The organism is Bacillus sp. S2(2024) (assembly GCF_050474045.1).
In the GTDB taxonomy this organism is placed as follows: Bacteria; Bacillota; Bacilli; order Bacillales; family Bacillaceae_G; genus Bacillus_A; species Bacillus_A yunxiaonensis.
The window spans coordinates 4,757,501-4,815,171 of the sequence record NZ_JBFLUS010000003.1 but is presented as its reverse complement, the minus strand read 5'-3'; the positions used below and the strand labels follow the sequence as shown (position 1 = coordinate 4,815,171).

The 57,671-nt window shown below is 37.3% G+C and carries 50 protein-coding genes, 2 rRNA genes, 3 pseudogenes and 2 riboswitches (2 of these 57 running past the window's edge); of the genes and pseudogenes, 11 read left to right on the top strand and 44 right to left on the bottom strand.

What is annotated here, in order from left to right:
• The 12 genes from AB1284_RS24510 to AB1284_RS24455 all read right to left on the bottom strand — a co-directional run.
• Positions 1 to 408: the start of an NAD-dependent succinate-semialdehyde dehydrogenase gene (locus tag AB1284_RS24510; RefSeq protein ID WP_429754386.1), read on the bottom strand. 1,002 nt of this gene lie to the left of the window's left edge; only the first 408 of its 1,410 coding nucleotides appear in the window; it begins with the start codon at positions 406 to 408; its stop codon lies beyond the left edge, outside the window.
• Between the two features lie 110 nt (positions 409 to 518).
• On the bottom strand, positions 519 to 1,901 hold the full coding sequence (locus AB1284_RS24505; RefSeq protein ID WP_429752670.1) for a sigma-54 interaction domain-containing protein: 1,383 nt from the start codon (positions 1,899 to 1,901) through the stop codon (positions 519 to 521).
• A 150-nt stretch (positions 1,902 to 2,051) separates the two neighbouring features.
• Positions 2,052 to 3,413, bottom strand: coding sequence for a 4-aminobutyrate--2-oxoglutarate transaminase (gabT, locus tag AB1284_RS24500; protein WP_429752671.1), 1,362 nt, complete (start codon positions 3,411 to 3,413; stop codon positions 2,052 to 2,054).
• Positions 3,414 to 3,570: 157 nt separating this feature from the next.
• Entirely contained in the window at positions 3,571 to 4,326 is a 756-nt protein-coding gene (locus AB1284_RS24495) for an HAD family hydrolase (RefSeq protein ID WP_429752672.1), read from the bottom strand.
• A 131-nt stretch (positions 4,327 to 4,457) separates the two neighbouring features.
• On the bottom strand, positions 4,458 to 5,360 hold the full coding sequence (locus tag AB1284_RS24490; protein ID WP_429752673.1) for a diacylglycerol kinase: 903 nt from the start codon (positions 5,358 to 5,360) through the stop codon (positions 4,458 to 4,460).
• Between the two features lie 384 nt (positions 5,361 to 5,744).
• Positions 5,745 to 7,175: an Asp-tRNA(Asn)/Glu-tRNA(Gln) amidotransferase subunit GatB gene (gene gatB, locus AB1284_RS24485; protein WP_429752674.1), complete on the bottom strand. Its 1,431-nt coding sequence runs from the start codon at positions 7,173 to 7,175 to the stop codon at positions 5,745 to 5,747.
• Between the two features lie 14 nt (positions 7,176 to 7,189).
• A complete protein-coding gene (gene gatA / locus AB1284_RS24480; RefSeq protein WP_429752675.1) occupies positions 7,190 to 8,647 on the bottom strand; it encodes an Asp-tRNA(Asn)/Glu-tRNA(Gln) amidotransferase subunit GatA in 1,458 nt (485 codons plus the stop codon).
• Positions 8,648 to 8,662: 15 nt separating this feature from the next.
• A complete protein-coding gene (gatC, locus tag AB1284_RS24475; protein ID WP_017154187.1) occupies positions 8,663 to 8,953 on the bottom strand; it encodes an Asp-tRNA(Asn)/Glu-tRNA(Gln) amidotransferase subunit GatC in 291 nt (96 codons plus the stop codon).
• Positions 8,954 to 9,129: 176 nt separating this feature from the next.
• Complete coding sequence (locus tag AB1284_RS24470) at positions 9,130 to 9,381, bottom strand: YiaA/YiaB family inner membrane protein (protein WP_429752676.1); 252 nt, start codon at positions 9,379 to 9,381, stop codon at positions 9,130 to 9,132.
• Positions 9,382 to 9,637: 256 nt separating this feature from the next.
• A complete protein-coding gene (locus tag AB1284_RS24465) occupies positions 9,638 to 10,054 on the bottom strand; it encodes a GtrA family protein (RefSeq protein WP_429752677.1) in 417 nt (138 codons plus the stop codon).
• Entirely contained in the window at positions 10,047 to 11,027 is a 981-nt protein-coding gene (locus tag AB1284_RS24460) for a glycosyltransferase family 2 protein (RefSeq protein ID WP_429752678.1), read from the bottom strand. The genes AB1284_RS24465 and AB1284_RS24460 overlap by 8 nt, the downstream gene beginning before the upstream one ends.
• Positions 11,028 to 11,042: 15 nt before the next feature.
• On the bottom strand, positions 11,043 to 13,181 hold the full coding sequence (locus AB1284_RS24455) for a glycosyltransferase family 39 protein (protein WP_429754387.1): 2,139 nt from the start codon (positions 13,179 to 13,181) through the stop codon (positions 11,043 to 11,045).
• A 238-nt stretch (positions 13,182 to 13,419) separates the two neighbouring features.
• Here AB1284_RS24455 and AB1284_RS24450 point away from each other — a divergent pair, with 238 nt between their 5' ends.
• The 5 genes from AB1284_RS24450 to AB1284_RS24430 all read left to right on the top strand — a co-directional run bounded on the left by AB1284_RS24450 (position 13,420) and on the right by AB1284_RS24430 (position 17,754).
• Positions 13,420 to 14,106, top strand: coding sequence for a response regulator transcription factor (locus AB1284_RS24450; protein WP_429752679.1), 687 nt, complete (start codon positions 13,420 to 13,422; stop codon positions 14,104 to 14,106).
• Positions 14,103 to 15,602, top strand: a complete 1,500-nt coding sequence (locus tag AB1284_RS24445) for a sensor histidine kinase (protein WP_429752680.1) — start codon at positions 14,103 to 14,105, stop codon at positions 15,600 to 15,602. Before AB1284_RS24450 ends, AB1284_RS24445 begins: the two co-directional genes overlap by 4 nt.
• A gap of 225 nt (positions 15,603 to 15,827) precedes the next feature.
• On the top strand, positions 15,828 to 16,310 hold the full coding sequence (locus AB1284_RS24440) for a MarR family winged helix-turn-helix transcriptional regulator (protein WP_429752681.1): 483 nt from the start codon (positions 15,828 to 15,830) through the stop codon (positions 16,308 to 16,310).
• A 75-nt stretch (positions 16,311 to 16,385) separates the two neighbouring features.
• Entirely contained in the window at positions 16,386 to 17,567 is a 1,182-nt protein-coding gene (locus AB1284_RS24435; protein WP_429752682.1) for an ArsA family ATPase, read from the top strand.
• The gene (locus tag AB1284_RS24430; RefSeq protein WP_429752683.1) at positions 17,560 to 17,754 is read left to right on the top strand and encodes a DUF3926 domain-containing protein; all 195 of its coding nucleotides are present in this window, start codon (positions 17,560 to 17,562) and stop codon (positions 17,752 to 17,754) included. The genes AB1284_RS24435 and AB1284_RS24430 overlap by 8 nt, the downstream gene beginning before the upstream one ends.
• 173 nt (positions 17,755 to 17,927) lie before the next feature.
• Here AB1284_RS24430 and AB1284_RS24425 read toward each other — a convergent pair.
• The 3 genes and pseudogenes from AB1284_RS24425 to AB1284_RS24415 all read right to left on the bottom strand — a co-directional run bounded on the left by AB1284_RS24425 (position 17,928) and on the right by AB1284_RS24415 (position 20,487).
• A pseudogene (locus tag AB1284_RS24425) lies at positions 17,928 to 18,788 on the bottom strand (MetQ/NlpA family ABC transporter substrate-binding protein).
• A 24-nt stretch (positions 18,789 to 18,812) separates the two neighbouring features.
• Positions 18,813 to 19,478 (bottom strand): methionine ABC transporter permease, encoded by a 666-nt coding sequence (locus tag AB1284_RS24420; protein WP_429752684.1) that lies wholly within the window; start codon positions 19,476 to 19,478, stop codon positions 18,813 to 18,815.
• Complete coding sequence (locus AB1284_RS24415; RefSeq protein WP_429752685.1) at positions 19,468 to 20,487, bottom strand: methionine ABC transporter ATP-binding protein; 1,020 nt, start codon at positions 20,485 to 20,487, stop codon at positions 19,468 to 19,470. The genes AB1284_RS24420 and AB1284_RS24415 overlap by 11 nt, the downstream gene beginning before the upstream one ends.
• Before the next feature lie 117 nt (positions 20,488 to 20,604).
• Positions 20,605 to 20,711, bottom strand: a riboswitch (SAM riboswitch).
• A gap of 195 nt (positions 20,712 to 20,906) precedes the next feature.
• Between AB1284_RS24415 and AB1284_RS24410 the strand changes: the two genes are divergently transcribed.
• On the top strand, positions 20,907 to 21,464 hold the full coding sequence (locus AB1284_RS24410; RefSeq protein ID WP_429752686.1) for a cysteine hydrolase family protein: 558 nt from the start codon (positions 20,907 to 20,909) through the stop codon (positions 21,462 to 21,464).
• Between the two features lie 611 nt (positions 21,465 to 22,075).
• On the opposite strand, the gene AB1284_RS24405 is transcribed toward AB1284_RS24410, so the two are convergent.
• Positions 22,076 to 22,621, bottom strand: coding sequence for a hypothetical protein (locus AB1284_RS24405; RefSeq protein ID WP_429752687.1), 546 nt, complete (start codon positions 22,619 to 22,621; stop codon positions 22,076 to 22,078).
• 4 nt (positions 22,622 to 22,625) lie between these two features.
• Positions 22,626 to 23,225 carry a TetR/AcrR family transcriptional regulator gene (locus AB1284_RS24400; protein WP_429752688.1) on the bottom strand — a complete coding sequence of 200 codons (600 nt, stop codon included), beginning with the start codon at positions 23,223 to 23,225 and terminating at the stop codon, positions 22,626 to 22,628.
• 191 nt (positions 23,226 to 23,416) lie between these two features.
• Here AB1284_RS24400 and AB1284_RS24395 point away from each other — a divergent pair.
• Positions 23,417 to 24,851: pseudogene (locus AB1284_RS24395) on the top strand (IS4 family transposase).
• 135 nt (positions 24,852 to 24,986) lie between these two features.
• On the opposite strand, the gene AB1284_RS24390 reads toward AB1284_RS24395, so the two are convergent.
• The 7 genes from AB1284_RS24390 to AB1284_RS24360 are packed head-to-tail and all read right to left on the bottom strand — an operon-like array spanning position 24,987 to position 31,353.
• On the bottom strand, positions 24,987 to 25,985 hold the full coding sequence (locus AB1284_RS24390) for a histidinol phosphate phosphatase domain-containing protein (RefSeq protein ID WP_429752689.1): 999 nt from the start codon (positions 25,983 to 25,985) through the stop codon (positions 24,987 to 24,989).
• Positions 25,975 to 26,778 (bottom strand): DeoR/GlpR family DNA-binding transcription regulator, encoded by an 804-nt coding sequence (locus AB1284_RS24385; RefSeq protein WP_429752690.1) that lies wholly within the window; start codon positions 26,776 to 26,778, stop codon positions 25,975 to 25,977. The genes AB1284_RS24390 and AB1284_RS24385 overlap by 11 nt, the downstream gene beginning before the upstream one ends.
• A complete protein-coding gene (locus AB1284_RS24380) occupies positions 26,775 to 27,773 on the bottom strand; it encodes an ABC transporter ATP-binding protein (RefSeq protein ID WP_429752692.1) in 999 nt (332 codons plus the stop codon). Before AB1284_RS24380 ends, AB1284_RS24385 begins: the two co-directional genes overlap by 4 nt.
• A 1-nt stretch (position 27,774) precedes the next feature.
• The gene (locus tag AB1284_RS24375; protein ID WP_429752693.1) at positions 27,775 to 28,554 is read right to left on the bottom strand and encodes an ABC transporter permease; all 780 of its coding nucleotides are present in this window, start codon (positions 28,552 to 28,554) and stop codon (positions 27,775 to 27,777) included.
• Positions 28,551 to 29,396, bottom strand: a complete 846-nt coding sequence (locus AB1284_RS24370) for an ABC transporter permease (RefSeq protein ID WP_429752694.1) — start codon at positions 29,394 to 29,396, stop codon at positions 28,551 to 28,553. The genes AB1284_RS24375 and AB1284_RS24370 overlap by 4 nt, the downstream gene beginning before the upstream one ends.
• A 36-nt stretch (positions 29,397 to 29,432) precedes the next feature.
• Complete coding sequence (locus tag AB1284_RS24365) at positions 29,433 to 30,266, bottom strand: alkaline phosphatase family protein (protein ID WP_429752695.1); 834 nt, start codon at positions 30,264 to 30,266, stop codon at positions 29,433 to 29,435.
• Positions 30,256 to 31,353: an ABC transporter substrate-binding protein gene (locus tag AB1284_RS24360; RefSeq protein WP_429752696.1), complete on the bottom strand. Its 1,098-nt coding sequence runs from the start codon at positions 31,351 to 31,353 to the stop codon at positions 30,256 to 30,258. Before AB1284_RS24360 ends, AB1284_RS24365 begins: the two co-directional genes overlap by 11 nt.
• A 361-nt stretch (positions 31,354 to 31,714) precedes the next feature.
• On the opposite strand from AB1284_RS24360, the pseudogene AB1284_RS24355 reads away from it, so the two are divergent.
• Positions 31,715 to 32,127: pseudogene (locus AB1284_RS24355) on the top strand (PH domain-containing protein).
• A gap of 312 nt (positions 32,128 to 32,439) precedes the next feature.
• Here the strand turns inward: AB1284_RS24355 and pruA are convergent.
• From pruA to AB1284_RS24325, 6 genes are all read right to left on the bottom strand, one after another.
• Entirely contained in the window at positions 32,440 to 33,987 is a 1,548-nt protein-coding gene (pruA, locus tag AB1284_RS24350) for an L-glutamate gamma-semialdehyde dehydrogenase (protein ID WP_429752697.1), read from the bottom strand.
• Positions 33,988 to 34,143: 156 nt separating this feature from the next.
• A complete protein-coding gene (locus AB1284_RS24345; protein WP_429752698.1) occupies positions 34,144 to 34,914 on the bottom strand; it encodes a TSUP family transporter in 771 nt (256 codons plus the stop codon).
• A 514-nt stretch (positions 34,915 to 35,428) separates the two neighbouring features.
• The gene (locus AB1284_RS24340; protein WP_429752699.1) at positions 35,429 to 36,613 is read right to left on the bottom strand and encodes a CamS family sex pheromone protein; all 1,185 of its coding nucleotides are present in this window, start codon (positions 36,611 to 36,613) and stop codon (positions 35,429 to 35,431) included.
• Between the two features lie 16 nt (positions 36,614 to 36,629).
• On the bottom strand, positions 36,630 to 38,639 hold the full coding sequence (ligA, locus tag AB1284_RS24335; protein WP_429752700.1) for an NAD-dependent DNA ligase LigA: 2,010 nt from the start codon (positions 38,637 to 38,639) through the stop codon (positions 36,630 to 36,632).
• 15 nt (positions 38,640 to 38,654) lie between these two features.
• Positions 38,655 to 40,895 carry a DNA helicase PcrA gene (gene pcrA / locus AB1284_RS24330; RefSeq protein WP_429752701.1) on the bottom strand — a complete coding sequence of 747 codons (2,241 nt, stop codon included), beginning with the start codon at positions 40,893 to 40,895 and terminating at the stop codon, positions 38,655 to 38,657.
• Entirely contained in the window at positions 40,896 to 41,585 is a 690-nt protein-coding gene (locus AB1284_RS24325; RefSeq protein WP_429752702.1) for a heptaprenylglyceryl phosphate synthase, read from the bottom strand.
• A gap of 220 nt (positions 41,586 to 41,805) precedes the next feature.
• Here AB1284_RS24325 and AB1284_RS24320 point away from each other — a divergent pair, with 220 nt between their 5' ends.
• The 3 genes from AB1284_RS24320 to AB1284_RS24310 all read left to right on the top strand — a co-directional run bounded on the left by AB1284_RS24320 (position 41,806) and on the right by AB1284_RS24310 (position 43,391).
• Positions 41,806 to 42,165, top strand: a complete 360-nt coding sequence (locus AB1284_RS24320; RefSeq protein ID WP_429754388.1) for a YgaP family membrane protein — start codon at positions 41,806 to 41,808, stop codon at positions 42,163 to 42,165.
• Between the two features lie 200 nt (positions 42,166 to 42,365).
• Entirely contained in the window at positions 42,366 to 43,211 is an 846-nt protein-coding gene (locus tag AB1284_RS24315) for an SPFH domain-containing protein (protein ID WP_429752703.1), read from the top strand.
• A gap of 15 nt (positions 43,212 to 43,226) precedes the next feature.
• Positions 43,227 to 43,391: a toxin-antitoxin system HicB family antitoxin gene (locus AB1284_RS24310; RefSeq protein WP_429752704.1), complete on the top strand. Its 165-nt coding sequence runs from the start codon at positions 43,227 to 43,229 to the stop codon at positions 43,389 to 43,391.
• A gap of 276 nt (positions 43,392 to 43,667) precedes the next feature.
• Here AB1284_RS24310 and purD read toward each other — a convergent pair whose 3' ends face one another.
• From purD to AB1284_RS24240, 14 genes are all read right to left on the bottom strand, one after another.
• On the bottom strand, positions 43,668 to 44,933 hold the full coding sequence (gene purD / locus AB1284_RS24305; protein ID WP_429752705.1) for a phosphoribosylamine--glycine ligase: 1,266 nt from the start codon (positions 44,931 to 44,933) through the stop codon (positions 43,668 to 43,670).
• 66 nt (positions 44,934 to 44,999) lie between these two features.
• A complete protein-coding gene (gene purH / locus AB1284_RS24300; protein WP_429752706.1) occupies positions 45,000 to 46,535 on the bottom strand; it encodes a bifunctional phosphoribosylaminoimidazolecarboxamide formyltransferase/IMP cyclohydrolase in 1,536 nt (511 codons plus the stop codon).
• A gap of 36 nt (positions 46,536 to 46,571) precedes the next feature.
• Positions 46,572 to 47,150: a phosphoribosylglycinamide formyltransferase gene (gene purN / locus AB1284_RS24295; RefSeq protein ID WP_429752707.1), complete on the bottom strand. Its 579-nt coding sequence runs from the start codon at positions 47,148 to 47,150 to the stop codon at positions 46,572 to 46,574.
• A complete protein-coding gene (gene purM / locus AB1284_RS24290; protein WP_429752708.1) occupies positions 47,147 to 48,187 on the bottom strand; it encodes a phosphoribosylformylglycinamidine cyclo-ligase in 1,041 nt (346 codons plus the stop codon). The genes purN and purM overlap by 4 nt, the downstream gene beginning before the upstream one ends.
• A 152-nt stretch (positions 48,188 to 48,339) precedes the next feature.
• Complete coding sequence (gene purF, locus AB1284_RS24285; protein WP_429752709.1) at positions 48,340 to 49,755, bottom strand: amidophosphoribosyltransferase; 1,416 nt, start codon at positions 49,753 to 49,755, stop codon at positions 48,340 to 48,342.
• Positions 49,740 to 51,959 (bottom strand): phosphoribosylformylglycinamidine synthase subunit PurL, encoded by a 2,220-nt coding sequence (purL, locus tag AB1284_RS24280; RefSeq protein WP_429752710.1) that lies wholly within the window; start codon positions 51,957 to 51,959, stop codon positions 49,740 to 49,742. Before purL ends, purF begins: the two co-directional genes overlap by 16 nt.
• Positions 51,943 to 52,626, bottom strand: a complete 684-nt coding sequence (gene purQ, locus AB1284_RS24275) for a phosphoribosylformylglycinamidine synthase subunit PurQ (protein WP_429752711.1) — start codon at positions 52,624 to 52,626, stop codon at positions 51,943 to 51,945. The genes purL and purQ overlap by 17 nt, the downstream gene beginning before the upstream one ends.
• Positions 52,623 to 52,877 carry a phosphoribosylformylglycinamidine synthase subunit PurS gene (purS, locus tag AB1284_RS24270; RefSeq protein ID WP_098309204.1) on the bottom strand — a complete coding sequence of 85 codons (255 nt, stop codon included), beginning with the start codon at positions 52,875 to 52,877 and terminating at the stop codon, positions 52,623 to 52,625. Before purS ends, purQ begins: the two co-directional genes overlap by 4 nt.
• Positions 52,870 to 53,589 carry a phosphoribosylaminoimidazolesuccinocarboxamide synthase gene (gene purC, locus AB1284_RS24265; protein WP_429752712.1) on the bottom strand — a complete coding sequence of 240 codons (720 nt, stop codon included), beginning with the start codon at positions 53,587 to 53,589 and terminating at the stop codon, positions 52,870 to 52,872. Before purC ends, purS begins: the two co-directional genes overlap by 8 nt.
• Positions 53,590 to 53,678: 89 nt before the next feature.
• The gene (purB, locus tag AB1284_RS24260; protein ID WP_429752713.1) at positions 53,679 to 54,980 is read right to left on the bottom strand and encodes an adenylosuccinate lyase; all 1,302 of its coding nucleotides are present in this window, start codon (positions 54,978 to 54,980) and stop codon (positions 53,679 to 53,681) included.
• On the bottom strand, positions 54,977 to 56,128 hold the full coding sequence (purK, locus tag AB1284_RS24255) for a 5-(carboxyamino)imidazole ribonucleotide synthase (RefSeq protein ID WP_429752714.1): 1,152 nt from the start codon (positions 56,126 to 56,128) through the stop codon (positions 54,977 to 54,979). Before purK ends, purB begins: the two co-directional genes overlap by 4 nt.
• The gene (gene purE, locus AB1284_RS24250) at positions 56,125 to 56,610 is read right to left on the bottom strand and encodes a 5-(carboxyamino)imidazole ribonucleotide mutase (protein ID WP_429752715.1); all 486 of its coding nucleotides are present in this window, start codon (positions 56,608 to 56,610) and stop codon (positions 56,125 to 56,127) included. Before purE ends, purK begins: the two co-directional genes overlap by 4 nt.
• A gap of 109 nt (positions 56,611 to 56,719) precedes the next feature.
• A riboswitch (purine riboswitch) is annotated at positions 56,720 to 56,821 on the bottom strand.
• Between the two features lie 484 nt (positions 56,822 to 57,305).
• A 5S ribosomal RNA gene (gene rrf, locus AB1284_RS24245) occupies positions 57,306 to 57,421 on the bottom strand.
• Positions 57,422 to 57,471: 50 nt separating this feature from the next.
• Positions 57,472 to 57,671: ribosomal RNA gene (locus tag AB1284_RS24240) — 23S ribosomal RNA — on the bottom strand (it continues 2,723 nt past the right edge of the window).

The following is a 57,671-nucleotide window of genomic DNA, read 5'->3' as shown; positions in this document are numbered from 1 at the left end:
AATTACCCCAACAGGCTGTTTCGATACAAGGATGCGCTTATTAGGATGAGAAGCAGGAATCATTTGACCATATACACGCTTCCCTTCTTCTGCATACCATTCTAAAAAGCTATTCGCATAGTTTACTTCACCAAGCGCTTCTGCGAATGGTTTTCCTTGTTCCTTTGTCATAATAGCTGCAATTTCTTCTTTATGATCATCAATTAATGTGAACCACTTTTTCAATTTGTTCGCACGCTCAGCTGCCGTTAGCTTTGACCAAGTCTTAAATGCTTCATGTGCAGCATCTACCGCTTGCTTTGCTTCCGTTACTCCTCCTTTTGGAACAGTAGCAAATACTTCTTGTGTAGCCGGATTGTTAATTTCAATTTGTTCATGTAAATGAACGAATTCCCCATTAATATACATCGCTTTCTTATCTAAATTGATAGCCATTGTTTTTTTATCCAACCTTTTCATCCTCCTTTATATTTACTGTACCAATCACGAAAGAAACATCCAAATGCAATGGTACTTTTTTAAATCCCTTCTTCTCCCTCAATGAGAAGTTCTTCTCCAATAAACTTTTTAATTTTTCTAGTTGCTGCGGACTGACTAATTTTTAAAGTCTCTGCTACTTTGTAGCTTGATTGATGTGCTTTATACGCTTTTAAAATAATATTGCGCTCTACTTCCTCTAACATTTCATACAAACTTTTTCCGGATTGTTCAATTGTAGAATTTTGCATAGATAATGGTAATTCTTCCATTGTAACGAGCTCATCCGTAGTAATAACAACACGTTCCATTACATTTTCTATTTCTCGGTTATTTCCTTCCCAAGGATATTCTAAAAATGCTTGTAATACATGCGGAGATAGCTTCACATTACGCCCATACTTCTCATTAAAATGCTGCAGATAATAATAGACTAGTGGTAAAATATCTTCTTGTCTCTCACGTAAAGGAGGAATATAAATCGGAATCACATTCAGGCGGTAATATAAATCCTTTCGAAACGTCCCCTGTTTCACCATTTCTTTCAAATTTCTATTCGTTGCAGCCACAATGCGCACATCTACTTTTTTTAATTCTCTGCCTCCTACTGGGCGAAATGTTTTTTCCTGTAATACTTGTAACAGCTTTGCTTGAATTTCAAGAGGCATTTCTCCAATTTCATCTAAAAAGAGCGTTCCTTTATGAGCCAGTTCTAAAATCCCTTTTTTCCCTTCGCGATGTGCACCTGTAAAAGAACCACTGGCATATCCAAACAGTTCAGATTCAATTAAATTTGTTGGCAAGGCTGCGCAATTGATTTCATAAAACATTTCATTTTTACGATGGCTAAGTTCATGTAAATGGCGTACTAATCTACTTTTTCCAACTCCTGTTTCTCCTAAAACAAGAACCGTGCTATCTACTACAGATACTTTTTTGATCGTTTCAACTATCCTCTGCATAGCTGCACTTTTAAAAATAAGCCCTTCATGCTCATATGTTTCTCGTAATTCTTTTTTATACGTTTTTAATTGATCCGTCATTGTCTCTACCTTTTTTCGCAATTGATAGAGTTCTGTTAAATCGCGCGAGTAGCTAATGACCCTTCTTAAATTACCGTGATCATCGAAAACCGGACGTGTTCGAACATGTAAATATTCCCCTGACTTTGTTGTCTGCACTAATTCAATCGGCTTCCCTTTTTCGATGACTTCAAGTGTTGCAGACGGATAAAAAATCCCATCCTTTTGTAACTCTTTTACACTCTTACCAATCAAATTTTCCGCTGGTAACTGGTAATGCCTTTCGCACATGCTGTTGACACGAACTACAATACCTTTCTCATCTGTTACAAAAATCTCATCAAATGCATGTTCAAATACATCTTTTAAATCCATAAATACTCGTTCCTTTTCCGCCACCATTCCAGTCACTCCCTGAAGTTTAAATAGATATTCAGATACGTCCAATTTATATATAATACTTTGTCATTATTATATAACAGGGAGCGCTGGAACAGCCGCAAACAAGTTTTTAAAATGAATATTTTACAGGGATTTCAATACACTTCTGACTTATACGTGTGCTTTATCTACTTTTCCATAACAAGATTGAAGTGATTCTTCAAGAATCATAAGCCCTTCTTCAAGTTGCTCATCTGTAATAACAAGCGGCATTAAAACGCGAACGACATTTCCATATGCCCCTGCCGTTAATAGCAATAAACCTCTCTTATTTGCTTCTGCAGTAAGACTTGCAGCTAACGCTTTATCTGGCTCTTTCGTTACTTTATCTTTTACTAATTCAAAGGCACACATTGCTCCTAATCCGCGAACATCACCAATGCATTCATATTTTTCAGCCATTTGATGGAAACGATCCATTACTACTTTTCCAATACGCATAGCACGTTCATTTAAATTTTCCTTCTCCATTACTTCAAGAACAGCTAATGCAGCACTGCATCCTAATGGACTTCCAGCATACGTTCCGCCTAATTCACCAGGTGCAGCCTCATTCATTACTTCTTTTCGGCCAATTACACCACTGATTGGTACACCTGCTCCTAGTGATTTAGACACAGTAATTAAATCTGGTACTACATCATAATGGTCAATAGCAAAATATTTACCCGTACGGCCAAATCCTGTTTGAATTTCATCAGCAACAAACAAAATGCCGTGTTCAGCACATAAACGATGTACTTCTTTCACAAACTTTTTACCAGGAACGATAAAGCCGCCTTCTCCTTGTACAGGCTCCATCACAACAGCTGCAATACTTTCCGGCGCAACCTCTGTAATTAAAAAGTTTTTAAACTCTTCAATGATAAAATCTTCATATTGTTCTTCTGTTAATCCAGCTGGACGGCGATATTCGTAAGGGAATGGAGCTTTATAAACCTCTGGTGCAAACGGACCAAATCCATCCTTATACGGCTTTACTTTACTTGTCATTGTCATCGTCATTAATGTACGGCCGTGAAACCCTTTTGAAAATGCAATAATCCCTGTTCGCTTCGTATACTTACGAGCAATTTTCACTGCATTTTCAACAGCTTCAGCTCCACTGTTTAAAAACAATACCTGTTTATCAAAAGCACCTGGTGCTAACGCAGCTAGTTTTTCTGCTAATTCAATATACGACTCATACATCATTACGTTAAAACCGGTATGGATATATTGATCGATTTGCTTATGAAGAGCCTCTGTAACAGTCGGGTGACAATGTCCGACGTTGATTGTACCGATTGCTCCAGCAAAGTCGATAAATTGATTTCCATCCACATCTGTAACAAGCGCCCCATGAGCCGATTGTACAAATGTTTGAATTCCATTACTTACTCCTCTTGGTACGATATTTTGGCGGCGTTCAAATAATGAAGCTGCTTTTGAACCCGGAATAGTTTGATTAACTTTAGCAAAATTTGTTTTCATTGTATATTCCACCTCTTTTAATGATTTGCTTTTTATAATGCAAAATGTATGCCAACTTTAAAACACACTGTACTCCTATATTTCTATAGATTTTGACATAAAAAAATAAGTCTACAAGGACTCAAAACGAGTCTTTGTAGACTTATTCAAAAGATTTCTATCTATTTACCATGAATTTTTCCGTTTCATTCCATACTAGCTTACCAGAATCAGAAATTAGCTCTCCTACAGATGGCAACAATATATCAGATAATGGATCTAACGTTTCCTTATCGCCTGTTCCTGAAAGAACACCAATCGCATAACCCGCTCCGCTATTTTGAGCCAAATACATATCTGTTGGTGTATCTCCTACAATCACAACTTCAGAAGGATGCAGTTGAAACTGCTCACAAAATACGTCTACAATTTGTTTATTTGGTTTTTGCGCTGGAAATGTATCTGACGTTACAATAAATTCGAAAAACGATTGTAATTGATATTGCTGTAGAAATAACTGCGTAGGTTCATAATCATCTGCTGTGACAACACCGAGAATATACCCTTGTTCCTTTAATTTTGTTAGTAACTTTGGTAAATCCGCTGTCATTTTCATATGCGAACGCTGCTTATACATAAAGGAAAATAACTTTTCACTTATCCATTCTCGCATTTCAGCTACAGAAAATGATGGGACATGCTTACAAAAAATATATGCTAAATCCATACTTGTTCCCGCAGCCAATACACTATGCGGATTCACAAACATTTCTTCTACGCCAATCTCTTGCAGTAACGTTGTTTGTAACGTTGTAGGTAGTTTATATGTTCGGATTAGCTCTGCAACAACTTCCTCTGCAACTTTTACCCAAATGGAATGAAAATCCATTAATGTACCATCTTTATCAAATAAAATTGCTTTCATTTCCCCCATAACCTCCTACCTCCCCTTTGTTACTCACCTTTATTGTAACAAGGGGATATATATGAACTATGAAGGAATTGTAAAGATACAATAAAGAAACAACAAAACACCAATTTACACTCTTTACAAAAAACTACCTTTTACAAGGTAGTTTCTTTTTGTTCTGGAATAAATAATTCCAAACAGTGATACACATTTTCAAACTCCATCGGTGCATCCCCGCCGTATTCACCATCTAAATTAATCATTAATTTTTCTGTTGAATGCACTTTAATTCGATTCGCTTGTGTATATAATACTTTCGGGTTATTTATATGCTCACCGCGCTGCGCTTGTGTAGCTGCTTTAATTAAATCCGCAATCGATCCTTTTTTTAATATTAACAAATCAAACAAACCATCATTAATAGAGGCATACGGTGCTACTTTTTCAAAGCCGCCGACTGATCGTGTATTTGTAATCAAAAACATTGTAATTTCTTCTTGCAATAATTTTCCATCATATTCAATTTCTACATATGTCGGATGTAAGGATGGTAACATTTCAATACCTTTTAAATAATACGCAAGTTGTCCAAGTACTGTTTTTAACTTACTTGGTACTTCATATGTTAATTCGGTTATGCGGCCACCGCCTGCAATATTAATAAAGTATGTATCATTTGCTCTTCCAAGATCGAGAGGTACCGTTTGACCAGCACAAATGATATCAGTAGCTTCTTCGATTGAACGCGGTACACCAATCGCTCTGGCAAAGTCATTTGTCGTTCCAACTGGAATAATTCCAAACTTGGGAAGATGTTCATTTCCAACTAAACCATTCACAACTTCATTTAACGTACCGTCGCCGCCTGCTGCAATAACAACATCAAACTTACGCTCTGCCGCTTGCCTCGCTGCCACAGTCGCATCTCCAGGACCTGTCGTCGCATGACATGACGTTTCATACCCTGCTTTCTCTAATTTTTGTAGTACCTCTGGTAAGTTCTTCTTAAATAACTCGCGACCAGAAGTTGGATTATAAATAATTCTTGCACGTTTCATATAACATTAGCACAGGAAAACCCTCATTCATCAAAAAGGGAAAGGAATAGCCGCCAAGCATTTGCTTAGCATTCCTATGCATACCCTCCTCTCAATTCTACATATACTTCCTTAAACCTGACAAAGCATATAATTTCATTGTTAACACTAAATTAACATTTATTTCATATCATATCATGAAAAAATTCTCTCTAGATTAAGATTTATCATTATTACAACCTTTTTGCAACTATCATACCATACTTAACGGAAGACATTTTCCTTATATTTGTCAGTTAATCAAACGTTTGTTTAAACGAAATATTATTTAAACAAACGTTTGATTAACTCAGAAAAACACCCATATTTGGGTGTTTTTCTGTTTAATCTTTGTTGTTTTCAAGCTTATCGTTTATTAATCTCTTCAAGTAAGATTTTATTAACAAGCGGTGGATTTGCCTGTCCTTTTGTTGCTTTCATAATTTGACCAACTAAGAAGCCAATTGCACGGTCTTTACCGTTTTTGAAGTCTTCAATAGATTGTTCATTATTATCAAGAATTTCTGTTACGATCTTACGAAGCGCTCCTTCGTCAGAAATTTGAACAAGACCTTTTGCTTTTACGATTTCTTCTGGGTCTCCACCTTTTTCAATTAACTCGTTAAATACTTTTTTCGCAATTTTAGACGAAATTGTACCTTTTTCAATTAATTGAATCATTTTAGACAAACCAGCTGGTGTTAATGCTACATCTTTTAATTCTTTTTGTTGTTTGTTTAAGTATGCTAGTACTTCACCCATTAACCAGTTTGATGTTAATTTCGCGTCTGCACCATCTGCAACTGTTGCTTCGAAGAAATCAGACATCTCTTTCGTTAATGTTAATACGTGTGCATCATAAGCTGGTAAGCCAAGCTCTTCAACATAACGTACTTTACGAGCATCTGGAAGTTCAGGAATAGAAGCACGAACACGTTCTTTCCACTCATCATCGATGTAAAGTTCAACTAAATCCGGCTCTGGGAAGTAACGGTAATCGTCAGATCCTTCTTTTACACGCATTAAGATTGTTTTCTTCGTTGCTTCATCATAACGGCGTGTCTCTTGTTGGATGATACCACCAGATAATAGTTCTTTTTCTTGACGTGCTTGTTCAAACTCAAGACCTTTTTGTACGTAAGTGAAAGAGTTTAAGTTTTTCAGCTCTGCTTTTGTACCGAATTTTTCTTGTCCAACTGGACGAAGAGAAATATTCGCATCACAGCGAAGAGAACCCTCTTCCATCTTACAATCAGATACGCCTGTATATTGAATGATTGATTTTAGCTTTTCTAAATATGCATACGCTTCTTCTGGTGTACGCATATCTGGCTCAGATACAATTTCGATTAACGGCATACCTTGGCGATTGTAGTCTACTAATGAGTAACCTTCGCCAGTATGTGTTGATTTACCAGCATCTTCTTCTAAATGAAGACGTGTAATACCGATACGTTTCTTTTTGCCGTCTACTTCGATTTCAATCCAACCATTTTCCCCAATTGGTTTATCAAATTGAGAGATTTGATAAGCCTTCGGGTTATCTGGATAGAAATAGTTTTTACGGTCAAATTTTGTTTCTGTTGCGATTTCACAGTTTAATGCCATTGCAGCTTTCATTGCAAAGTTAACTGCTTCTTTATTTAGAGTTGGAAGCACCCCAGGATATCCTAAGTCAATTACACTTGTTTGTGTATTTGGATCAGCTCCGAATTCTGTTGGACTCGCAGAGAAAATTTTCGAATTTGTTTTTAACTCAACGTGAACCTCTAAACCGATAATTGTTTCAAAATTCATCTATGCTCGCCTCCTTACAGACTTGCTTTTTTTGTATGATAATCTGTTGCTTGCTCGAACGCATGTGCAACGCGATAAATTGTTGCTTCATCGAAGTGTTTACCAATAATTTGCAGTCCAAGAGGCATGTTGTTCGCGCCGAATCCACATGGAACAGAAATTGCTGGAACACCTGCTAAGTTTACTGGAATTGTTAAAATGTCGTTTGCATACATTGTCATTGGATCATCGATTTTTTCGCCCACTTTAAACGCTGGAGTTGGGGTTGTTGGCCCAATAATAATGTCATAGTTTGCAAATACATTTTCAAAGTCATTTTTAATTAATGTACGTACTTGTTGTGCTTTTTTGTAATATGCATCATAGTAACCAGAGCTAAGTGCAAATGTACCAAGCATAATACGACGTTTTACTTCGTCACCGAAGCCTTCGCTGCGTGTATTCTTATAAAGATCCATTAAGTTATTCACATTATCAGAACGAACGCCGTAACGTACGCCATCAAAACGTGAAAGGTTAGCAGACGCTTCAGAAGAAGAAATTAAATAGTATGCTGCTAATGCATATTTAGAGTGTGGAAGTGACACTTCTTCCCAAGTTGCGCCCATGCCTTCTAACACTTTTAAAGCAGCTAGTACAGACTCACGAGCCTCTTCGCCAACACCTTCACCTAAATATTCTTTTGGTACAGCAATACGTAAGCCTTTTACATCGCCTGTTAAACCAGCTAAGTAGTTACCAACTTCAATGCTTGCAGAAGTTGTATCCATGCGGTCAACACCTGAAATAGCTTGCAGTAAGTATGCATTGTCTTCTACTGTACGTGTAATCGGTCCAATTTGGTCAAGTGAAGATGCAAATGCAACTAAACCGAAGCGAGATACACGACCATATGTTGGTTTTAAACCAACAACACCGCAATATGCAGCTGGTTGACGGATAGAACCACCCGTATCAGAACCTAAAGAGAATAATACTTCTCCTGCCGCTACTGCTGCTGCAGAACCACCACTAGATCCACCTGGAACATAATCTAAATTCCATGGGTTCTTTGTTGCATAAAAACCAGAGTTTTCATTAGAAGAACCCATTGCAAACTCGTCCATGTTTAATTTACCGATTGTAATTGTGTCAGCAGCGTTTAGCTTTTGCACAACTGTTGCATCGTAAATTGGATCGAAGTTTGCTAATATTTTACTCGCACACGTTGTACGAAGACCTTTTGTTACGATGTTATCTTTCACACCGATTGGCATACCAAATAGTAAACCATTATCTTCAGCGCCTAATTTTGCATCTAATTCTTTCGCTTTTGCACGTGCATTTTCTTCATCTAATGTAAGAAACGCTTTTACGTTATCTTCAACATCCGCAATACGTTTGTAAGATTCGTCTACTAAATCCGTAACGGAAATTTCTTTGCTTTGTAATTTTTTATGTAACTCTGATACAGAACGATCAAATAATGACATCGAAATTCCCCTCCTCTATTCTAATACTGCAGGAACACGGATTTGATTATCTTTGTGATCCGGTGCATTTTTTAATACTTCTTCAACTGGTAAACCTTTTTCAGGTACATCTTCACGCATAATATTCTTCATATCTAGTACATGAGTTGTTGGTTTTACGTTTGTTGTATCTAATTCATTTAACTGCTCAGCAAATGTAACAATTGCATCGAGTTGTTTTTGAAATTTTTCTGCTTCTTGATCTGTAATTGCAAGACGTGCTAAATGCGCAACATGCTTTACATTCTCAACGGAAATTCTTGACACGGCTAGGCCACCTCCATAATATATCGTACAATCTACAATACTATTGATGATACCAAATTTTCAGTAGTTCAAGCAAGTCAACACACGGTACTTACAGGATTTTTACATAAAAAAAGAAAGGCTTCTGCCTCCCTTATCAATTTAATATATAAAATTCCATTAAACAGAGTTCATTCTTATTTCTCAATTGTTTCTTTTTTGGAAACTGGTTCAGCATGGATGTTGTTTGCATTATCCTCTTCATTATCACGAATTGTTTTTTGCAATACAAAACAAGACATCGTTAAAAATAATGTACCAAGTAAATAATAGCCTTTTACACTGAGTGGTTCCTCTAGCGTATAAATACCAATTAACATGCCCGAAAGTGCACAAACGAAAGATGTCCATGCTAAAAATGTGAACGCTTGGGTGTTTCTTCTTCTCATTGTTCTCCCCCTTGTTAGCTGACATTTATAATAGGTACATACATTACTATTCCTATTATGGATTTTTATGTAAAATATACTTCTCTTTTTATTAATCTATCATACACATTTTCTATTATAAAGCGTATTTTTTGTATAATATGGAAAAAATAAAAAGATAATTATTTTATACATTTTCAACTAAACATAGAATGAAAACCAATTTGAAGAATGCAAAAAAACAGGTGCCTAGACCAGCTGTCAAAATAGCTGTTTTTTAATTTTCATTGGGCTCCACTCCTTTACTGCAAGAAAAACGGAACACCCAATATCGGCTTCCTATGAAATTTATTAAACTACCAATCAATGTTGCAGTCACTTTAGAAACAGCCAAAGACTGCTCTAAAGTATCATGCATACTACTTAGTATTAGAGATACTACAACAAGGCTTAAAAGATTAACGCATATAAACTTCAATGGTTCTTTTGCAACTTGTTTTCTTCCTTTTTGTTGGAACGTCCACTGTCTGTTAAGTAAGTAGCTGCTCGCTACGCCACAGCTATAGGATATCCACTGTGCCAATAAAAACGGTGTCTCCCCCATGACCAGCAGTGTAAAAATCATTATATCAATACCAGTATTAAGCACACCCACTGCTAAAAATTTCAAAATTTGTATCAAACCCTTATTCATACACTACCTCATGGCCCGTAATTGACTTTTCCGTTCCCAGTTCCCCATAAAATTCTCGAACAATATATAAAGGTCTTCCTTTTGTTTCATCGTAGATGCGGCCAATATATTCACCAATAATCCCCAGCATAAATAACATAAAACCGTTAAAGATTAACATAATACTAATTATAGAAGGCCAGCCTTTCATGGTTGCCTCAGTAAATATAGTAAGATATAGAACATACATAAGATATAGGAAACCCGACCCAGATAGAAGCAATCCGGAATAGATCGCCAACTTCAATGGTTTATAAGAGAAGGAAAGAATTCCATCCAAGCATAGCTTTATCATTCGCTTAAGAGGATATTTGGTTTCACCTGCCACCCTTTCATCTCGAACATATTCAACTGCAGTTTGACGAAATCCGACCCAACTAACTAATCCTCGAACAAACCTATTATTCTCATTTATCCGTTTCATTTCTTTACATACCTTTTTGTCCATAAGACGAAAATCTCCAGTATCCACTGGTATATCGATATCCGTGGAAGCGCGAAGCACGCGATAAAACGTGCTTGCCGACCACTTTTTAAACCATGTTTCACCCTTACGCTTGATTCGTTTTGCGTAGACTACTTCATAACCTTCTTCCCATTTTTCAATCATTTGCAAAATTAATTCAGGTGGATCCTGTAAATCAGCGTCAATGATAATAACCGCATCCCCTTTTGCATAATCCATGCCAGCTGTAATTGCAATCTGATGACCAAAATTCCGGGAAAAATCAATGAGCTTCACTGTTTTATCCCCTCTAGCAAAGTCCTTTATAATATCAGCACATTTGTCCTGACTTCCATCGTTAATGAACAGTAATTCATACGTATCATTCGTATCCTTCATGACCTTTTTCAGTCTTCGATAAGTTTCTTCAATAACTGATTCTTCGTTATACATGGGGATTATAACCGAATAACATATATTGTTTCTCATTCTCGTTCTACTCCTTTACAATGTTACTTTATATAAAGTGTTTGAGCGCCCAGGACCACCCATATTACCTCTTTCCTTGTCCCTATTTTGCGTTGTCTGCCACTCTTCAGATGGAATTTTCTCACCATTTTCCTGAATCCACTTTGTCACTTCAGAACTTCCGTGTCGCACCCCTTCATCTGAAATGAGGAAGTATTTCACTTTTCCACTTGATACTAATTTCTTTAATTTCTCAACGGTATAAACCGGATCAGAACCGGAAAATCCACCCATTGTTATGACGGATTCTCCTTTATCTATAATGTAAGGAGCTGCAGTTTGATAGCTTGTCGTGGCAAACAAATATTGTTCACCAGTATTGTTTTTCTTTAAGTATGACAAAGTTTTACTATCTAAACTCTCGCTACCCATTCCCGCTTGCTTGTTTCTTGGCATTCCTGAAGGCTGCCCGTTAGCCATTGGAGCTTTCATACGATTTTCTGATGAAGTATCAGATTCGCCAGGTCCTCCTTGCCCATTCAATCTAGGCATCGCTCCCCCTGGGAACCCACCCATATTACCTTTACCATCTGCCGAGCTCGGTCCCGCCTGTGGTAACATACTGTTTCCACCATACGTAATTGGTGTAGCAGCCCAATACAACGGCCCAATCAGCAGTATAAGTAATCCTGCAATATTTACTGCAGGAGGCAACTTTACCTTTCTATACTTAGACAGGACAAGCGCTAAAGCAAAGATTATTCCTGCAGACGCTATACCAATAGACCACCCAGCCCCAATCACATCGTCATAAGGATGGATAATGTACCATTGGAATCCCGCCGTTCCTACAACTGCTGTCGGCAATAACCAAGATTTCCAGCCAGTATTGTTTTTGTAATCCTCAAAAAGCTGTGTCCAACCGGATCCAAACAGAGCTGCAATAGGAGCTGCAAGCATAATCAAGTAATAATGATGGAAGAAACCTGCAATACTGAAGAATCCCATCGCCGGGATTAACCATACGAGCCAAAAGACTGTTTCTTTATGCTTCAACGTCATATTATTTCTTCGTAAACCGGCCAGCAAGCTAATACTAGCAATAGCAACAAACGGAAGAAGCCAACTAGCCTGACCAGACAGTTCAGACTGGAATAGACGGAATAATCCTTTCTCACCAGTTCCAAAGTTACCACCTATCTTACCGCCTGGGCCACCATTATTACCTTGGGGTGGGCCACCCCTTTGAACGCCTTGAATATTGTCATTTCCGTTTATTGGATTAACTCCACTTTCAGTGTTATCGTTCTGCTGCGCCTCATTGTTATCTTGAGGTGGTCGCTGTTGATTGTTCACACCGGGTACTCTCCCGCCGCCTCCTTGATTTCCTGTAAGACGCGAAATTCCATTGTAACCAAACGCTAATTCTAGAACTGAGTTTGTCTGACTGCTACCAACATATGGACGCTTATCTTTAGGAATAGCGTCCACAATAACTGCCCATGAAAGGGAAATAATAAGCATGATAACTGTTGCCCCAGAGAGTAAACCAATCTTTTTCTTCCAGTTTACTTTGGCAGCCCAAATATAGAAGACATAAAAAGCTGGAAGTACCATATAAGCCTGTAGCATCTTCATATTAAAGGCCAAGCCTATTACCGCAAAGGCAGCAAAGAGACTCCAAATGCTACTACGCTTCACGCTTCTAAATAAAAGCCAAGTGGCTATCAAGAGGGTAAATACAAGCATACTATCAATATTATTTGTTCGGCTCACTGCCGCTGCAATTGGCGTACATGCGAAAGCTAAAGCACCAAGTCGTGCAGCAGCTAAGCCAAAAGATGGTTTTACTAAAAAATAAATGAGCAATACTGAGCCCACCCCAGCCAATGCCTGAGGAAGAATCACACTCCAACCGTGCAAACCAAAAATATAAGCACTTATCGTTTGAATCCAAAATGTAACAGGTGGTTTATCTACCGTTACAGATCCTGCTGAATCGAGAGAAGCGAAAAAGAAATTATGAAAGTTTTTCAACATACTTGCTACCGCAGTTGTATAGTAAGTATTTGCATATTGATCGGTCCAAATGTTATATCCATTTAAAAAAATTGCCAATAAAACTATCAATATTAAAGGCACATCTAATCGTCCTTTTAACCTTGAAAACACGATATTACAACTCCTTCATCATTTTATATTTTGAACTAGGCCATGGCTGTATTATCATCCTTTCACCTGAAATGGACTTGAGTATAAGCTGAAAGTTTCCTGAATACGTAAAATCCTTTTAATATTAAAGATTAAGTAAGAAGAAATAAAAAATTGCCACTGCTAATTCAGACTACTTTCAGCAAACTTTCAGCATAATCGTAGATAATAGTAATAATTACACACAGGGGGCGTGAAAAAGATGAATTCTCTTAAAGGAATTAAAATACTGTTAGTAGATGACGAACCACACATCTTACAATTTTTAGAGATAGGATTAATGAACGAAGGATATGAAGTAAAAAAAGCTACTGATGGGATAAGCGCTATTAACTTGGCACAAGAATTTCAGCCGCATGTAGCAATCATAGATGTAATGATGCCCGGCATCGACGGATTCGAAGTGTGTCGTATGATTAAAAAGAGCGGATCTCACACTTCCGTTATCATGCTTACCGCAAAAGACGAAGTGGATGATCGGGTAAAAGGATTAACGTTAGGAGCAGATGACTATGTCATAAAACCATTCAGTTTCGATGAATTACTCGCTCGTATACACGCTCGTCTTCGCAATCAATTTCCAAATCTATTCGGAGAGGTCATTTATGGCCCATTTAAGGTGGATGATCGTAGGAAAGAATTACTATTTAACGGCAAAATATTAGAACTTTCCCCGACGGAATATGAGCTTCTTAAATACATTGTAATGAACCATGGAATTGTATTGAGCAAGGGAATGATACTTGATAAGGTATGGGGCTATGACTTTCAAGGAGATGAAAATATTGTAGAGGTGTATATTCGCTCACTTCGAGAAAAGTTAAAAGATAAGGAACATCGACTCATTCGTACAATTAGGGGAGCGGGTTACCGTGTGGATTTACCATGATTAGACTTACTTCTCTTATAAAAAAGGTACTTTTGCCTCGCTCTTTGCGCCTTCAACTTCTAACACGAACATTATTTATTTTATCTCTTATTCTTTTGAGTATTGGTCTTTTGCAATATTGGGTGATGAAAAACTTTCTATATAACAATGAAGCTGAAACGTTAAGAGCAAAGCTAATGTCTTTACCGCCAGAAATAGATTTACTGCCCTTTGATTCACGAAATAAAGTAGAAAACCATCCTGAACCTAACAAACCAAAATTCCTGTTTTCACAAGATATTTCACTTGCAGTTATCAGAAAGGATGGTAGTTATAAAGATCTAGCAACGAACACTGGAATGTCCTCTCCAAAGCTTTCAAACGAGGATTATACGAAAATATTAGAGCAATTCTCAAATCACAAACAAGCCGACTATAGAGTTGTATGTAATAAGGAAGGAATTGAACAGTTAGTAGTGTTCAGACCAATTGGAGGTGCTCCTGCCGGTCCGGACGGCAATTTAAATCGATCTCCTGATTATATTATTCAAATCGGAACAGATACCAGACCTTTACGTGCTGTTCTATTTCAACAACTGCTCACGTTCATTGTTCTATCTGGACTAGCTCTAATTGCTGGTTTAGCACTATATTTACCAGTTCTAAAAAAAACACTTGTCCCCCTTTCTAACATTGTAAATGCAGTGAAGAATACAAATGCAGGCAATTTAGCTGAGCGCCTACCTACACATCAAGGGCAAGAGGAAATTGACCGTTTATCAGAAACGTATAACGACATGCTAGAGCGATTGGAAGCATCCTTTGAACATGAAAGAGAAACAAAAGAGCAAATGAGGCGTTTTATCGCTGACGCTTCTCATGAACTAAGAACACCGCTTACGTCAATTCATGGTTTCCTAGAAGTGTTATTACGAGGGGCTGCAGATCGTCCTGAGCAGCTCTATAGTGCTTTAAATAGTATGCATGGCGAATCAAAGCGCATCATCAAGTTAGTGGAAGACTTATTATTTCTTGCAAAAATGGACCGTGAACCTGGGCTACATGTATCAGAAACCAATATCACTGAACTTATTCGACAGATGGAGCCGCAATTAAGCGTTTTGGGGGGCGACCGAAAGATAACATACGATCTAACAGCAGGCATAAAAGAAGATTATGATACAGATAAAATCAAACAAGTGATTTTAAACTTATTTCACAATGCAGTTCAACATACCGATCCTATTACGGGAAAAATAACAATCTCTTTAATGGCCATGGACAACCAAGTGGAACTTTCGATCCAGGATAATGGTCCTGGCATCAAAGCAGAAAATCTTTCCTATATATTTGACCGTTTTTATCGAATAGATAGCTCTCGAACAAGGCAGTACGGCGGGGCTGGTCTAGGCCTTGCTATTACTCAAACGATTGTTCACGCACATGGCGGAACAGTAGTTGTAAAGAGTAAAGTTGGAGAAGGAACTACATTTTTTGTTTATCTTCCATTAACATAAACTATCGCTGTTCCCTTTTAAGGTAATAATCTGTTATGGGAAAAAGGAGAGAACCACGGCTCTCTCCCTTTTCTGAAACATATCTTAACTCTTATGAAGAATAGCACATGAAATTCTCCTTACAAATAGACTAAAAAGTCTAAATAAACATTTGACATTTATTACTATCCAACATAGAATGATAATAAATATTACGAACCTCGAAATATACGGGAGTGGAAATAATTGCTACAATACGAACATTTTTTAGACTTACTGCTTGATAACGCCAAGAAGCTTTTCTATCCAGAAGAATGGGTAAGCCTTGATTTATCACTTTCAAAAACAGAAGTATTTTGTCTACTATGGATGGAGCGAAATACAGACATTACGATGAGCAAAATTACGGAACTTCTTGATATTCCAATGAGTACGACGACAGGTGTAGTGAATCGTCTCGTAAAAAAAGGATATATTGAGCGCTACCGAAGTGAAAGTGATCGTCGCATTGTATTGATTCGTTTAACGGAAACTGGTATAGAGCTTGTAGAAGAAGTAAAACAAAATGCTGCTCATTACTTTAACCTTGTAACAGAAGCGCTATCTGAAGAAGAAAAAGCATTTTTACTGCAAATCTTCCAAAAAATAATGAATCACATCGCTACATCACAACAAAAAACAGAAGAAAAACTTACTTCACCTAAAATGAAAAACATTCCGATTGAATAGGCCCCATTGCGGGTTTTTATTCAAACACATATTTCGACTCTCGTAATATTCGACTACCGAAATAAAGGGGATATGATGATGAGAATTATTTTGTACACAGGTAAAGGCGGCGTAGGAAAAACAAGTATTTCAGCAGCAACAGCAATGCAAAGTGCAAAACAAGGGTTAAAAACGTTAGTCATGAGTACAGACCCTGCACATAGCTTAGGAGATTCCTTTGGAATGAAACTGTCTTCAGAACCACAAGAAATCCGTGAAAACCTATGGGCACAAGAAATTAATACAATCTATGAAATGGAAAAGGGCTGGGGAAAACTACAAAAGTATATTACATTACTGTTTACATCAAAAGCAGCTGATGATATTACTACAGAGGAATTAACAATGTTTCCTGGTATGGAAGATTTAATTAGCTTACTTCGTGTACTCGATTACTATAAAAAAGAAACGTACGACGTTATTATTATCGACTGCGCACCGACAGGAGAAACGCTTGCCATGTTAAGCTTCCCTGATATGCTCGGCTGGTGGATGGAAAAACTCTTTCCAATTAAACGTAAAGTATTAAAAGTTGTACGTCCTGTTGCTCAGCCGCTTCTTGGGGTCCCTCTTCCTACCGATGATGTCATGGGCGAATTAACCCATACTCTCGAACAGCTCGGTGAAATGAGAGATATTTTATCAAACCGAGAAGTAACCAGTATTCGTGTTGTTGTAAATCCAGAAAAAATGGTTATTAAAGAAGCGCAGCGCAGCTTCACATATTTAAACCTATATGACTACAATGTTGATGCCATCATGATTAATCGCGTCATCCCTGACACTGTCACAGACTCTTATTTTCAAGCCTGGAAAGATACACAAAAAAAATATAAAGCATTGATTCAAGATAGTTTTCAGCCGCTTCCTATTTATGAAGCACCAATGTTTGAACAAGAAGTAGTTGGTTTATCTATGTTAGAGCGTGTTGGCGATGCTTTATTTAAAAATGATTCTGATCCAACTGCCGTGAAATTCAACGGGCGGACGCAATATGTAACAAAGAACGGGGACGAATATATTTTTGTTCTTTCCATCCCATTCTCTGATAAAAGTGAACTCTCTTTAAATCAAAAAGGCGACGAACTGATTATTCGCGCTGGTTCCGTAAAACGAAACATTACATTACCAAAAACATTAACGCATTTATCCATTCAAGGAGCAAAATTTGAAGGTGATGTACTCAATATTCGATTTGGAGGTGTTGTTCATGCGTGAAGATTTATTGCGGAAAATAATTCGGACGAAGCTAGAAATTGGAGCGCATATGATAGACGAATTACCTGCCCCGCTTCAGCAGCGAGCAAACGAGGTGCTGAATATGTTTCATGAAGAACTAACTTCTTATATAAAGGAACAGAAACAACCTGCGGAAACTTCTTTAAAACGTGTGACGATTGAATAACTATATAAGAAGAGACCAGGAAAAATCCTAGTCTCTTCTACTTGCTATACCTAACAAATATGAGATTCTATATTTCACAGAATTAGAGGGTACAAAATTAGGGTATTGTCTGTTAGGCACTATATGTTGAACTAATTATCAGTAGAGGGGGCCCATCTGATAATTAATTAAACTCAATACGATTTCACAATCTTCTCAATCTCTTTCAATGGAAGATTCACAGAAATAGATCCGCCATTTGTTTCTTTCTTTAGTGCTTCTTCTACTTCTTTAGAGTGATACAATTCAATAATCTTTTTGTATGTTGCGTTATCTTTGTCTTTCGTACGAGCAGCAAAAATGTTTAAGTATGGTTTGGCACTATCATTCTTTGGGTCTTCTAAGAAAATAGCATCTTTCACTGGATTAAGATTTGCTTGCCCTGCTACACCATTGTTAATAACGGATGCTGCTACATCTTTTAGTACACGCGGTGTTTGCTGCGCTACAACCGGTGTGATTTTTAATTTTTTTGGATTTTCAGCAATACCACTTGGATCACCAAATAAACCAAAATCTTTTTTCAGTTTTAATAATCCAGCTGCATCAAGAAGTTTTAACGCACGAGCTTGGTTTGTCGGATCATTCGGAATTGCAATTTCTGCACCATTTGGAATTTCGCTTGGTTTCTTATACTTCTCTGAGAATAAACCCATTGGTGCAATTTGTGTTGTACCAATGGCTGTAATATCTAATTTATGCTCTTTTTTAAATTGCTCTAAAAAAGCAATATGTTGAAATGCATTTAGTTCAATGTCCCCATCTGCTAGTGCATTATTAGGTGTTGTATAGTCAGAGAACTCAACTAACTTAACTTGAATTCCTTCTTTTTCAGCTTTCTTTTTGAGAATATTCCATGATTCTCAATCCGTTCCTGTTACACCGATACGAACGACTTTTTCCTTTGCTGCTGCTTCTTTTGAATCCTTACCGCAACCACTTAATACAGATACACTCACAATCGCAGACAATGCAAATGCTAATAATTTTTTCATTTCATTTCCCTCTTTTCTTCTGTTTTATGATCTACGTAAAAATCTCTTTGCAAAATAATTCCCTAAGTTTTGTGCAACTTGCACAAGAAGAATTAATAATACAACTGTTACAAACATCACGGATGTATCAAAACGCTGATAACCGTATGTCATCGACAAGTCGCCAAGACCACCACCGCCAACGAGACCGGCAACTGCTGAAAATTCGATTAACGCAACTGTCATAAACGTAATCCCTAAAATTAATGGGGCTAACGCTTCTGGAACAAGAATCTCACAAACAATTCTTAGCGGAGAAGCCCCCATCGCTTGAGCTGCCTCAATAACTCCTTTCGGAACAGAAACAAGATTTGTTTCTACCATCCTTGCAATCCCAATAGAAGCAACAAGCGTCATTGGAAAAATTGCAGCAGCTGTTCCAATCGTTGTTCCAATAACAGCACGCGTCACAGGGCTAAGAGCTACTAAAAAAATAATGAACGGAATAGGACGAATCGTATTAATAACAATATTAAGGATAGAAAAGACCAGTTTATTTTCTAAAAAGTTACCTTTTCTTGTCACATATAAAAGTAAACCTAGTGGTATACCAAGAATTGTAGCGAATATAAGGGTAGCAATAACCATTAATACTGTATCCCCAGTCGCATCTACAATCCGCGGCCAAAATGTACTCCAATCAACTCGCATGACTTTCAACCTCCTTCAACTGAACTTGCAAGCGTAGATGTTGAAGCGCCTTCTGAATCTCTTTCGCCTCTCCTTGTAGTTCAACGAGAAGATTACCAAATAAAATACCTTGTAATTCAATAATATTTCCATAAAGTACATTTACATCAACGTTATAATGTTTGACAATATAAGATAATAGCGGCCGTCCTGTTGCTTCACCAGTAAATGTTATACGATAAATGAGGCCTCCATTTTGAATTTTAGTAGTCACGCTCTCTGGTAAGTGGTCATTAATAACAGACCTTACAAAGTTTTGTGTCGTTTTTGTTTTCGATCCTGTAAATACATCAAAAATCGTGCCTTCTTCAATCACCTTTCCCTTTTCCATAACAGCAACCCGGTGGCAAATTTCTTTTACAACATGCATCTCATGTGTAATGAGAAGAATCGTAACTTTATATTCTTTATTTACCTTTTGTAATAGATTTAAAATTTCTGACGTTGTCTCTGGATCCAATGCTGATGTAGCTTCATCACAAATTAGTACATCTGGGTATGTAGCAAGTGCTCTTGCGATGCCAACGCGTTGCTTTTGTCCTCCGGATAATTGCTCTGGATAATAATTTGCCTTATCTTCTAATCCGACAAATTGTAATAATTCTGTTACTCGCCTTTTAATTTCACTCTTTGGTAACTTCGCTAATTTGAGTGGATAGGCAATATTTCCATATACTGTTCGCGAATTGAACAAATTAAAGCTTTGAAAGATCATTCCAATTCTTTGACGCAACTGTCGTAACTCTTTTGTCGATAACGATGTAATGTCTTTCCCATCAATGGACACAACACCTGATGTCGGGCGCTCTAACATATTAACTAAACGTAAAAGTGTACTTTTCCCGGCGCCACTAAAACCGATAATACCAAAAATTTCACCTTGCTCAATCGTTAAGGATACATCTTCTACCGCATGTACAGATTGACCGCTCGACTCATACACTTTACTCACTCTGTCGAATGAAATCATCCTGTTCCCTCCTATTTGCTATAACAACTCTAAGTCATTCTTGAGGCAAATAAAAAATGCCCTTCTTCTTATCCAATTTCATAAGAAGAAGAGCATTTGAATATACAGGCTCACATCTTCTTATCTTCCAAGCTTCAAAGAGCTTGCTGGAATTAGCACGGTATTCAAAAGAATCCGTTGCTGAGGTATCATAGGGCCAGTCCCTCCACCTCTCTGGATAAGAATTCATATCGATTTAGTTGTCATTTAATTAATTTTTATTATAAAACTCTGAAAAGTAAGAGTCAACGGAAATATCAAACTTTTCAGTTTTAATTTATTGTAAATTTCTCTATCTCACATTTTTCTACAAGGAAAACTCTCTAAAATAATGGAATAATTAAACGAACACAAAATCAAAACTGGAGGCTGTAACTGAAATGAAAACTGCTCTTTTACTCGTTGATATCCAAAACGATTATTTTCCAAACGGAAAGATGGAACTGCGAAATGCTAGCGAAGCAAGTGAATATGCAAAACGCATACTTCAACATTTCCGTGAAACAAATCAGCCTATTTTTCATATCCAGCATGTTTCCATACGCGAAAATGCAACATTTTTCCTTCCAAATACAGAAGGCATACACATTCATGAGAATGTTCGTCCTTTGCTGCAAGAAACAGTCATATTGAAACATTATCCAAATAGTTTTCGAGAAACTTCTCTATTCCAAGAATTACAAGATTTACAGATCGAACAAGTTGTTATATGCGGCATGATGACTCATATGTGCATTGATGCTACAGTACGAGCTGCCTTTGATTTTGGCTTTACATGTACATTGATACATGATGCATGTGCAACGAAAGACTTAATCTTTAAAAATGTTTCTATTCCAGCTGTATATATTCACAATACAATTCTAGCTTCCTTAAACGAAGTATACGCTGAGATAATCAGTACAGAAGAATTTTTAAAGCGCGAAAAATCCCTTTAGACTTAACGAGGATATTAAAAAAACCTGCTTCGACACAAAAAGAAAATAATTATCCATCATACATGGTTAATTGGGACAAACACCCTTTCAAATTACAATATAAATTCGTATTCTAGCACATGTTTAATTCCTATAACTCTACATTCTTATCAAGATGCATAAAAAGAAACACCGCCTTCAGCGAGCAAACTGAAAGCGGTGTCTTCTTGTCTAATCATAGATTTTCCTTCAAATTGTATTATACAGGAAATATGTGAAATTTATACAGAGAAATACTACAAAATATAATATATTTTCTACAAATATAACGTATTTTTAATAAAAATGTTAAAAACTAAGCAGATTCAATATATATTCACTCTTTTTATGGTAATTCCTAATGAAAATAGTTTTAGACTACAGGTACTAAGTAAAGTCCCATGGTCCGTCAATACGAAGATAAAACCTTTTTCATGTTTCTTATCCCATGTCCATCAACTTAAGAATATTCACTATCCTAAAAAATAAAAAACGTTATTCTTTCTAAACAAGCTAGATTATTAGAAAGGATAACGTTTTTTATTAAGTTGCTGGGTATAGAATACATACTTTCACAATTCGTGTTAGTTAAATTAATGTTTTATCCGTTGTTTAATTTCTTTAAAACGAGCATGTATAAATTTCTTGATATCCAGGTGATCCTTATATAAGGTAACGGTATACATTATGGAAGATGCAAGGATAGTAGACCATATTAACCAATCTCCAGCATGAGAAAGAACTTTAATTATTTCATTCGTAAATTGTTCATGTCCTGCATGAAATCTCGATATGAGAGAGTTAAGGTCGAATAGCAATAAAATAACAATTCTTCCCAAAATCATAATAATCCATCCGATAATATAGGTATAGCCTCCAACACTACATAATTGATTGTTATGATGAAAGACTTTCACCCTCTTAGCTTGCCAATAACCAACTATCGCTCCTAAGATAAGCAAGCTAATTAATTCAATTGTAATTATAAGGTCCAATCTATTTGGAAGACCAATATAAGTTCTGATTATAGCCATGATTGGTATACCAAGAAGATCGAAGCTATCTACTCTCTTAGGGATAAGCTGCCTAATGATCAATACAATAACGACTACAAGAATAATAATGAAAACTTTATTCATGCGATTAATCCCTCTTTTTTTCTTTTAAATAATACTCAATAAGTTGATTTACTTTTTCTTCTGAATATGATTCTGGTGTTTGAAGGACATGAATTACTAGTCCATCGATAAATCCGTACAGTATCTCCAATTCAAAATCTCTATTATAGCCCGGTGTGACGTATCCTAGATCCTTCATTAAATCTAGAATTATCCCCATAAGATACCTCGTATGGTCATCCATTTTCTTCCGAAGTTCAAGAAGCTCTGGGGAACTAAAGGATATACCCAGAAATATAGTCCAAACCTTCCCTTCCAACATTTCTTCTTTATTAGTAGGAATAATAAATTTCATTAATCTTCTAAGTGCTTCTTCTTTTGTTCCCTTAAAATCACTTGTACGAGTTTTTGCCCGTTCTTCCATTCGATTCAATACTAAATTCATTGCATAATGAATTAATTCATTTTTAGACGAAAAATGATGCTGAACAAGTCCAACCGAAATGTTTGCTTCATCAGCGATTTGCTGTATGGAAGCTTTATCGATACCTTTTTCTAATATTACACGCCAAGTAGCAGTGGCTATCTGATTTTTCCTTTGGATTTGATCAACTATTTTAGGCATTCATATCCTCCTCTTTTTTTATAATATGATTATATTATAAAAAAGGTACCTAAAACAATATGAACATATTTCTTTAGATATAGTAGGGGTCACTATACATGCCCATCAACTCAGGAAATTTTAATACCCTCAAATACCAAAAAACGTTATCCTTTCTAAACAAGCTAAATTAGAAAGGATGACGTTTTCTTATGAATCTCTCGATTCAAGATGAACTACTACCATTTGCTGAAGAATTACAACGATATGTTACACCTGTATTCTTAGAAGAACTTGCAAGAGAAATCGGATTTATAAAGCGAAAACGTAAGTTTTCTGGATCAGACTTAGCTACTATTTGTATTTGGATCAGTCAACGGGTCGCAAGCGATCCCTTAGTCCGATTATGTAGTAGGCTTCATGCTGCGACAGGTACTTTACTCAGCCCTGAGGGCTTAAATAAACGCTTAAATACAAAAGCAGTTTTGTTTTTACAACATATTTTTTCTTTACTGTTACAACAAAAAATATGTGAACAAACACCGATTTCTAACCAACTCTTCTCTTATTTTGAGCGAATCCGTATCCTAGATGCCACCGTATTTCAAGTGTCAAATGCTTTAGAAAATGTATATCCAGGGTCTGGAGGATGTGCCCAAACAGCTGGAATCAAAATTCAATTAGAATATGATCTGCACAGTGGGGAATTTCTTAACTTTCAAGTAGGACCGGGAAAAAATAATGACAAAACATTTGGTACGAAATGCTTAGATACCTTACGACCAGGAGATTTATGTATTCGTGATTTGGGTTATTTTTCATTGGAAGATTTAGATCAAATGGATCAACGAGGCACATACTATATTTCTCGTTTAAAATTAAATACAAATGTATATGTGAAAAATCCAAACCCAGAATACTTTAAAAATGGTACCATTAAGAAACAATCGGAATACATACAAATTGATGTGAAACAGCTTTTAAACCAACTACAGCCCGGAGAAACATTTGAATTAAAACATGCTTATATTGGTGATAAACAACAACTTTTTACACGCGTTATTTTTAATCGATTAACAGAAAAACAACTTCAAAAACGACGAACGAAGATCGCAGAAAAAAAAATCACAAAATAGAACGTACTCAGAGAAAAGTAAACTGGTAGCGGGATTAAACGTCTACGTGACGAATATACCTTGGGAATGGGTTCCGATGGAACAGGTACATGAATTATATACTTTGCGTTGGCAAATAGAGATTGTTTTTAAAACGTGGAAATCACTCTTCAAAATAGACCATTATCGCAATGTAAAACAGGAGCGATTAGAGTGCCAATTATATGGAAAGCTAATCGCTATTTTCCTGTGCTCCTCTACTATGTTTAAAATGCGTCAACTTCTTTTGAAGAAGAAGAAAAGAGAATTAAGCGAATATAAAGCGATTGGAATGGTTCAAGATTATTTACATCTGTTGTATCAAGCTATACAACAAAACACTCAAGAAATAACAAAGGTTCTCATCCGCCTGTTTCACCTCCTACAAAAGAATGGACGGAAATCTCACAGATATGAGAAGAAAACAATCTTTGATATTATGGGTGTTGTCTATGAATATAGTGGATTGAAAAAACAAAAGAAAGTTGCATAATTTTTAAAAATGACATCTAATTAGGTTTATTTGGTATGCCCATTTTTAAGGATAAATAGTGTTTTAAGAATTTTTTAGTTTATTTGAACGAAAGTTCATTTAGTTTCCGTTCTTAAGTTGATGGGCATGTGTTTCTTATCCTAAAGGCCTCATAATTCTTTTCCGTTGTTCAAATGTAGCAATTTCCCTTATTCCTTTTCCCAAAAGCATTTCCGTATTTTTCTCTACATATGCTCCTAAATCATCGGGAAAATGAGAATCTGAAGATGTCGTAAATGCTACTCCTTCTTGAACTAAAATATCTAAAAAGGTTGGACTTGGACACATTTCTTTCACAGGATAACGATAATATAATCCGGCATTAATCTCAGTTGCTGTATTTGTTTCGATTAACGCTCTCGCAATTTCTTTATAATGCCAAAGGAGAAGATTCTCGTCCGGCCGGAATTTAAAAACTTTTAAATTATCAAGGTGAGCAACAAAATCAAATAGCTCACTTCGAATTGCCTTTTCTACTACATGAAAGAAGTCCTTATATAATTCTACTAAATTATAATGATAAAAATGCTCTTGAGTATCAGGGTTATCAAATCCCCATCCATATATATAATGAACAGAACCAATTACATAATCCCAATCGTATGCTCCAAGCAGTTCTTTCAGTTCTTTCTCTCCGCCAGGAAAATAATCTGCCTCCATTCCAAGGCGCAGCTTTACTCCTTCTTTTTCCCAGGTTACTTTTGCATCTGTAATAGCTTGTACAAATTCGTCCATAGATTGTGTCATAACTTGATCTAGCCATAATCGTTGTTTTCTTCCAATTTCCGTATCACTCAAGTCCAAATACCGTTCAAAGTACGAACGTGTTTCTTTAAAACGATATAAATGGTCTACAATTCCAACTTCGCTTAACCCTTTTCTCTTTGCTTCTTGTAAATATAAATCGAGCCATGATGCATCATATGCACCTTTTTGAAGACGATGTCCCAATCGTTCCATGCTTTTATTCAACCACTCTAGGGTATGATACTTCTCTTCAATTGGACTAAAATGATTTAAAGCAATATTTGTACGATTAAGCCAGCGCAATGAATAAGGCCCTTCTTCTAAATGTAAATGATAATCAACTTTCATACCGCTCTCCACCTTCTGCTATAATCCATTGTAGCATCGTATCTAACTGGTTTTTTTTCCATGTCTGCGGCATATCTTGATCACAAATGATATAATCAACGGCCGCCAATGGACAAATACGATAAAATGATTTTGTAGCCACCTTAGAAGAATCAGCCAATACAAATATTTGGCTCGCTTGCTTTACCGCTGCAGCAGAAACAATAGCCTCTTCCAAATCATAGTCACTCACATCTGTCTGTGTAATTCCTCCGCACGAAAGAAATACTTTATCAAATTGAAACTCCTGTAGAATTTTACATGTTAAAGCACCGGTAATTGATTTTTGCTCAGGGTTTAATACTCCCCCAAGAATAATAACCTTCCCATCGAAACATTTCTCTTCTAATCGTTGATTTAAAATATCGGCTACCGCTAATGAGTTTGTAACGATAGTAACTCGCTGTACATCTTGTATGAAATGAGCTAAATGGATGGTTGTTGTTCCTATATCAATCATTACAGTATCTCCATCTTGAATAAACTGTGCAGCCTTTTTTCCGATTTCCTGTTTCAAATCGTAAAATACATTCATTTTCTGATTAAAATGAGGTTCATTATTTGTTTGATGATAGTTAACCGCACCGCCATGTACTCTTTTCAGTTTTTTCTCTTTCTCTAAAATATCTAAGTCTCTTCTAATTGTTTCCGGTGTTACTCCTAAACTTTTAGCAAGAGAAGCGACAATAATCTTTTTTTCTCGTTCTAACTGATCTAAAATACATTGGTGACGCTCGAGTAATGATAAATTCATATCAGTGGAATCACATCCTCTTTACTAATGTATAATTTTTTCAGTTCATTTTCTTGTAAAATCTCTCTAGTGCTATGAAGATGCTCAGCTGTTATCGTTACATTGTTAGAACATAATTCGTAGCGTGTGACATTTCCAAGCATCATAACCTTATGAATTTCCCCAGAAATCGTATAGGTATTTGATTGGCATTCAGGGCTAAACACTTCCGGACGTATAGCATATAAGTCATGTGTAAACTCTTCTCCTATTAACAACTTCATTTCATCTCTCGTTAATACATTATAATTTCCGATAAATCTAGCCACAAATTCATTGGTAGGATGAGTATAAATTTCATGCGGTGTACCACTTTGGGCAATATGTCCTGCATTTAAAATGTAAATTTTATCACTAACAGCCATTGCCTCTTCTTGATCATGCGTAACTAGTACAGTCGTCATATTTAATTCCTGTTGAATAGATTTCAACAACTTCTGTAAGTTTTTACGAATTTGTGCATCTAATGCGCTCAACGGTTCGTCTAAAAGCAACACTTTCGGTTCTGTTACAAGAGAACGAGCTAATGCAACCCTTTGTTGTTGTCCGCCAGATAATTCCCTTGGATAAGATTTCTCTTTTCCTTGTAAGCTAACAAGAGTAATCATACGAGATACTTTTTGGCGAATCGTCTCTTTGTCCATTTTTTTCATCTTTAACCCGAACGCTACATTTTCTTCTACAGTCATATTTGGAAATAATGCATATGCTTGAAATACCATCCCTACTTGGCGGTCTTTCGGTTTTGCATTTGTCACATCTTTTCCGTCAATTTGAATTGTACCGCTGTCCATTTCTGTTAACCCTGCTAAAGTGCGAAGCAATGTACTTTTCCCGCAACCGCTTGGCCCTAATAACGTTACAAATTCACCCTCTTTAAAAGAAAGAGAGATATCGTGCAGAACTGTTTGATTATGAAAGGACTTCGTAAGGTTTTCTATTGTGACATAACTCATATTACACTGCCTCCTTTTTGATACGTGTCATTTTTACAAGAATTATCGAAAGAATACACATTAAAAAGAAATAGCAAACTACAATAGCACTCGCAATGTGCCCACTTTTGCTTAAATTTTGATACAAATATGTTTGAATCGTTTCGAAACGTCCTCCGACAAGCAAGTTAATTAATACAAATTCGCCAAATAACATAGAAAATGACAAGAGAGACGATACTAAAAGCCCCGATAAAATGTTAGGTACGATGATTTTCATAAATGCTGTAAAACGACTCGCTCCCAACATTTCTGCTGCTTCCATCAATGATTTTGCATGTATTGTCCGTAAACTATTTCGTGTTCCTTGATACATATAAGGAAGAATTGTAACAAAGTAAGCTCCAACAACTACTAATACCATCGAAATTCCGCTGCTTGAATAAGAACGGATTAAACCTACACCAATAATGACACCGGGCATTGCATACGTCATGATAATAAGCGCTTGTACAAACTTTTCTAATCTAGGTGCATATACAACAATTGAAAATATTGCAGGCACCATAATGACAATCGCTAATACAGTAGATCCTAACGATAACAGTAAAGATCGCCCAAAAGCTTCTATAAAACGCATATCACTAAATAAGTCGCTGTACCACTGCAATGTCAGCCCTTCTGGCAATATCGTTCTATTCCAATTTGTCGCAAAAGAATATAAAATTGTTGCAAGCAACGGAATAAACAAATACAAAAAAACGATTCCTATTGTAACGTAATGATTAAACGGTCGTTTCAAGATAAATCCCTCCGAATTTTACGAGTTAACCATTCATTAATTAACATCGCTACTACCAGCACTAAACCTAAAAGCACCGCTAATGCACTGCCTAATTCAGGACGGGCGAATATATCTCCTGACACTAAAGCTCCTACTCGAATTGTCACAAGGTTATACGTACTTCCAGTTAGTGCATAAGCCGAAGCATATGCTCCCATTGCATTGGCGAACAAAATGCTAAATGTCCCCGCAATACTTGGCAATATAACCGGCAAACCAATTTTTAGCCAGAATTGATAAGAAGATGCCCCAAGTAATGCAGCTGCTTCTTTCCATTGTTTTTGAATTCCTGCATAAATTGGGTAAAGAAGCATGATTCCTAACGGTAATTGAAAATAGATATAAATTAATACAAGTCCTGACCAAGAATATAAGTGGAAGGAGCTTAACGTATTCCATCCCAATTGTTGAAACAATAACATAAACAATCCACTATTCCCTAATAAAACAATGAAAGCGAAAGCTAAAGGTACACCTGCAAAGTTAGATGTTAAGTTCGCAAAAATTAAAATTCGATCTTGTATTTTTTTAGGAAAAAGAGTAATTGAGTACGTAGCAAACACAGAAATTACAATCGCAATGAAACTCGAAACAATCGAAATCAAAATACTGTTTTTGAATGCTTGATGATAATAAGAATTCTTAAATACTTCTATATAGTTAGAAACGGTGAAACCATTTCCTCCTGTTTGTTGAGAGCTTCCATAAATCATAGAAATAAGGGGAACAACTAAAAATAGCACAATCAATAAAAAAAACGGAATAAGACTTGCTATAAGCATTCCATTAATACGTTTCAAAATTAAAACTCCTCTCTTAAAAGAAAAGGCGTCTTCTTAAATGAAAGACGCCTTTTTTACACCAGGAATAACTAAACTTTGCATAAGGTGTGACGGCTGAATTCCAAGTAAATTACAAACTAAAGGAGCAATTTGTAATTGAGGAATTTCTTCCTCATATATTCCTGTTGTCACTTTATCACTTAGGATAAACAACGGAACATCACGATCAGCTGTTGTTGTTCCCCCATGATTACCGTCATTATTCATTCCATGATCTGCAGTAATAATTACTTGATATCCAGCTTCCATCCAAGCCGGTAAGATATTTGCTAAAATAACATCTACAGCAATAATCCGATTACGATATCCAGCTGAATCTGCTGTAAATCTATGTCCGTCATCATCTACATTCATAGAGTGTACATATAAGAAATCTGGTTGATATGTTCGCATTAAATAATTAGCATCCGCAAACAAATGTGTATCTGGATAATGATCTTCCCAATAGAAAATGCCTTTTTCAATCGGGCGAGAATCGTCCAGTTGAATGCGATCCGTTTCAGGATGAAACGGCGCTTTATTATATAGCTCACTTACCCAGTAATACGAAGCAGTTGCATTTGTTAAACCATGTTTTTTCGTTAAATGAAACAAACTTTCCTTATTTGATAAACGAACTACATTATTTGTTGTAATACCATTTTCATAAGCTGGAGTTCCTGTCAACAATACCTCATATAAAGGACGAGACATCGATGGCAATTCTGATTTCACTTTATATCTTGCTGCTTTTCCCTTTTCAACAAGGTGATGCAAGTATCCCATTTGCATCACCGCAGTGTCGTAACGCAAACCATCAATCATAATAAATACAAGTTTATTTGACATACGTTAGCACCTTCTCTTGCCATAATTGCGGTAATTGTTTTGTTACATCTTCCCAAGCTTTTTCATCTGCTACGTGTCGTACATTTTTGTACATTGTATCTGGCAGAAGCTTTGCCTTTACGTCTGCAGGAAGCTTCACATTTTCACGAATTGGACGAGCATAGCCACTAGCTAAATTGGTTTGTCCTTTATCTGATAAAATCTGCTCACGTGCTAACATAGCCGAGTATGGATGTTTTGTATACTTATTGATAATCGTAGCATAACCAGACATAACGGACGTTTCTTCTGGAATAACTACGTCAAAACGATTTGGGTCAATTTTATCGCGATATCCTAGTGCATTAAAATCCCAAACGATTGCAACATCAACTTCACCCTTTTCTAAAGCAGCTAAGTTAGGCTCAGCTGTACCTAAACGTCCTTGTTTTGCTAATTTTTGAAAGAAATCAATACCTGGCTCGATATTCTTTTCATCCCCACCATTTGCATAAGCTGCAGCTAATACACCAAATTGTGCTTGATTTGCTTTTTGCACATCACCCATCGTTACCTTGTAATCTCCTTTTTCAAGATCTTTCCATGATTTTGGTGGATTTTTCACTTTATTTTTATCTGTAATGAAAGCGAGCGTTCCTGTATAACCTACTACCCAATGGCCATCCTTATCTTTCGCCCATTCCGGTATATCATTCCAATAGGATGTTTTATACGGTAATGTTAATCCTTTTTCTTTTGCTAATGGACCAAAAGCAATACCAACATCACCAATATCCCCTGTTGCATCATTCTTTTCCGATTCAAACTTCGCTAATTCTTCAGCGCTCGACATATCGGTATCTGTATGTTTGAGGCCGTACTCTTTATTCAAGTCATCCCAAGTCCCTTTCCAGTTTGCCCATGCATCAGGCATCCCTACTGAATTGACCTCTCCCTCTTTTTTCGCCTTGTCTACAATTTCTTGAAGTGAAAGCTTATTATAATCAATTGCTTTTGCCTCTTTTTCTTCTTTACTTGAACATCCTGCAAACATAGAAACTGCTAATGCACCCGCTGTTACGATCTTCCAAATCGATTTTTTGTTCATATAAAGGTCAGTCTCCCTTTTTGTTTTATTGTTTGTTTGCTTTTGTTTACACTTCAAATAATAATAAACAAATATGAAGCAAAAATGAAAAAGTTGTAAACGTTTAGTTTTTTAATCGTTAAGAAATTGTAAATTCATAAAATTATTTGTACCTTTTAAAGTTTGAATGTAACGATTCAAAGGTGTCGTACTACTATACCTTGAACGCCATTTGAATAAATTTGAATTTTTCGGTATTTTAGAACATAGAAACGACAAAGTATCTATAACTAAACTGATTGTAGAAATTTATATATTGCCAATTCATGAAACTTATAAGTCAGTAAGAGTATATAGCTATTAGAGACAGGAGAAGATGTAATTGTATTTTCCATCCAAAAAAGATGTATGGTTATATCCCATTTATTTTGGCTGTATAATTGCTTGTTTTGCCCCATTATTTGTAAGAAGAGACTACGAGGTTCTTTTTTTCACAATCCCTTTTGCAATCTTGTTAGTTTGGGGTTGGTTTACAACAGGATATAAAGTAAATAACGAACTACTAATCATCCAAAATGGTCCGTTAAAAAAGAGAATTTCAATAAAAGATATAAAAAAATTACACAAACAAAAAAACCATTAGCATCTCCCGCACTTTCAATTGACAGGCTTGAAATAATTTATGGCTCTGATTTTGGAATGGCACTTGTGTCTCCAAAGGATAAACAAAAATTTGCATCTTTGTTGAAAAGCATAAATCCAAAAATTGAGGTGGAAAGCAAGTTATATCAATGAACTTTTGGAGTGATGTTGAGAATCACTCTATTTTTATCCCGCATTAACGGGCAGTAAGACCCCCACTCCAAGATTCAGAGAAAGCGAAGAAGATGGGCGGGGGATAACTGCCCGTTAAAGCCCGATTGGTTCAACTAATCATCAGTGGGGGATGAAGCCCCCACCACTGATGGAAGTTTCACTTTATCCCGCACTAACAATACCATTATTTAACTCATATTCTATTTAGCTAACATATCTGTTCATTGCAACTTTCAAAATAACACAATCAAAAAAGACCTTCCCACTAAGGGAAGGTCTTTCCTATACTTCTTATAGAGTTTCAGAAGTAGTTTTTGCTTGCATGTGAAGTGCTAAGTAGTCAGGGCCACCAGCTTTAGAGTCTGTTCCAGACATGTTAAAGCCACCGAATGGTTGGTAACCTACGATTGCACCAGTACATCCACGGTTGAAATATAAGTTACCAACGTGGAAGTCTTCACGTGCTTTTTCAATATGTTCACGGTTATTAGAAACAACAGCTCCTGTTAAACCGTATTCTGTATTGTTCGCAATTGCAAGTGCATGATCAAAGTCTTTTGCTTTGCAGAATGCTACAACTGGTCCGAAGATTTCTTCTTTCATAAGACGAGCATCTTCTGCAACGTCAGCAATGATTGTTGGCTTGATGAACCAACCTTTAGAATCATCACCTTCGCCACCTGCTACAAGTTTACCTTCTTCTTTACCAATAGCAACGTAGCTCATTACTTTATCAAATGCAGCTTGATCATTAACTGGTCCCATATTTGTACCTTGTACAGCTGGGTTTCCTACTGTTAATTCATTTGTTAATTCAATTGCACGGTTTAATACGTAATCGTATACATCTTCATGGATTACCGCACGAGAACATGCAGAACATTTTTGTCCTGAGAAACCAAATGCAGATGCAACGATAGATTTTGCTGCTAATTCAAGATCTGCTTCTTTATCAACAACGATTGTATCTTTACCGCCCATTTCAGCGATAACACGTTTTAACCAAATTTGTCCTGGATTTACTTTCGCTGCACGCTCATAAATACGGATACCTACATCACGAGATCCAGTGAAGCTAACGAAACGTGTACGAGGGTGATCTACTAAGTAGTCACCAACTTCAGAACCATTACCTGGAACGAAGTTTACTACGCCGGCTGGTAAGCCAGCTTCTTCTAATACTTCCATAAACTTCGCTGCTACTACAGGAGTTGTACTAGCTGGTTTTAGTAATACTGTGTTACCAGAAACTAAAGCAGCTGTTGTCATCCCTGCCATAATTGCGAATGGGAAGTTCCAAGGAGAAATGATAACACCTACTCCTAATGGAATGTAAGAGAAACGATTATATTCAATTGGACGGCTTTCTACTGGAATACCGTCTTTTAATTTCAACATTTGACGACCATAATACTCCATGAAGTCGATTGCTTCTGCTGTATCAGCATCTGCCTCATTCCATGGTTTACCTGCTTCTTTTACAAGAATAGCAGAGAACTCATGCTTTCTACGACGAACGATTGCTGCAGCACGGAATAAAATGTCTGCACGCATTTCTGGTTTTGACTTTCTCCAAGTTTGGAATGTTTCATCCGCTACTTGCATTGCTTTTTCAGCTAACTCACGGCTTGCTTTTGAAACACGACCAACAAGTTCCTCTTTATTTGCAGGGTTTACAGAAACAATTTTGTCTTCTGTAGTGATTTTTTCTCCCCCAATAATTAATGGATAGTCTTGTCCAAGATAAGATTCTACTTTCTTTAAACCTTCTTCAAACGCTAATTTGTTAGCCTCTACTGAAAAATCTGTAAATGGCTCATGTTTGTATGCTACTACCATTATTTTAGCCTCCCCTTAGAAAAACGTTTACATTTTACAACATTATTCTACACGATAATTTAGATTTGTTCAAATATTCTTAGACTTATATTTTTAAAATTAAATAATTTTTTAAATATAATAAATAAAAAAACAACAGGATGCATATGCATCCTGTTATAAAACGTGAACGTATTCCCAGAAATTTTTCCCAATTAACAAAATGGTTACGGCTAAAAATAAAATTCGTATATATCCTACACCCTTTTGAACAGCAAATCTTGAACCGAAATATGCCCCTGCAACCATTGATAAACCCATAATTAAACCATATTTAAACTGAATTGCGCCTAAAAATAAAAATGTAATCAATGATACAATATTGCTAACAAAATTTAAAATTCGACCAGATGCTGCTGCACCGATAAAATCCAACCCAATTAATAAAAATGCAAAAATTAAAAATGAACCTGTGCCCGGTCCAAAAAAACCGTCATAAAATCCAAGCATTAAAATGACAAAATAAAATAATAATGTTTTTCCTTTCGTCATTTTCTTATAGGTAGATACACTACCCCAATCTTTTTTTAGAATAATATAAATGGCAATTAATACAAGTAAAACTAGCACAAGAGGCCGCAAAACAGCTGGCGGGATGTACTTGACAATAAATGCCCCTGCAACTGCCCCAACAATTGTGAAAGGAATGAGCTTTCCTACAATGCGAAAATCTACTTTTTTAGAACGAATAAAATAAACCGTACTCGTAAATGATCCCATTGTTGCTGCCAATTTATTTGTAGCAATGGCTGAAGCCGGCGGCAGCCCAATAAACATAAGTGCTGGAAGGGAAATTAAACCGCCTCCCCCAACCACAGAGTCGATAAATGACGCTAAAAAACCGAAAGCAATGAGTAGTATAATGACTTGCAAATTTAAATCTTCCATCTGTACTTTCCCTCTATCCCCTTTTAATTAACAACATTAAAAATTATAACAAAATTTCTAATATAAAGTGAAACTTTAATCAGCCCTCACCAATCGGGCTTTTACGGGCAGTCTATCTCCCACCTAACTTCTTTAGAAAAGCGGAAGCAGCTCGCTCAGAATCGCAGGACGCCCACGCCTAAGGCGGAGATGCGCTTTTTACCTCGTCCGAAGGGGCGAAACGACCGGAGATTCTAGCCGCTAGAGCTGGACAACGAAGAAATGCGGAAGTGGCTCGTTCAGAATGTGAGGGGGATGGAGCTTCTGACGTAGAGGTGTTTTTTACTTCGTAGGAAGAAGCGAAGCCACCTAACATTCTAGCCACTGGAGCTGGACAATGCTTTCACCAAATTTTAAGGTGGGAGTATTACCGCCCGCGAATATCGGGATAAAGTGGAACTTCCTGACAAAAGATATGAATGTTGTAAATAATACAACAAAAAAGGCCGTTCCTATAATAAGGAACGACTTCTTCTTAATCTAAAATTTGGACAAACGGTTTATCTTGCTTCACATCACGAATAATAATCGCTTCTGGACGTTCTACCGACTTAATCGTTACTTGCACTTTAACATAGTTAGGAAAATCCTCCATGACGTACCCAGCTACAGATTGTGTAAACCCAATGATTTCCGCTTTTCCACTAAACTGAACTGGAATCTCAAGCTTCATTTCTTTTAATTGACCGTCTTTATAGAAGCCCCTGCCAACAACTGCAGTATAATCATCTTTAAAATACTCTGCTATATGAGTATTAAAATTCTTTACGTTTGTTGCATCTTGACGATAATCTGAGTCTGCTGCATTCGAAGGGAACAAATAATACTTTTCATCTATCGCTTTCCAACTGTCAACTTTGTTACTACCTTTATCAACTGTTGCATATGATAAATATGAACCCGGTACAAGTGAAGATTTCGCTTCTTGTCGATAAATCGCAAATGTAATGGGGACATTTTTCAATTCATCTTTCTGTTGCAAAATCGGTAAAATGTCTTGCGCCATTTTTTGCCCTTCTTCTAGCAATTTTTTATCATCAAGTTTTTGTTCACGCGGATAACCGTGTTCTTCTGCATAATAATTAACGGAATTCATCGCAAGACCAATAACAACTCCACCTAACTCTGCTTGATTGTTATCTTTTACTTTCAAATAATCTTGCTCTAAAATCGACGCTAAATAAAGTGGACTCTTTTCATTTCTTGCTGTTAATGTTTCTGATTCTCCGGCTGGTAACTCTGGATTTAAACCATTTGGCAGCTTCTTCTTTGCCACTTTTTCTAAATCAGCTTGCGCCTCAGGCGTACGTTTCCTGCCCAATAACGCTTGTACCGTATCTTTATCTAAATACTTTCCACTTTGCAATACATAATCTTTCGTACTAAATGATTCTTTCGCAATGCGCATTAACCCTGTTTCAAATTCATCAACATCTAAACGGGTATTTAATCCTTGAGCAACTAACCCACGTGCTGAACCTGCGTCAGATGAAGCAATTGCTGTTTTGTAAAAATCATCTGAAATAGCGTATTTCGGAACAACCGCTTGATTTTTGGAATTGCCTGTTTTGTCCACAACTTTATCTTCTTTTTTCAAACTAGTGCTACATCCACTGAGAAGTAACCCAAGACTTAACACTGTTAATATCACTTTTTTCATGGTAACTTTGCACCTCTTAATTATTGAGCTCTTGTAAGAACCTCTCTTCATCCCAAATCTCAACGTTATGTTTTTGCGCTTGTGCTAACTTAGAGCCAGCAGCTTCTCCTGCAATGACTAAATCTGTACTTTTGCTCACACTACCTGTGACCTTTCCGCCAAGCGATTCAATTTTTTTCTTCGCTTCACTGCGCCCCATCACTTCAAGTTTACCAGTTAAAACAACTGTTTTTCCTGCAAAGTAAGACTCAACATTTTCTAAATCTGCTCGTTTTATTCCTTTATAAATCATATTTACGCCATATGATTTAAATTGCTGTAATAACTCTTGTACATCTTCATTGTCAAAATACGTAACGATAGATTGCGCCATTTTTTCGCCGATCTCGTTAATTGTTGTAAGCTCTTCTTCTGTCGCCTTCGCTATGTGATCCATCGTTTCATAATGTTCCGCTAATGTACGAGCAGCTTTTGCACCAACGTGGCGAATACCAAGACCGAACAACAATCGCTCCAGTGAATTTTCTTTTGAAGTTTCAATTGCTTGTACTAAGTTTGACGCAGATTTCTCTCCAAAACGTTCTAGCTGTAATAGTTGTTCTTTCGTTAATGTATAAAGATCTGCAAACGTACGAATATAATTCGCATCAAATAACTGCGTAATCACACGTTCACCTAATCCGTCAATATTCATTGCATTACGTGATACGAAGTGAATTAATCCTTCTCGAATTTGCGCTGGACATGCTGGATTAATACAGCGAAGCGCAACCTCTTCTTCTAAACGAACAAGTTCGCTTTCACATGCCGGACAATGCGTTGGCATATGGAATTCCTCTTCTTCACCTGTACGGCGGTCTAGAATAACATTTACAACCTCAGGAATAATGTCCCCAGCTTTTTTTACAACAACATAGTCGCCAATGCGAATATCTTTTTCACGAATTAAGTCTTCATTGTGTAGGGAAGCACGGCGGACAATTGTTCCTGCAACGCGCACTGGTTCTAATTCAGCGGTTGGTGTTACCACACCTGTACGTCCGACACTTAGTTCAATACCCGTCAGCTTCGTAACAACTTCCTCAGCTGGGAATTTATACGCAATTGCCCATCTCGGACTTTTTGCTGTTGTCCCTAAGTTTTCCTGAAGTGACACATCATCTACTTTAATAACGATGCCATCAATTTCATAATCAAGATGTGGACGTTTTTCTTGCCAATCTTGCACATAGTGAATGACATCATCAATTGTTTCGCAAACTTGGCGATTAGGATTTGTTTTAAACCCCAGCTCCCCTAAAAGGTTTAACGATTCACTATGCGATGTAATCGTCTTTCCTTCTAAATCGGCAAGTCCATATACAAATAAAGATAAATTACGCTTTGACGCAATTTTTGGATCAAGCTGACGCAACGAACCAGCTGCTGCATTACGAGGGTTCGCAAATACAGCTTCACCGTTCTGTTCTTTTTCTTCATTTAATTTAACAAATGAACGTTTCGGCATGTACGCTTCACCGCGCGCCTCTAGCGTTACTTCTTCTGTTAAACGGAGAGGAATTGCTTTAATTGTTTTTAAATTTTGTGTGATATCCTCACCCGTTATACCATCACCACGAGTTGCGCCTTGAATGAAGCGTCCTTTTTCATAATGAAGGGAAACGGCAAGTCCGTCAATTTTTAATTCACACACATATCTTACATTTTGCCCGTCAATTCCTTGACGTACCTTGCGATCAAAATCACGTAAATCTCCTTCATTAAAAGCATTCCCTAAACTTAACATTGGTGATTTATGCGTTACTTTCTCAAAAATATCAAGAACCTCTCCGCCAACGCGAACGGACGGAGAATCTTCTGTAAATAATTCTGGATGTTCTGTTTCTAACTTTATAAGTTCTTGCATATGACGATCATACTCTGCATCAGATACAGATGGATTATCTAGCACATGATACTCATAATTAAACTTATTTAAAATGTCACGAAGCTCTTCAATGCGCTTTTGTGCTGCTTCTTTCGACATAACCTCATTCCTTTCTTACACTTTCGTAACTGGCGCAAATTTAGCCAATAATCGTTTAATACCAATTGGACTTGGGAACGCGATATCTAATTCTTTCGCATCGCCTTCGCCTTTCACACTCACAACAGTACCAATACCCCACTTTTGATGTGATGCTTTATCACCAACTGACCAGCCAATTTGTTCACCGCCTGTTGTTTTCGCAGCAGGACGAACAAAGGCTGAGCGTGAACGAGTTGTCGTTGTAGTCGTAGGTTTTGACTTTGTACTAAAGCTTTCACGCTTTGGCTTTACTTCATGAAGCGTTTCAATAAGATCCTCAGGAATTTCAGAGATGAAACGTGATTCTTTATTCATACTTGTTCTACCAAATATCGTTCGCATTTGAGCATTCGTTACGTACAGTTCTTCTTCTGCACGTGTAATACCAACGTATGCTAAGCGGCGTTCTTCTTGCATTTCATCTTCTTCCATTAAAGAACGCGTATGCGGGAAAATCCCTTCTTCTAATCCTAAAATGAAGACGACAGGGAATTCCAATCCTTTTGCAGAGTGCATTGTCATTAAAATCACTTCTTCGCCAGCGGTTGGATCTTCGTCTACACGGTCAATATCAGCAACAAGTGCTAAATCAGTTAAGAAAGCAACAAGGCTCTTATCTTCGCTTTGTGATTCAAACGTTTGTGTAACAGATAAGAATTCTTCTAAGTTTTCTAAGCGTCCTTCTGATTCTAATGTACGTTCATTCTTCAGTGCATCACGATAACCTGTTTTCTCTAATACTTCCTCAACAAGCTCTGTTACTGATAAATACTCTTGCATGTTCACCCAATTATGAAGCTGCTTTGCAAATTCGGCTACTGTCTTCGTAATTTTTGCACTTAGTCCAACGTGTTCAATTTCATCTAATACAGCCGTCAGTGAAAGACCATTTTGCACGCCATAATTAATAATTTTATCAATAGATGTTGCTCCAACACCGCGTTTTGGTACATTAATAATACGAGCGAAACTAATTTCATCATCAGGATTCGCAATTAAACGTAAATATGCCAATATATCTTTAATTTCTTTACGATCGTAGAACTTAATTCCACCGACAATTTTATAGGGAATATTGGACTTCAGAAAAATCTCCTCGACCATACGAGACTGAGCATTTGTACGATATAGTACCGCAAAGTCTGTGTACTTTCGATTGCCTATTTGCACTTCATCACGAATTTTTTTCGCGACAAAGTAAGCCTCATCCTTTTCAGTTGCAGCACGGTAATACGAAATTTTACTCCCTACTTGATTATCCGTCCATAACTTCTTCGGTCTACGGTTCATATTATTTTCAATAACAGCATTCGCTGCGTTTAAAATACTTTGCGTCGAGCGATAGTTTTGCTCCAGTAAAATAACCTGTGCATTTTCATAATCTTTTTCAAACGACAAGATATTAGAAATATCTGCCCCGCGCCAGCGATAAATCGATTGATCCGAGTCACCGACTACGCAAAGGTTTTTAAAACGAGCGGCCAATTTATTAACAAGAATGTACTGAGCACGGTTCGTATCTTGATACTCATCAACGTGAATATATTGGAATTTACGTTGATAAAACTCCAGTACTTCCGGTATACGCTCAAATAATTGAATCGTCGTCATGATTAAATCATCAAAATCAAGCGCATTATTTTTGAGAAGACGCTTTTGATACTCTGTATACACATCGCTTGTCATCTTTTCGTATGGATCTGCAATTGAGATTTCCTTCGCATATTTTTCTGCAGATAACAATTCATTTTTCGCATTACTAATTGTCGCAAGAACAGAACGAGGTTCAAACTTCTTCGGATCAATATTGCGCTCTTTCATAATTTTTTTCACAACTGTTAATTGGTCGCTTGCATCTAAAATCGTAAAGTTACGATTAATACCGATGCGATCAATATCGCGTCGTAAAATGCGAACACACATGGAGTGGAATGTTGAAATCCAAATATCCTCTGCTTCTGGACCAACCAGCTTATCAATACGCTCACGCATTTCACGTGCTGCTTTATTTGTAAACGTAATCGCTAATACATTCCATGGTGCAACACCTTTTTCACCAAGTAAATAAGCAATTCGGTGCGTTAACACACGCGTCTTACCACTACCTGCACCTGCCATAAGTAACAGCGGTCCAGCCGTTGCTTGTACAGCTTTTTGCTGCTGCGGATTTAATCCTGTTAATAATTTTTCTGTTATACTCATGTATTCGGTCACCTACTCTCCTTTTACAGCCTTTACTGTTGCTAAAGCTTTCTTTATATTTTCATAAATTACATTTCCAACGACAACTGTATCCGCGTACTGTGCCATTTCCTTCGCTTGATCTGCGCTTGCAATTCCGCCGCCGTAATATAATGTTGCATTTTGTAGTTCAGTTTTCACTTTTCTTACGAGTTCCACATCTCCATATGCGCCGCTGTATTCTAAATAGAAAATTGGTAAATGAAGAAGTTTGTCAGCCATACGTGCATATGCAATTACATCATCTTCTGATAACTCACAATTTGCTTCTGTTAACTTTGCTACTTTCGCTTCTGGATTTAGCACGCAGTACCCTTGCAGAAAAATTTCATCCCAGTTCATAATATCCCCAAACTCTTTCAGTGCCGTATGGTGAAGGCCCGTTACCCATTCCACCTTTTGGCTATTTAATACGCTCGGGATGTAATAAAAATCGAATCCTGGTGTAATAGAATCCAGCGTTGAAACTTCTAATACACAAGGAACCGCATATCTACGAATGCTTACTAGCATATGCAATACATTATCAATTGTAATTCCGTCGCTTCCACCAACAATAACAGCGTCCGTTCCTGATTCACAAATAAGCTCTAAATGTTCATCACTTAACTCCTTATTCGGATCAAGTTTAAATACATGTTTCCACTGTGAAATATCGTACATGAAAACACCCTTTCTTTTTATCTAATCGCCTTTACACATTCTTTCATTATAACAAAAAATACTATGCTGACACACGTTCCACCAACATCTTTTTCTACGTCAAATGTTGGATTGTATATAGAGAAAGTATGAAAGGAACAATAACTCTTGAAATAGATATTTCTATTTTAAAGCTGATGAAGAGGGAGTGAATATCTTGTTCAAACAAAACATCGGCACAATGAATGCCTTTATTCGTATTACCATTGGTCTTGTTCTGCTTAGCTGCAATACAGCAAAGCTTACAAGAAGACCATGGTGTATTTGGTCCAAAATTATGCTTTGGGTTGGAGCAATGAAAATTGCAGAAGGAATCGTTCGTTTCTGTCCTATTGTAGCAGCATGTAAACTTGGTAAATATATGAATATCCCGGATTTAAAAATGCCTGGCATGGATTTTATGAAGAATGGACAATCTAATAAACAAGAAGCTCATCATACCTCTCATAACGAAGAAAAAACAAGTTCTGGAAGTTATGATGCTTCTGATAAGGAAATTGAGTCTGAACTTGAAAAGGCTCTTATGTCCAAACCGCTTTGAATCATTTGTCACTATGCAAAATGCTCTAAAAGAAACTTAGCTGCTGCAGTGGGCGGCTAAGTTTTCTTTTATTTTACCACAAACAAGAACTAACGTTCGTTTTTTGTGGATTTTTTATTTTTTTGAAAAATTTGGATATAAACCTATTGTCATCTTTGATATAAAAGTGATATCATTTTTATATCAAAGGGGGAAGAAATATGAAAGAAAAACAAGTATTTCATGTAAATGGTTTTTTAGGACTGCTTGCAGTTCTAGTTTTAATTGGAATTGGTATATTCAGTCTTATTAATGAATTATTTGCTATTGGCATTCCATCCTTTTTATTAGCAGCAATCCTTGCAAGTAGTATTGGCACTGTTCAGCCAAACCAAGCAAAAGTAATTACATTTTTCGGTAACTATTTAGGAACAATTCGTGAAACTGGTCTGTTTTTAACAGTTCCATTTTCACTTCGTCAAACTGTTTCACTACGCGTGGAGAACTTTAATAGTCAGACATTAAAAGTAAATGATGTAGACGGAAACCCAATTGAAATTGCCGCTGTTGTTGTTTACAAAGTCGTTGACTCCGCAAAAGCAATCTTTGGTGTCGAACATTATGATGCCTTCGTAGAAATTCAAAGTGAAACAGCAATTCGCCATGTGGCAACGAAATATCCGTATGATAATTTCCAAGATGAAAACATCATTACACTGCGTGGAAACTCAGAAGAGATTTCTGAAGAGTTAAAACGAGAATTAGAAGCGCGTTTAGAGATTGCAGGAGTAGAAGTAATCGAAACTCGTTTAACACATCTAGCTTATGCAACAGAAATTGCACACGCAATGCTTCAGCGTCAACAAGCAAAAGCAGTATTAGCCGCAAGAAAAGAAATTGTAGAAGGTGCCGTACAAATGGCGAAAGATTCTATTCAAAAACTAGATGAAGAAGGTATACTTGATTTAGATGACGAGCGCAAAGCAAATATGGTCAATAACTTATTAGTTGCCATTGTTTCAGATAAAGGAGCACAGCCAGTCATTAATGCAGGAAGTCTATATTAAAGGTTGTCAGTAATTATGGCTAAAAAGAAAAGCTTTCCATTACGAATCGATCCCAAGTTATACGCAGTTATTGAAAAATGGGCAAACGACGAATTTAGAAGCGTAAATGGTCACATTGAATATTTGCTTCGCGAGATGGCAAAGCAAAAAGGTAAGATAAAAAAAGAAAACGAGTCCTAACTTTTGAATAAGTAGGACTCGTTTTCTTTTTAGTGGTATCGCCACACATCCATCAAGTTAAGATGAATTTGTATCCATAACCTATATTCTTTACTTCTCTCTCAATCTTAAGGTGAGGGGCTTACTGCCAAAATAAAATAAAAGGATTCAAAGCAAAATGTACTTTCGCTTTGAATCCTTATTTCGTCATCTTAAGGAGTGTGTGGCAAGCAACTCACTCGATTATCAATTTTATTGTTTCACAGCGCCAGTATTTAAAGGGGATTTTTGCCCCCTCTAGCAATCTACTTTCGCAATTGCGCGGTACCCTATATCACTTCGATAAAATAAACCATCACTTTCAATTTTCGCTATTTCTTCGTACACCTTATCTTTCGCTGCTTGTAAGTCTTTTCCTTTACAAGCAACAAACAACACACGGCCGCCATTCGTTACAAATTCCCCATCTTTCAAATCCGTTCCGGCATGAAATACGATAACATCTTCCAATGTTTCTAGTCCTCGAATTACAGCACCTTTTTCGTAAGCTTCTGGATATCCCTTAGAAGCTAATACAACACCAATTACTGCTTCTTCAGACCACTCTAAAGTAAGTTCTGTTCCATCTAGTACATGATTACATACATCAACTAAATCGCTTTCTAACCGGGGTAAGATTACTTCTGTTTCTGGATCGCCAAATCGAGCATTGAATTCAATTACTTTCGGCCCTTCGCTTGTTAAAATAAGCCCTGCATATAAAATACCTGTGAAAGAACGTCCTTCTTGTATCATCGCCTCAGCTGTTGGATGTAGAACAGTTTCAATCGCTTGTTCTACTGCTGATTGCGGAATTTGTGGTACCGGAGAATAAGCACCCATTCCGCCTGTATTTGGTCCTTTATCACCATCAAAAGCACGTTTATGATCTTGTGCAATTACCATTGGATATACAGTTGCTCCATTTACAAATGCCATAAGTGAAAATTCTTGGCCGTCTAAAAATTCTTCAATGACAACCTTTTTGCTTGCTTCTCCAAACTTTACATCTTGCAGCATTTCTTTTACAGCTTGCAATGCTTCTTCTAACGTCATTGCAACAGTTACGCCTTTACCAGCTGCTAGGCCATCTGCTTTAATAACAATTGGTGCGCCAACTTTTTCAATATATTGCACAGCTGCTTCATACTCTGTAAATGTTTCATATGCCGCTGTTGGAATATCATACTTTTTCATAAGCTCTTTCGTAAAAGCTTTACTACCTTCAATAACGGCTGCCTTGCTATTTGGTCCAAAGACGCGAAGACCCTCTGCTTCAAAACGATCAACAATTCCGTTCATAAGCGGAATTTCTGGACCAACAAACGTTAAACCAATATGATTTTCTTTCGCAAACGCAATAAGCGCATCAAAATCATTTTCGTCGATAGCCACAGGCGTTGCTACATCTTTCATTCCTTCATTTCCCGGTGCTACATATACAGTCTCTACTTGCTCTGATTGTGCAAATTTCCACGCTAATGCATGCTCACGTCCACCACGGCCGATTACTAAAACATTCATATTTCATCCTCCATTATTCGAATAAGTACAAAATAGGAGCTTCTCTGCTCCTATTTCGTTTCTAAATTAATGTTTGAAATGACGTACTCCAGTGAATACCATCGCGATGCCATACTCGTCCGCTTTTTTAATTGAATCTTCGTCACGAATAGAACCGCCTGGTTGAATGATTGCTGTAACGCCGGCTTTAGCCGCTTCTTCTACTGTATCTGGCATTGGGAAGTATGCATCAGATGCAAGTGCACTTCCTTGCGATTTTTCACCCGCTTGTGTAATGGCAATTTTCGCTGATCCAACGCGGTTCATTTGCCCTGCACCAACACCAATTGTCATATTATCTTTTGCTAGAACAATCGCATTAGATTTTACATGTTTCACAACTTTCCATGCTAATTTCAGATCGTTCCACTCTTGCTCTGTTGGTTCACGTTTTGTTGGAATTGTAATTGTCGCATCTTCTAATGCTAATGTATCCTCTTCTTGTACAAGTAAACCACCTTGTACGGAAGTCAACTTTTTACTTGCTGTTTCTGCCTTTGCGATATCGATAGTTAACAAGCGTAAATTTTTCTTACTTTGTAGTACTTCTAACGCTTCTTCTGAGAAAGAAGGTGCAATAATGATTTCTAAGAAAATCTCATGTAATTTTTCTGCTGTAGCTTTATCAATTTCACGGTTTGCTGCAATAATACCACCGAAGATTGATACCGGATCTGCTTCGTATGCACGTGTATATGCTTCATAAATATCAGCCCCAACACCAACGCCGCATGGATTCATATGTTTTACAGCTACAACCGCTGGCTCTGTAAACTCTTTAACGATGCTCATTGCTGCATCTGCATCATTTATATTATTGTAAGACAGCTCTTTGCCATGTAACTGCTCTGCATAAGCAATCGAAGAAGTTGCTGCAAACGGTGCTTTATAGAATGTTGCTTTTTGATGCGGATTTTCGCCATAACGTAAATCTTGTTTTTTCTCAAACGTAACAGTTAACGTTTCAGGGCTTTCTTCTCCTGTTTGTTCTGTTAAATAGTTTGAAATTAATGCATCATATGCCGCTGTATGACGGAATACTTTTGCTGCTAATTTACGTTTTGTTTCTTTTGAAACTTCTCCGCTTTCCTTTAATTCCCCTAATACAACATCGTAGTCTGTTGGATCTACGATAACTGATACAAACTCATGGTTTTTCGCAGCAGATCGAATCATTGTTGGTCCGCCAATATCAATATTTTCAATTGCATCAATAAATGTCACGTCTGGCTTTGCAACCGTTTCTTTAAATGGATATAAGTTTACAACAACAAAGTCAATTGGCTGAATGCCAAGCTCATTCATTTGGGACATATGTGTTTCATTATCACGTACTGCAAGCAATCCACCATGAATGTTTGGGTGTAATGTTTTCACACGACCGTCCATAATTTCTGGAAAACCTGTTACTTCAGAAATCCCAATCACTTGTAAGCCGTTTTCTTCTAATAATTTTTTCGTTCCACCTGTTGAAATAACTTCAATACCTTGCTCAAGTAATCCTTTTACAAACTCTACAACTCCAGCTTTATTTGAAACACTTACTAATGCACGCTTTTTCATTTATCCTTCACCCCTAGTTGTATTAAAATGCTGCTCTTATGACTTTACTTCAGAATGTAATAAAGATTTCACCGTATCCACGTACAATCTATGTTCGACAAGTTGAATTTTCTTTTGTAAACTTTCTCGTGTATCATTTTCAGAAACTGCTACCGCTTCCTGCGCGATAATTGGACCTGTATCCATTCCTGCATCCACGTAATGGATTGTTACTCCTGTTACTTTCACACCAGCTTCAATCGCTTGCCCAACTGCATCTTTTCCTGGAAAACTTGGCAATAACGACGGATGAATGTTAACAATTCTTCCTCCATAAGCAGCTAGTAACGTTGGACCAATTAAACGCATATATCCTGCTAAAATAATCCAATCAATCTCGGATTCTTGCAATTTCTTTAATATTTCTTGTTCAAATGCTTCCTTTGATTCATAATCTTTCGTTGAAAAGGCAAAGCAAGGAACATGATGATCATTTGCACGCTCGACAACACGTGCGCTAGGTTGGTCACATACAAGTAAACTAAGCTGTACATCTAATTTTCCAGCTTCTACCGCATCCACAAGTGCTTGAAAGTTAGAACCACTTCCTGAAGCAAAAATTGCTACTCGGCTCATGATTGCGCTCCTCCATTAAATGTAACCCCTGAACCTTGTACAGTGCGTCCGATGATACGAGCTGTTTCGCCTTGTTCTTCTAAAAGCTTAATAGCACCTTCTGCATCTTCTTCTTTGACCGCTACTACCATACCAATACCCATGTTAAAAATATTGAACATTTCTTCTCTATTTAATTGACCAATTTCTTGCAGTAAATTAAAGATTGGATGAACTGTCCAAGAACCAAGTTCAATTTCTGCTCCAATGCCGTCTGGCAACATACGTGGAATATTTTCAATAAATCCACCACCAGTAATATGAGCCATACCACTTACGTTATATTTCTTCAATAGTTCTAAAATAGGTTTGACATAAATTTTCGTTGGTTTTAATAGTTCCTCACCAAGTGGTAGTTCTAAACGATCATAAATACGATCAAGTGAAAGCTTTCCATCTTCTAACAATACTTTACGTACAAGAGAGTAACCATTACTATGAATTCCGCTAGAAGCAAGTCCGATTAATACTTGATTTGCTTCAATGGATTGTCCTGTAACAATTTTCTTTTTATCAACAATACCAACTGTAAAACCAGCTAAGTCATATTCTTCTTCAGAATACATACCTGGCATTTCAGCTGTTTCTCCGCCGATTAGTGAACAACCAGCCTGACGGCACCCTTCTGCAATTCCTTTGACGATGTTTTCAATTTTACTAGGTTCTGCTTTACCACAAGCAATATAATCTAGGAAAAAGAGCGGTTCTGCCCCTTGAACAACAATATCGTTCACACACATTGCAACTGCATCGATGCCGATTGTGTCATGCTTGTCCATCATGAAAGCGAGCATTAATTTTGTTCCTACACCATCTGTTCCAGATACTAATACTGGCTCTTCTAATGCAAATTTTGAAAGATCAAACATTCCTCCAAAACCGCCTAAGCCACCTAGCACTTCTTTTCTCATCGTTGTTTGCACGTGTTTTTTCATGCGAGATACCGCTTCATATCCAGCCTCAATATCTACTCCTGCTTGCTTATATGCATTCGCCATCGTTTCTCTACACCTCGTCTTTTTATACTGAAAGAATTTCTCACGTCTACCGAACAGTAAAACTAAAATGATGAAACTTCAAGAAAGGCAAGCTTCTACACAGCATATAGTAGAAGCTGCTATACTTTCTTATTACTCTAATGTGTAATACTTTATTTCATGCTTTCTAAAAGCTCTTGTTCGTAATCATAAAGAGCGGTTGGATAATCTCCATTAAAATAAGCCATACATAAACCGCCATATTTCCCTTCATATGGGCGTCCAATTGCATCAATTAAGCCCTCTTCACTTAAAAACGTTAAAGAGTCTGCTCCAATGATTTGACGAATTTCTTCTATTGAATGATTTGCTGCGATTAATTCTTTTCTTGTTTGAATATCAATTCCATAGAAGCATGGATACTTAAGCGGCGGTGAAGCAATTCTTACATGCACTTCCGTTGCCCCAGCCTCGCGAAGCATGCGAACAATTCGCTTGCTTGTTGTACCACGCACAATAGAATCATCAATCATAACAACACGTTTCCCTTCAACAACACCGCGTACTGCTGAAAGCTTCATTTTTACACCTTGCTCACGTAATTCTTGTGAAGGTTGAATAAAGGTACGTCCAACGTAACGATTCTTAATTAACCCTAATTCATAAGGAATTCCTGTCGCTTCCGCGTAGCCGATTGCAGCTGAAATACTAGAGTCCGGTACACCTGTTACAACATCCGCTTCAATTGGAGCTTCTTTAGCTAACAATTTCCCCATATTTTTACGTGCTGCATGAACGTTAACACCAGCAATGTTTGAATCAGGGCGCGCAAAGTAAATGTATTCCATGCTGCAAATCGCATGCTCTATATCATTTGTATAGCGATCTGCGTGTATTCCCTCATCATTAATAACAATAATTTCTCCAGGCTCTACATCACGAATGTATGTTGCACCCACAACATCAAATGCACATGTTTCAGATGCTACAACGTACGCATCTCCCATCTTTCCAATTGAAAGTGGTCTGAATCCATTTGGATCTAATGCAACAATCATTTCGTTTCCTGTTAATAATAAATAGGCAAAAGCACCTTTTACTTTGTTTAGTGCATCTTTTACACTTTCAATTAATGTACCTTTTGTATTGCGCTTAATTAAATGAAGCAATACTTCTGTGTCCGAACTTGTTTGAAAGATACTTCCTTCTGCTTCTAATTCACGACGAAGCATTTTTGCGTTAATTAAATTACCGTTATGAGCTAATGCCATACTATGGTCTGAGAAGCGAAATAACAGTGGTTGAACATTTGCAACTTCAGCGCCGCCTGCTGTCGCATAACGAACGTGCCCAATCGCCGATTTTCCGTCTAAGCCTTCTAGCTCACCGCGTGAAAACACTTCTGATATTAAACCAAGCCCTTTATGACCAATGATTTTCTCCCCATGATTTACAACAATGCCAGCGCCTTCTTGACCACGGTGCTGCAAGCTATGCAGTCCATAATACGTAACTTGAGCTGCATTTTCATGCCCCCAAATTCCGAAAACGCCGCATTCTTCATTTAGCCCCTTTATTTCATTAAGCATGGAATAGCCCCTTTCCAAGCCTTTCTCATTCCATCAACATCCGCTGTAAGCAATACTTCGTTTTCTTCATTACGAACTGTTAATGTATTTGCACTTGTTACTTCTCCAACATAAAGTGCATCTACCATATTTTCAAACGCTTCTTTTTGCTCACGTTTTACCGTAACAACAAAGCGAGATTGTGATTCTGCAAATAACATTGCTGTTGCTTCTCCAGCTAACTTCACATCTGCACCTAATCCATTTGCACCCATTGCACTTTCTGCGAAAGCAACTGCTAATCCGCCTTCTGCAACGTCATGCGCTGATTGTACAAGGCCTTTTTGAATAGCTGCTAGTAATTGTTTTTGACGTTTTTCTTCTACTTCTAAATCGATGCTTGGTGCCTGACCGAAGATTTTACCATGTAACATTTTTTGTAGCTCACTACCGCCAAACTCAGCTTTCGTTTCACCGATTACATAAACAAGATCGCCAGCTTGCTTAAACTCTTGCGTTGTTACATGCTTCACGTCATGTACAAGACCAACCATACCAACAGTTGGTGTTGGGTATACTGCCTCACCGCTGCGTTCGTTGTACATTGATACGTTTCCGCCAATAACAGGTGTATTTAACTTGCGGCATGCTTCGCTCATACCATCTACTGACTTCTCAATTTGCCAGAAAATTTCTGGCTTTTCTGGGTTACCGAAGTTTAAGCAATCTGTAATTGCAAGCGGCTCACCGCCAGAACATACAATATTACGAGCTGCTTCTGCCACAGCGATTTTCCCGCCCATTTCTGGGTCTAAATAAATGTAGCGAGAGTTACAATCTGTTGTCATTGCTAATGCTTTATTTGTTCCGCGTACACGAACAACCGCTGCATCAGATCCTGGTGTAACAACTGTGCTTGTGCGTACTTGGTAATCGTATTGATCATATACCCACTCTTTACTTGCAATCGTTGGTTGCTGTAATAGAGATAATAATGTTTCTTTATAATTCTCCACCTTTGGTGTTTCCATCTTCATTTGTTGGAACTCTGCAAAATACGCTGCTTCTTTTGAAGGCTTATGATAAACAGGTGCTTCTTCTGCTAATGCATCAGCCGGCACTTCTGCAACCATTTCTCCTTTATGGAATAAACGAAGCATTTTATCTTCAGTTACTTTTCCCATTACTACTGCTGCAAGACCGTATTTTTCAAATAACTCTACAATTTCTTGCTCTCTGCCTTTTTTCACGACGATTAACATACGCTCTTGTGATTCAGAAAGCATCATCTCATATGGTGTCATACCTGTTTCACGCTGTGGTACGTCATCTAGGTACATTTCAATACCCATACCTGCTTTACTTGCCATCTCTGCAGAAGATGATGTTAAGCCTGCTGCTCCCATATCTTGAATACCGACAAGTGCATCGGATTTGATAAGCTCTAAGCATGCCTCAATTAAAAGCTTCTCCATAAATGGATCGCCTACTTGCACTGCTGGGCGTTTTGCATCGGAATCCTCAGATAGTTCTTCTGATGCAAATGTTGCACCGTGAATACCGTCACGACCAGTTGCTGCACCAACATACATTACTGTATTACCAGCACCGTGCGCTTGACCTTTTTTAATATCTTCATGGTTAATTAAACCAACACACATTGCATTTACAAGTGGATTTCCTTCATAGCATGGATCAAATTGTACTTCTCCACCTACAGTTGGAATTCCAATGCAGTTACCGTATCCTGCAATACCTGCTACAACTTCTTCAAATAAATATTTCACGCGTGGTGATTGTAGCTCACCGAAGCGAAGTGAATTTAACATAGCAATTGGACGTGCTCCCATAGAAAACACATCACGTATAATACCACCAACCCCTGTTGCAGCACCTTGATACGGCTCAATTGCAGATGGATGGTTATGACTTTCCATTTTAAATACTACCGCTTGATTGTCACCGATATCTACGATACCAGCACCTTCACCAGGACCTTGTAATACACGTTCACCAGTCGTTGGGAACTTACGAAGAACTGGCTTTGAGTTTTTATAACTACAATGTTCTGACCACATAACAGAGAATAATCCTGTTTCTGTATAGTTTGGAAGACGACCTAAAATCTTTTCAACCATTGCAAATTCTTCGTCTGTTAATCCCATTTCTGCATAAATGCGATCTTCTTTAATTTGAGTTGGATTTGGCTCAAGCAGTAACGACATATGTTTCCCTCCAATGTTTCAAAATAGATTGAAATACTTTTAGACCATCCGCTCCTCCAAGTAATTCATCAACAGCACGCTCTGGGTGCGGCATCATGCCAAGTACATTCCCTTGTTCATTTACAATCCCTGCAATATCTGAAACGCTTCCGTTTGGATTCTCAACGTAACGGAACGCGATTTGATTATTTTCTTCTAACTGTTTCAATGTTGCTTCATCACAGTAGTAGTTTCCTTCACCATGAGCAATCGGAATATCGATAACTTCGTCTTTCTCATATTGCGACGTGAACATTGTTGTATTATTTTCAACACGAAGCTGAACAGTACGGCACATAAATTTTAAGTTTTTATTGCGAATTAATGCACCTGGTAAGAGTCCAGACTCTACTAGAATTTGAAAACCGTTACATACACCTAAAATTGGTTTTCCTGCTTCAGCTGCTTTTCGTACACCTTTCATTGCGTTTGCAAAGCGAGAAATAGCTCCGCAGCGAAGATAATCTCCGTAAGAGAAACCGCCTGGTAGTAAAATTCCATCGTACTCATCTAAGTTTTCTGTATCATGCCAAACGTAGTCTACATCTTGGCCAAGCTCATCTTTAATTGCATGAAACATATCCACATCACAGTTCGAACCTGGGAAAACGATTACGGCAAATTTCACTGCGCGACAACCTCCTCAACTTCATAGCGATAATCTTCAATCACTACGTTCGTTAATAATTTCTCACACATTTCTTTTACCATTGCATCAATATCTGTAACTGATTTATCAATTGTTAACTCCATATATTTACCGATACGAACATCTTGTACTTCTGTAAATGAAAGACTATGAAGCGCCCCTTTTACCGCTGTTCCTTGTGGATCTAATACACTTTCTCTTAACGTTACATATACCTTTACTTTATACATGTGAAGCTCCCCCTAATCGTTTTAAAAGTTCTTCATAAGCATCTGTTAAATTACCAAGATCGCGGCGGAATACATCTTTATCAAATTTTTCATTGCTCGTTTCATCCCATAAACGGCATGTATCAGGTGAAATTTCATCCGCTAATAAAATTTCTCCCTCTTCTGTTACTCCAAACTCTAATTTAAAATCTATTAATCTTACACGACAGCTTGCGAAATGCTCAATCAATACTTGATTGATTTGTAGAGCTTTTTCTCGTAATATGCTTACTTGTTCTGGCGTTGCAACGTTTAGCACACGAATATGATCTTCTGTTACAAGCGGATCTCCTAAATCATCATCTTTATAGTAAAATTCCACAATCGGTGTTGTAAGTGCAGTTCCTTCTTCCATTCCTAATCGTTTTGAAAGACTGCCTGCAATTACATTTCTTGTGACAACTTCTAATGGAATGATGCTCACTTTTTTTACGATTTGTTCTGTTTCCGATATTTTCTCAACAAAGTGCGATTTAATTCCCACTTCTTGTAACTTCCTGAATAACAGAGTTGTAATCTCATTGTTCAAACGACCTTTTCCAGAAATCGTCGCTTTCTTTTCCCCATTGAAAGCAGTAGCACTATCTTTGTACTCTACCCAAACCATATCTGCTGTTTCTGTACGATAAATTCTTTTTGCTTTTCCTTCATACAGCAATTCTAGCTTTTGCACTTCGCAAGCCCCCTGTAGTTTGAAAAATGTGAATAGTATAATTAAAGAGAATGGCACAGAATGATCCTATTCTGTGCCATATAAAATTATCAGTTTAAGCCAAGACGTTCAAAAATTGTATCAACGTGTTGTAAGTGATGTTCGTAGTTGAAACATTCATTGATTTCTTCTTGTGTTAATTTGCTTGTAATGCGCTCATCAGCTTCTACAAGCTCTTTAAATTGTACTTGTGTTTCCCAAGCTTCCATCGCTTTAGGCTGTACGATATCATAAGCTTCTTCACGTACCATACCTTTATCGATTAGCGTAAGCATTACGCGCTGAGAGTAAATTAAACCGTATGTTCGTGTCATATTGCGTTTCATGTTTTCTGGGAATACCGTTAAGTTTTTCACGATATTACCAAAGCGATTTAACATGTAATTTAATGCAATCGTTGCATCCGGTAAAATAATACGTTCCGCAGATGAATGTGAAATATCACGCTCATGCCATAATGGAACATTCTCGTAAGCTGTCATCATGTAACCACGGATAACACGAGCCAAACCAGTCATATTTTCAGACCCAATCGGATTACGTTTATGTGGCATTGCAGACGAACCTTTTTGTCCTTTCGCAAAGGCCTCTTCTACTTCACGTGTTTCACTTTTTTGTAAACCGCGAATTTCGACTGCCATTTTTTCGATAGATGTTGCAATTAGTGCAAGTGTTGACATGTAATGTGCATGACGATCACGTTGCAGCGTTTGTGTTGAAATCGGTGCTGCTTCTAATCCTAAATTTTCACAAACATATTTTTCTACGAATGGGTTAATATTCGCGTACGTACCAACTGCACCAGATAATTTACCAACGCGAACTGTATCAGCTGCTTGCTTAAAGCGCTCTAAGTTACGTTTCATTTCTTCATACCAAAGGCCAAGCTTTAAACCAAATGTTGTTGGTTCTGCATGAACACCATGTGTTCTTCCCATCATAATTGTGTATTTATGTTCTTTTGCTTTATTCGCTAAGATACTAATGAAGTTCTCTAAGTCTTTTAATAAAATTTCATTCGCTTGTTTTAAGATGAAAGATAACGCTGTATCTACTACGTCTGTAGATGTTAATCCGTAATGTACCCATTTACGTTCTTCACCTAATGCTGGTGTCTCAGATACCGCACGAGTGAATGCTACCACATCATGACGTGTTTCTTTTTCGATTTCATAAATACGGTCAATATTGAAAGATGCATTTTCACGAAGCTTTTTCACATCTTCTTTCGGAATATCTCCAAGTTCAGCCCATGCTTCACAAGCTAAAATCTCAACTTCTAACCATGCTTTAAATTTGTTTTCTTCCGTCCAAATCGCACCCATTTCAGGGCGTGTATAACGACTAATCATCTTTTTCCCTCCAACAGTTGTTCTTGATGGTCCCAAATATGCAAACTTTGTGCTTTTTCTAGAGCGTCTTCAATATTTTCATTTAAAATATTTACATGCCCCATTTTACGCTGCGCTTTTGCTTCTTCTTTTCCATACAAGTGTAAATAACACCCGGTTAATCTATTCACTTGTCCTAGGACCCCTTCTATATGTTCGCCTAAAATGTTTACCATGACAACTGGTTTTAACAAATTTGTTTCTCCAAGAGGTAAATTACAGATCGCTCGAATATGTTGTCCGAATTGACTGATTTCACATGCATCAATTGTATAGTGCCCAGAGTTGTGCGGCCTTGGTGCTAACTCATTGATATAAATGTCACCATTTGCTGTAGCAAACATCTCTACCGCTAGTGTTCCCACTAACTTTAGTTCATCCGCTAATCTCTCTGCATATTGAATTCCTTTTTGTGATAGTTCTTCTGCAATACGAGCTGGTACGATTGATTCATGTAAAATGTTATTTACGTGAATGTTTTCGGCTACCGGAAATACTTTCGTTTCACCGTTTACACTACGTGTAACAATAACTGAAATTTCTTTTTCAAATGAAATCCACTTTTCTAAAATACATTCAGCCTGATTTACAAGTTCTACAGCTCTCGCAATATCAGCTTCACTTCTTAGTACAACTTGCCCTTTCCCATCATATCCCCCTGTTGTTGTCTTTAACACACAAGGGAAGGAAAATTCAGCAATTGCCTCTAAAAGCTCTTCCTGCTTCTGAACGAGTCTGTATGGTGCTACTGGTAAACCCGCTTTCGTGATTGCATTTTTTTCTGTATAACGATTTTGTGTTGTATATAATAACTCACTGCCCTGTGGTAAATAAGCATTCTTTTCAAGCCATTGTAAGCAGTTATAATCAATATTCTCAAACTCATATGTTACAACGTCACTTATTTCTGCCAAGTGCTGAATTGCTTTTAAATCATTATACGGTGCCACAATTTCAATGTCGGCGACTTGTGCACACGGCGAAGACTTTGCTGGGTCTAATACTGCAATCTTATATCCCATTTCCTTTGCTGCCATCGCCATCATTCTGCCAAGCTGTCCTCCGCCAATAATACCAATCATTTGTCCAGGTAAGATCGTTTTTATCACTGCAGTTCACTACCTTCTCGCACATTTTTTTCAATTGCTTCTCGTCTCAGTTCTAATGCATCGTGTATATCATCATGAAACGATCCTAGTATTTGCGTAGCAAGTAAACCTGCATTTGTAGCTCCAGCTTTTCCAATTGCGACAGTCGCAACTGGAACACCGCCTGGCATTTGGACAATAGATAGTAAGGAATCTAAACCATTTAACGCTTTCGACTGAACAGGAACACCAATAACAGGAATATTTGTTTTTGCAGCAACCATTCCTGGCAAATGAGCGGCTCCGCCTGCCCCAGCAATAATAACTTTTAATCCACGTTCACGAGCTGTTTCCGCATATTCAAACATATAATCTGGAGTCCGATGAGCAGATACGACTTTCTTCTCATACGGAATATTTAATTCTTCTAATATTTCACAAGCATACTTCATTGTTTCCCAGTCTGACGTGCTTCCCATAATGATTCCAACTAGTGGTTTCATATTAGAATCCCCCCGATTCAAATAAAAAAAGCCTGATATAGAACATTCCTCTTTTACTATGAGAGAAAGTGCTCTACTCAGGCATACGTATCCCACGTGAATAGAAAAATACCGAGTGACTTTCCCTCATAGTCCAACGATTAACGGTCGTTAGGTAGAGACTTGCAGGCCATATTCCCGCGATTATATGAGGTACGATATAATATTGTTTCTACCGTTATATTAACAGGTGTCATTCAAACATGTCAACAAATAATCGAATGTTTTTTATGGAGTCCATTATAACGTTCGTGTTTTAGTTATATTAAAAAGAAGAACCGAAAAAATATACAGTAAAGAGAGGAATTTAAAGGAAAAAGACGAGAATATATGCAATTTGATCTTAAAAAGATTTCATAATTATTTCCTGTAAGGAATTAATCTGAAAGTGAATTTTTGTCAGCCTTTTCTCGTACGTTCAGCATATTGAACATCGTTGAAGCGCCGACATATTGCAAGTAACGGCCAATATATCAGTAGACATGTAAGAAGGAATTTATCTCCAAAAGGCATCTACATCTCTTCAATTTATAATTGTTCCATTTGGAGATATAGCATAGAGCGGTTATTTTACATCTAATACAGGGGAATTAAAACATACATCTTATTTTTTAAGACAAATAAAAAAAACCTAAGTCAAAACGACTTAGGTTTTTGCCTGGCAACGTCCTACTCTCACAGGGACAAAGTCCCAACTACCATCGGCGCTAGAGAGCTTAACTTCCGTGTTCGGTATGGGAACGGGTGTGACCTCTCTGCCATCATTACCAGACTTATGAAGGTATATTCCTTCAAAACTAGATAACATTTGCTTCATATTATATGGTTAAGTCCTCGATCTATTAGTATTCGTCAGCTCCACATGTCACCATGCTTCCACCTCGAACCTATCAACCTGATCATCTTTCAGGGATCTTACTAGCTTAACGCTATGGGAAATCTCATCTTGAGGGGGGCTTCATGCTTAGATGCTTTCAGCACTTATCCCTTCCGCACATAGCTACCCAGCTATGCCCTTGGCA

Excerpts from the sequence above, each read along its gene's own strand:
- AB1284_RS24495 (WP_429752672.1), bottom strand. The coding sequence starts at position 4,326 with ATGGGGGAAATGAAAGCAATTTTATTTGATAAAGATGGTACATTAATG.
- AB1284_RS24360 (WP_429752696.1), bottom strand. The coding sequence starts at position 31,353 with ATGAACAAAAAATCGATTTGGAAGATCGTAACAGCGGGTGCATTAGCA.
- AB1284_RS24460 (WP_429752678.1), bottom strand. The coding sequence starts at position 11,027 with ATGAGAAACAATATATGTTATTCGGTTATAATCCCCATGTATAACGAA.
- gatB (WP_429752674.1), bottom strand. The coding sequence starts at position 7,175 with ATGAATTTTGAAACAATTATCGGTTTAGAGGTTCACGTTGAGTTAAAA.
- AB1284_RS24385 (WP_429752690.1), bottom strand. The coding sequence starts at position 26,778 with ATGAATTTATCATTACTCGAGCGTCACCAATGTATTTTAGATCAGTTA.
- purD (WP_429752705.1), bottom strand. The coding sequence starts at position 44,933 with ATGAATGTTTTAGTAATCGGCCGTGGTGGACGTGAGCATGCATTAGCG.
- AB1284_RS24405 (WP_429752687.1), bottom strand. The coding sequence starts at position 22,621 with ATGAATAAAGTTTTCATTATTATTCTTGTAGTCGTTATTGTATTGATC.
- AB1284_RS24470 (WP_429752676.1), bottom strand. The coding sequence starts at position 9,381 with ATGAGAAGAAGAAACACCCAAGCGTTCACATTTTTAGCATGGACATCT.
- AB1284_RS24410 (WP_429752686.1), top strand. The coding sequence starts at position 20,907 with ATGAAAACTGCTCTTTTACTCGTTGATATCCAAAACGATTATTTTCCA.
- gabT (WP_429752671.1), bottom strand. The coding sequence starts at position 3,413 with ATGAAAACAAATTTTGCTAAAGTTAATCAAACTATTCCGGGTTCAAAA.
- gatA (WP_429752675.1), bottom strand. The coding sequence starts at position 8,647 with ATGTCATTATTTGATCGTTCTGTATCAGAGTTACATAAAAAATTACAA.
- AB1284_RS24420 (WP_429752684.1), bottom strand. The coding sequence starts at position 19,478 with ATGCGAGTTGATTGGAGTACATTTTGGCCGCGGATTGTAGATGCGACT.
- AB1284_RS24465 (WP_429752677.1), bottom strand. The coding sequence starts at position 10,054 with ATGAATAAGGGTTTGATACAAATTTTGAAATTTTTAGCAGTGGGTGTG.
- AB1284_RS24490 (WP_429752673.1), bottom strand. The coding sequence starts at position 5,360 with ATGAAACGTGCAAGAATTATTTATAATCCAACTTCTGGTCGCGAGTTA.
- AB1284_RS24430 (WP_429752683.1), top strand. The coding sequence starts at position 17,560 with ATGCGTGAAGATTTATTGCGGAAAATAATTCGGACGAAGCTAGAAATT.
- AB1284_RS24450 (WP_429752679.1), top strand. The coding sequence starts at position 13,420 with ATGAATTCTCTTAAAGGAATTAAAATACTGTTAGTAGATGACGAACCA.
- purS (WP_098309204.1), bottom strand. The coding sequence starts at position 52,877 with ATGTATAAAGTAAAGGTATATGTAACGTTAAGAGAAAGTGTATTAGAT.
- AB1284_RS24380 (WP_429752692.1), bottom strand. The coding sequence starts at position 27,773 with ATGAGTTATGTCACAATAGAAAACCTTACGAAGTCCTTTCATAATCAA.
- AB1284_RS24340 (WP_429752699.1), bottom strand. The coding sequence starts at position 36,613 with ATGAAAAAAGTGATATTAACAGTGTTAAGTCTTGGGTTACTTCTCAGT.
- purB (WP_429752713.1), bottom strand. The coding sequence starts at position 54,980 with ATGATTAGTCGTTATACACGCCCTGAAATGGGTGCGATTTGGACGGAA.
- AB1284_RS24435 (WP_429752682.1), top strand. The coding sequence starts at position 16,386 with ATGATGAGAATTATTTTGTACACAGGTAAAGGCGGCGTAGGAAAAACA.
- AB1284_RS24310 (WP_429752704.1), top strand. The coding sequence starts at position 43,227 with ATGGCTAAAAAGAAAAGCTTTCCATTACGAATCGATCCCAAGTTATAC.
- pruA (WP_429752697.1), bottom strand. The coding sequence starts at position 33,987 with ATGGTAGTAGCATACAAACATGAGCCATTTACAGATTTTTCAGTAGAG.
- purM (WP_429752708.1), bottom strand. The coding sequence starts at position 48,187 with ATGGCGAATGCATATAAGCAAGCAGGAGTAGATATTGAGGCTGGATAT.
- purH (WP_429752706.1), bottom strand. The coding sequence starts at position 46,535 with ATGAAAAAGCGTGCATTAGTAAGTGTTTCAAATAAAGCTGGAGTTGTA.
- purL (WP_429752710.1), bottom strand. The coding sequence starts at position 51,959 with ATGTCGTTACTGCTTGAGCCAAATCCAACTCAAATTAAAGAAGATCGC.
- ligA (WP_429752700.1), bottom strand. The coding sequence starts at position 38,639 with ATGTCGAAAGAAGCAGCACAAAAGCGCATTGAAGAGCTTCGTGACATT.
- AB1284_RS24345 (WP_429752698.1), bottom strand. The coding sequence starts at position 34,914 with ATGGAAGATTTAAATTTGCAAGTCATTATACTACTCATTGCTTTCGGT.
- purN (WP_429752707.1), bottom strand. The coding sequence starts at position 47,150 with ATGAGCCGAGTAGCAATTTTTGCTTCAGGAAGTGGTTCTAACTTTCAA.
- AB1284_RS24365 (WP_429752695.1), bottom strand. The coding sequence starts at position 30,266 with ATGTCAAATAAACTTGTATTTATTATGATTGATGGTTTGCGTTACGAC.
- AB1284_RS24325 (WP_429752702.1), bottom strand. The coding sequence starts at position 41,585 with ATGTACGATATTTCACAGTGGAAACATGTATTTAAACTTGATCCGAAT.
- AB1284_RS24415 (WP_429752685.1), bottom strand. The coding sequence starts at position 20,487 with ATGATTTCATTCGACAGAGTGAGTAAAGTGTATGAGTCGAGCGGTCAA.
- AB1284_RS24320 (WP_429754388.1), top strand. The coding sequence starts at position 41,806 with ATGAATGCCTTTATTCGTATTACCATTGGTCTTGTTCTGCTTAGCTGC.
- AB1284_RS24400 (WP_429752688.1), bottom strand. The coding sequence starts at position 23,225 with ATGCCTAAAATAGTTGATCAAATCCAAAGGAAAAATCAGATAGCCACT.
- AB1284_RS24390 (WP_429752689.1), bottom strand. The coding sequence starts at position 25,985 with ATGAAAGTTGATTATCATTTACATTTAGAAGAAGGGCCTTATTCATTG.
- purE (WP_429752715.1), bottom strand. The coding sequence starts at position 56,610 with ATGAAACCACTAGTTGGAATCATTATGGGAAGCACGTCAGACTGGGAA.
- purF (WP_429752709.1), bottom strand. The coding sequence starts at position 49,755 with ATGCTTAATGAAATAAAGGGGCTAAATGAAGAATGCGGCGTTTTCGGA.
- AB1284_RS24315 (WP_429752703.1), top strand. The coding sequence starts at position 42,366 with ATGAAAGAAAAACAAGTATTTCATGTAAATGGTTTTTTAGGACTGCTT.
- AB1284_RS24505 (WP_429752670.1), bottom strand. The coding sequence starts at position 1,901 with ATGGTGGCGGAAAAGGAACGAGTATTTATGGATTTAAAAGATGTATTT.
- AB1284_RS24445 (WP_429752680.1), top strand. The coding sequence starts at position 14,103 with ATGATTAGACTTACTTCTCTTATAAAAAAGGTACTTTTGCCTCGCTCT.